Genomic DNA, 57671 nt, shown 5'->3' with positions numbered 1-57671 from the left:
GCGGGCGCAATCCCGATGCCATCAAGGTGCTGCCGGGGCTTTATTTCTTCCTTGCTCAAACGCGGGAGGAGGCCTGGGCCATGCACCGGCGCGCCCATGCGCATCTGACGCATGAACACAGGATCGAGTCGGTGCGGATGATCCTCGGCGCTGATCTCTCCGGCCATCATCTGCAGACCGTGATCACGCCGGATCTGCTGCCCGAGCCCGATCAGCCCGTGCGCAGCCGCACCCATGCGGATCTGCTGCGCCGTTACATCGAGCGCGAGCACCCCACGCTGGGCCAGCTGCTGGACCGGCCCGAAGTGGTGGGCTCGGCCCACTGGGTTTCCGTTGGCACGGTGGAGGATGTGATGGCCGACATCATCAGCTGGCACGAGGCCGGGGCCATCGACGGCGTCATCGCGCTTCCTGGCGGCTCACTGGACTCCTGCCGCCTGTTCCTTGAGGAGCTGGTCCCGGCCCTCGCGGCGAAGGGGCTGTTCCGCACGGATTATACCGGCAAGACCCTGCGGGAGCATCTGGCCGCCTGAGAGGCGCTGGCTTGTAATCTGGTCATTCCGGCACGGCGTTTCAGCTCCCTGTCCGCCAGGGGGTTACTGGTTGCACACATCGTGCAGGAAGACGCCACAGACGTTGCTTTGAGACTGGAAAAGGTAAGCAGTTTCAGAATTTTGCTTCACTGGCTGAGGCCTTTCATTTCCCCTCCCTTCAAGGGGAGGGGACTGAAATGCCATGCCGTGGAAACTACGGCTGCCACCTTGTGCCAAAGCCCTGAAACGCCGTCACCGGCAGCAAACACCGCCCGCCACTCACATCTGGCCCGAGTCCCGCGTGGCGTCCTGGGCTGCTGTAAACAGCGCATCGCGGTGATGCTCGATGTCTGCACGCTCGACGAAGGAGACGGTGGTGGCAACGCAGGCGATTTCGCCATGCACGTTGAACACGGGTGCGGCCTTACCCGTGAGGGCGGAAAACATGTGTTCCTCGAGATCGGCGCCGCCTTCCCTGCGGATCTGCTCCAGAATGCCGGCGCGGGGTGGCTTGCCCCGGAAGGAAGCGGGCTGCACCTTGCGCACGGCCTCAATCCGCTCCGCGTCCATATAGGCCTGAAACACCAGCCCGCAGGCGGAGTTGTCCAGTGGCAGCACATCGCCCAGCGACACGGTGCTGATGGAAAAGGCGGCACTGCGGTACCACTGGACGATGGTGGGGCCCCGGTCAGTCCAGATGGCGACGCCGCAGCTGGCGGCGATGCGCGCTGACAGTGCCCGCATGTGGCGTGCTGTGACATCCACCGGGCTGATCCGCCGCAGGGCGCTGACGCCGATGTTCAGCGCCGCTGGTCCCAGATCATAACAGCCCGTTTCCGCATCCTGCGAAACCAGCCCTTCCAGCACGAGGCTCTGCATGTAGCGGTGCGCCGTCGAGCGGCCCGTGTTGGCGCGGCGGGCCAGTTCGCCAAGGGGCAGGGCTCCATCGGAATGCGCCAGAATTTGCAGGAAGCGGGAGGCGATGGATACGGACTGGATCGTGCCCGAACGCTTCGCGCCCGTGCTGCCGCCATCCTCATCCAGCAGTTCCATCTCGTCTGTCATGCGGCCGGCCTCCCTCATCAAGTCCTCGCGGCTGTGCCCCTGGAGGGGTGCAACCTAGAGCATTTTCCGCGGCGGACGGAGTCTTCAATGCGTCCACATATGGCTGTTGCAGAAGTGTGACTCTGTTTCAAGAGACTTTGAGATGCCGAAATGTGGAACACATTCCCTATTGCGGAACATATTCGACCTGCGCTAATTCAACATGAGTATGAAACTCATAAATTGGGCGGGGCCATCTAATGTCTGGAAGCCGTGTTTATCTCAATGGCGTGAGCCTGCTTGCGCTGTCTCTTTTAGTGGCCGCACCGGCAGCCGCGCAGGATGCCGCACAAGCCGCAGGGCCTGTGACGGAGCTGAAGAAAATCATCATCACCGGTGAAAAGGTCGAGCGTGACCTGAAGAACACCGCCAGCTCCGTCTCGGTCGAGGACAGTGAGGAGATCAACAAGGAGAAGGCAGGCGACGCGACCGTGCCGGAAGTGATCGCCGATGTTCCGAACGTCGTCTTCCCCGACAGCGTCAGTGCGCCGGTCATTCGCGGTCAGGACACGCAGGGGCCCAATACGGGTGCGACGGCCTTTTTCGCCGGCACGGTTCCCCGGGCGACGATCAATGTGGATGGCCACTATCTGACCTACAACGAATTCTACTTCGGCAGCTCATCGGTCTGGGATGTGAACACGATCGAGGTGTTCCGCGGACCTCAGACCACCTCGCAGGGGGCGAATGCGATTGCCGGTGCGATTGTCGTCAACACCAAGGACCCGACTTTCACCCCGGAGGCCGCCTATCTGGCCGAAATCGGCAGCTACAACACCCGCCGTGCTGCTGCGGTTCTGTCCGGGCCGCTGATCGCAAACCAGCTCGCCGCGCGCCTTTCGGCGGATTATTCGGGGCGCGACACCTTCATCGACTATGTGAATTCGCGCTTTCAGGGCAACGGCACCAACCAGAACTTCGAGGCCTTCAACACGCGCCTGAAGCTGCTTTGGGAGCCGGAGGAGCTGCCGGGGCTGACGGCCAAGTTCACCTATGCCTACACCTTCAGCAACCGGCCGAGCCAGGAAGCTGCGTCCGCGCCATATGAGGACCTGAACCACGTCACCACGACAATGCCGACATGGGACCAGTACACCCACTATGGTGTTCTGGACCTTGGCTATGACTTCGGCAACGGCTGGCAGGTGTTCAATAAAGCCCATGTCTCCGACACCTATGCCAACCGTACGACCGGCGTCGTGAACAACGGTGATGCGGGCGTCTGGCAGACCAACGTGTCCGACGAAATGCGCGTGACATATGGGGATCAGGAAGACGTGATCAGCGGCATGGCCGGCGTCTACTATTCCCACAGCGATCAGGACGAGATCCTCTATCTGAGCGGCATTTCGACCTTCGATGACACCAAGCAGAACCTCGGTGTTTTCGGTGAAACCAGCTACCGCCTGACGGACCGGCTGACGCTGACGGGCGGCCTGCGCTTCCAGAGCGACCGGATCCAGCGTGAAGGGCTTTCCGTCTATGCCCCCACCCGTGTCAATTTCGACGAGACGTTCAACGCCGTTCTGCCCAAGGCCAGCCTTGCCTATGCGCTGACGCCGGACTGGACCGTTGGCGGCATGGTCAGCCGTGGCTACAATCCGGGCGGTGTCTCACTCAACATCAGCGCCCGCAAGTGGATGACCTTCGAGGAGGAAACCTCCTGGAACTACGAGGTGTTCACCCGCATGAGCCTGCTGGATGACCGGCTGATGCTGAACGGCAACGTGTTCTACACGGATCTCAAGAACGCCCAGTACAACATTCCGGTGGTGATTTCGTCCGGCGTTGCCCAGTCCTACACGATCAACGCCGAAAAGGCTCATTCCTATGGCCTGGAGCTGAGCGGGGATTACAAGCTGCTCGACAACCTGATGCTGCGGGCAAGTGCGGGCCTGCTGAAGACGCAGATCGACGAGATCTCCAGCAACGTTGCCTATGAGGGCAACGAGTTTGCCAAGTCGCCCGGCTACATGCTGACCTTCGGCCTGAGCTGGGACGTGACGGACAAGCTGAACCTGTCTGGTCAGGTCCGCCATCTCGATGGCTATTTCTCCGACACGGCCAACACGGCAGCCTATGCCATCGACCCCTATACGGTGGCTGATGTGCGGGCCTCCTATCAGCTGCGTGAGGCTTTCCAGCTTTATGGCTACGTCAAGAACGTCTTCGACGAGCGCGCGCCCACCTACAAGCAGCAGAACCGCGGCATCGGCGGCACGGAAGCCAGCATGACCGAGCCGCGCATGTTCGGCATCGGCATCAAGGGCACCTTCTGACGGCAAGGTCCGGCGGGCTTGATTGAACACCCGGCGGGTCTGGCCCGCCGGGTGTTTGCGCTAGCGGCAGGGAAAGACCCCAGACACTGCCCGGATGCAGGTCTTGTCAGCGCAGGGAAGGGCCAGCCCAGCGGGAGGTCAGCGGCAGTCCCGGGCGATCAGGCCGAGGCGAACCCCGTCCAGAGTGATCAGCTGCATATGATAGGTGGTGCCGTTGAATTCGATTGCCCTGGTGCCCGGCGCTTTGGGGGAGCCTGTGTCCACGCTGTAATAGACTTCAGGGCCCAGGTTCAGCGGCGACAGGGACAGGGCTTCGCCGGACCCCGCTTCGACATAGCGAATCTTGTCTTCTGCTGTGTTGATGAAATTGAAGCGCACAGGATGGGGGCATGTGTTGGAGAGCGTTATCGGCTCCGCCGTACTCGCTCTGGTGCTATCGAGAGGAAAACGGGTGGCGCCTGCTGCAAGCTTTCCGTCTCCTGCGGCAGTCATGTGGGCGAAATCGTCGTCGCTGAAGAAGCTGCCAGACACCGTGATCCGGTACATCTTCTCTTCACCGGCCGTCTTTGGAGGGATCACGGCTTCGCGGTAGCCGATGAATCCGGCAAGGCGCATCTTGCCGTCCTTGTTCGGCACCCTCAGCAAGCCGCCCTGATCGGAGAGATCGCTTAGCGCCAGCTGGTACATGCCCTCAAAAGTCAGAGGCAGGGCCAGCAGCTTGTCATCCTTGAAGGTTGGGCCGTCACTGCTCCAGTAGCGCAAGCCCTTCACCTCATTCGGAAAGGCCAGATCATGCGAGGGGATCGTCTGCTCGGCAAAGGCAGGGGGATTGCTGGTGCTGATCGTCAGGTATCCGGACAAGCCGGTTTGTTTGCCGGGCTTTCCGCCTCCCGCCGCAGGTTCAAGTTCTGCCAGCGCCACCGCATTGTCCGCAGAGCCGAAGCCCCAGTAGTACATCGCCTTGATGGGGAAGCTGTATTCCGTGATCAGTCCGCCGCTGGCATCACGAAACAGGAAATCGGCCCGTGCCCGGCTGCCAGACGGCGTTTCCGCCACCATTTCCCGGCTGAAGCACGCTGCGTCAAAGGCTGCGAAGGTATCCGCAATCATCGCCGCCCCGCAGTTGCGGTCCCGGTTGGCATTGCTGAACACCGGCACCGTCCGGTCCTTCAGCACGATCATGCCTTGCCCCGGAAACACAGCCCCCAGTCCTCGCGCGGGGCGAGATCAGCCGGATTGACCTTGACGGCCGCCATCGCGTTCTTGCTCAGCGGGCCGGAATAGGGGCTCGTGAAATGATCGTAGGCGACCCAGCCAACGAGGGCGAAGCTGGCGAGCAGTGCCAGATCGCCAAACCCGAGGCGCGGCTTCCGTGACACTTTGGCGGCTTTTGCGGCCGGGTCCGGCGCGGCCTCTTTCTTCCCCGGTTCCGGCTTTTGCGGCGCTGCGGCGGGGGCTGGTCTGCTGCCGGCTTGCTGGCCTCTTCCCGCAAGGGAGCTGCTTCGCCCGGTGTATGCACAGGCGCGGCCGCTTCCTGGCGCAGCACCAGCAGGGCCTTGCGCTCCTTCAGCCTGTCGCCCCGTGCCACTTCCGCAGTGTCAATGATGCCGGGAAAGGGCGCTGAAATATTGATCCAGCCTGAGGCTGCATTCAGAACCGCGATGACCTCCTCTTTCCTGACGTAGTGGTCCTTGCGGTCTTCCACCCAGATCACCGTGAGCGGATATTCTGCGTCAGTGGGAGGAAAAATCTGAAACTTTGCCACGCATGCCCCCACGCATGATTCACTGTGGCAGCAGTATTGCCTTTGAATACAGGCCTGACAACGCCGGAACGCTGCCGCCCGGTCAAACCGGGCAGGTTACAGAGACTTGCGGTAAGACTGCTCTGCCGTAGCCAGATCCCACGAACAGACAACGCAGTTGCGCCCGCGCTCCTTGGCTGCATAGAGGGCGGCATCGGCGCGCCTGAGAGCATGCTTGATGCTGAACTCGCCGTCTTTCACCACGGTCACGCCAAAGCTGGCGGTGATGTTGACCGTCTCCGGCAGGTATTTCGACAGCCGGTCGCGGGGCAGTGTGGCAATGCACTGCCGCAGGCGCTGCGCCACCTTTTCGGCCACACCCGGGGTGTGCCGGGCAGCAGGACGGAAAATTCCTCGCCGCCGATGCGCGAAAAACGTCATCCTCGCGCAGGGAGGACTGACAGATCCGGCTCACCTCTTTCAGCACCTTGTCACCGGCGGCATGGCCATAGGTGTCGTTCAGCTTCTTGAAGAAATCGAGATCGAAGACGATCAGCGCGTTTTGTTGGCCGTCTCCGTTTTCGCCTGACAGCAGGGCACGGCTGCGCCGCTCGAAGGCGCCACGCCCGGCAGCTCCCGTCAGCCAGTCCTTGTCGGCCACACGGCGCAGCTCGAGATTGTGCATGACGATGGCCGCCAGCTGCTGCAGGATTGCCTCGTCGCGGGGCCCAAAATTGCGGGGCTTGCGGTCAAAGATGCTGACTGTGCCGATCCGCACGCCGCCGGGGGCAATCAGCGGCGCACCAGCATAGGCGCGCAAGTGGTCCGGGCCGGTGACATAGGGATTGTCCCGCGTCCGCTCGTCCGCCATGGCGTCAGGGATCAGCAGAGCTTCATCCGAAAGGACCGTGAAGCGGCAGATGGCATGCTCTATTGGCGTCTGGCGCGGCTCAAAGCCTGGATGGGACTTGAACCACTGCCGGTCCTTGTCGAGGAAGCAGATGACGGCAGCTGGTGCCTCGAAAATCGTGCGCGCGAGCTCGGTGATCCTGTCGAACCCGGCTTCATAGCCGCTGTCGAGGATCTGATATCCATCCAGGATTTTCTGCCTGTCCACGTCCTGCATTTCCACCCGCCTCTCCAGGCTCTCCGGAGGAGCATAGATAGGTACTGCTTAAAAACTGTTCCATCTCCGGCATGCAAACTGTCTGGATCTGACGCTTGCGGCAGGGAAGACGCGCACACTGCATGAGCTGCGCCGGACCTTGCGCGAAGCTTGCCAATCTTGTGGCTGCAACCGCAAAACAATCGAGGGGTTGCTTTACAGAGCGGCTTGGCAAAAGTACGAGGGCGTCGAATTCGTGGTTGCAAGAGACTGACGCCCGGACACTCATGACGTGCAGCGGAAGCCAGGGCAGGTGTCTTCCGCTGAGTGGAAATTACAGGGAATAGACGCCTTGTTTCAGATGTACCTGCCCGCTGCGCGCGTGCTCACACGTGCGCGGCGAATGGCCTCCTTTTGCCTTGCCAATGCCTCTCGTGGCCTCTCCCGCCTGCTGGCTGGAGCGGGTCTTGCGGTGATGCTGGCGGCTGCTGCGGGCGTCGGCACGGCTTTGGCTCAGAGTGTGCCCGAGGAAGCCTTGCGGCAGAGCGAGGATCTGCAGCGGCGGCAGCAGGATTTTCTGGACCAGCAGGAGCGCCTGTTCCGGCAGGTGGCCCCGCCACAGCGTGAGTCCGCCGCGCCGCGTGAGGATGCAGGCGCCCTGCCCGAGGGCGGAACCTGCATTCCGGTGAAGCGTGTGATTTTCAGCAAGGCCAGCGTTTTTGAGCTGGGGCGGCTGCAGAAACTCGTGCCGGACCGTGATTGCCTCGGCATCGCGCAGATTTCCACCATCGTCCGCGACGCGACCAACCTTTATGTCGATGCCGGCTTTGTGACCTCGCGTGCGTATCTGCCGGAGCAGGACCTTTCCACCGGCGAGCTGCGCATCGAGGTGCTGGAGGGGCGGGTCGAGACGGTCGAGATCCGCCAGAACGGCGAGGTGCGCCAGCGCGGCCATGGCGCTCTGCCCGGCGTCACGGGCCAGATCCTCAACATCCGCACCATCGAGCAGGGGCTGGACCAGATCAACGGCCTGTCCTCGAAGGACGCAAAGATCAGCCTCAAGCCCGGCGCAGAAGCCGGTTTCAGCATCGTCGTGGTGGAGATCACCGCCAAGCGCCCCTGGCGGGCAAGCGTTGCAGTGGATAATTCCGGCTCGGAAAGCACGGGCGACCTGCAGCTTGAAGGTTCCTTCACCGTCGAGGACCTGTTCGGCCAGTTCGAAACCCTGTCGCTGGTGCACAAGCGCAGCGATCCTTCGCTGGGTGAGCCGAAGGCCAGCGAGAGCACCTCCCTGCAGATTGCCGTGCCGCGCGGCTTCTGGACGTGGCGCTGGTCGTCCTCCTTCTTCCAGTATTCCTCGGAAGTGGAAGGCCAGCTGCAGAGCTTCCGCACCTCCGGCACCAACTGGACGCACAAGGGTGAGATCGAGCGGCTGCTCTGGCGCGATCAGGTGAGCAAGACTTATGCCCGTGTCAGTGTCTCGGTGAAGGATGCGCGCAACTATCTGGAGGAGACGAAGCTCGACACCTCCAGCCGCATTATCAGCGTGCTGCGCGGCGAAGTTTCGCACACCCGGCAGATGCTGGGCGGCAGCCTGACGCTGCAGGCGGGGCTTGATCAGGGCACCACCTGGTTCGGCGCGGCAAAGGACAGGCTGGCGGAGGCGGGCGCTCCAAGGGCGCAGTTCCTCAAGAGCGACGGTGAGATCAGTTTCTTGCGCGGCTGGCAGATTGGCGGTGTGCAGGTGGTGGCCAGCACCCGCCTTGCCGCACAACACAGCCCGGATCTGTTGTGGAGTTCCGAACAGCTGAGCCTTGGCGGCAGCTCCACCGTGCGTGGTTTTGACGGGCAATCCCTCTCGGCGGTCAACGGGCTTTACAGCCGCAACGAACTGTCGGTGACACCGCCGCTCATCCCCGAAAACCTGGCGAAATACGCCGGTCAGCTCAGCCTCTTTGCCGGGCTCGACAGCGGCTGGCAGTTGCCCGGACCCGGCGCCTTTGAGGGGCAGGAGCATGTGCTGGGCGCAGCTCTCGGTGCCCGGCTGCAGGGCGGCATCGTCTTCGGCGAAATCTCCTACGAGCGGGCGCTTCAGGCGCCGCGCTCCTTCTCCAGAGAGCCTGTGCTGCGCCTGCGCGCCGGGCTCACGCTCAGCAATTTCTAAGAAGGGTCAAAGCATGTCCTCTTCCCTGTCCAGCCTGTCGAGCCGCCGCCTGCGCAAGGCCGCTTCCGCCTCCGTCTCCCTTCTGACGGCCGCGAGCCTGCTGCTCCAGACGTCCTATGCAGTCTATGCCCAGGCGGTCGTGGCCGACCCTTCCGCGCCTGCTGCCAACCTGCCGCAGGTGACCTCAGCCGGCAACGGCGTGCCGCTGGTCAATATTGTGACGCCGAACGGCGCCGGCCTGTCGCACAACAAGTTCAGCGATTTCAACGTCGGCACGCAGGGGCTGATTCTCAACAACGCGCGCACCATCGGCCAGTCGCAGCTCGGCGGTATGGTGGTGGCAAACCCCAATCTTGCCGCCAGCCCCGAGGCACGGCTCATCCTCAACGAGGTCACCAGCACCAACCCGTCGCTGCTGCAGGGCGCGACGGAAGTGCATGGCGTGCGCGCAGATTTCATCCTGGCCAATCCCAACGGTATCACCTGCAACGGCTGCGGCTTCATCGGCACGCCGCGCGCGACGCTGACCACGGGCGCACCGGTTCTTGATCCGGCCTCCGGTGCCCTGACGGGCTTCTCCGTGGACCGGGGCACGGTGACCATCGGCGCAATGGGGCTGGATGCGCGGCAGACGGATTATTTTGACATCATCAGCCGGGGCCTCGCCATCAACGGCGTGCTGCACGGGCAGGACGTCAGCGTCATCACCGGCCGCAACGATGTGGACTATGCCACCCGCGCCGTGAAGGCCGTGAAGGCGGATGATGGCAGCGAAAAGCCGGAGTTCAGCATCGATTCTTCGGCGCTTGGCGGGATGTATGCCGGGCGCATTGCGCTGGAGGGCACGGAAGCGGGTGTTGGCGTGCGCACGCCGCAGAACATGTCCGCCGGTGGCGGCGGCATGGTGCTGACCGCAGACGGCAAGCTGGTGCTGCAGAAGACGGTCTCCCAAGGGGCCATCAAGGCCCGTTCCCGCTCGGCAGATGTGACCGTGAAGGGCAATCTCCACGCGGGCACTTCGCTGGACCTGCAGGGTGCAACCGCGATCCGCGTGCTGGAGCATGTGGTGGCAGGCGCACAGCGCGACGTGACGCTGAAGTCCGGCGGAGATGTCAGCCTGAAGGGCGATGTTCTGGCCGCTGGACTTGCGGGTGACGGCAGCGTCAGCCAGAGCACGGGCAAGCTTGGCATCGAGGCAGGCGGCAATGTGGACGTTGCCGCCTCGCAGACGCTTTCGGCTGGGGAAACCATCACGCTGACCGGCGGTGGCAGCCTTGCCTCCAGCGGCAAGATTACCAGCGGCAGCCTCTCGATCGCCCTTGGCGGTGGCCAGCCCGGCGCGAGCCGCAATGCTCTGACGACCAGCACGGGCAGCCTGCTTCTGGCGCGCAGCGGCCCGTTGACCATCTCTGCCGGAGACTGGACCCACGCAGGCACGGCGGGCGCGGCGGGCAATGCCTCCGCCGTGCTGTCCGGTGCGCTGGTCTCTTCGGCTGGAAGCCTCATCCTTGCGGAGGGCGGGGCGCTCGGCCTCAGCGCCGCTGCCATGGACCACGCGGGCAAGCTGGAGGCAGGCAGCAGCCTGACGCTGATCCTTGCCGGAAACCTTGCTGCCCGTGGCGGCAGCCTGATGGCCGCCCACTCGGGCAGCATGGTGGTCAATGCCGCAAACTGGACCCATGGCGGCGAAGCCACGGCTAGCGGTGCTCTCACGGCGGGCCTGTCCGGCGCGCTGAACACGCAGGCAGACAGCCTCATCCTCGCGCAGGGCGGCAATCTGACGCTGAATGCCGGAAGCTGGTCTCACGCGGGACAGGCAGCGGCCACCGGGACCATCAGCGCCGTGCTTTCGGGTGCTCTTGAGACCCATGCGGCAAGCCTTGTACAGGCGCAGACCGGCGCACTCGATCTGAGGGCGGCGAGTTGGCGGCACGCAGGCGAGGCGAGCGCACATACCGTGCTGACGGCCGCCATGGATGGCGCGGTTCAGACCACTGCGGGAAGTCTCATCCTTGCCGGTGCCGGCGGTCTGGCGCTTGCGGCAGGCAGTCTTGCCCATACCGGTCAGGCCGGGGCCGAAGGCTCTGTGACCGTGACGCTGTCCGGTGACGGCACCGTTCTGTCTGGTGGTCGGCTGGTCGCAAATTCCGGTTCTCTCGCGGTTGATGCAGGCCATCTGGCACATGCGGGTGAACTGGCCGCAGGGGCTGCGCTGGCCTTGCGGCTGCGCGGGGCGCTGGACAGTGCTGCGGGCAGCATCGTTCTGGCCGAGGGCGGCAACCTGCAACTTGAGGCGGCGCGCTGGACCCATGGCGGACAGGCGACCGCCGGTGGCCGTGTTGCCGCAGTTATCGGCGGTGCGGTTGAGACGCTTGCGGAAAGTCTGATCCTGGCCGAGGGCGGCGATCTGGATCTGACCGCCGCCACGCTGATCCATGGGGGCAGGCCGGAGCGGCAGGCGCCATCGCCGTGACGCTCACCGGGGACGGCGCCGTGCTGTCCAGTGGCCGTCTGATCGCAAGCGGAGGCCCGCTGACAGTCGATGCCGTCAATCTCGCTCATGCCGGTGAGCTGGTTGGACAGACAGACCTGAGCCTTCGTCTGCGCGGAGCACTGAACAGCGCCGCCGGAAGCGTGCTTCTTGCCAAGCAGGGCGCGTTGAGGCTTGGGGCAACGGGCTGGACCCATGCCGGGCAGGCGGGCGCCGGAGGCCGTGTTGCCGCAGTCATCGGCGGTGCGGTTGAAACCGCCGAGGCAAGCCTGATCCTTGCCGAGGGCGGCGATCTGGAACTGACCGCCGGCACGCTGACCCTTGGCGGGCAGGCCGGAGCGGCAGGCGCCATCGCCGTGACGCTCACCGGGGACGGCACCGTGCTGTCCAGCGGCCGTCTGATTGCAAGCGGCGGTTCGCTGACGGTTGAGGCAGCTCATCTTGGCCATGCGGGTGAACTGGTTGGACAGACAGACCTGAACCTGCGCCTGAGTGGGGCGCTGAACAGCGCCGCCGGGAGCGTGCTTCTTGCGGAAAAGGGGGCGCTGGCGCTTGAGGCAGCCCGATGGACCCATGCCGGGCAAGCGGGTGCCGGTGGCCATATCACCGCAGTCGTCGGCGGCGCCGTTGAGACTGCTGGTACAAGCCTGATCCTTGCCGAGGGCGGCGGACTGACGCTGACGGCTGGCAGCCTGACCCATGGCGGACAGGCGGGAGCTGCAGGCAATGTGGCCGTTACGCTGTCTGGAGACGGAGCGGTGCTGTCCGGCGCGCGCCTGATCGCCAGCTCGGGCTCGCTGACACTTGAATCTACCAACCTTGCGCATGCAGGGGAACTGGCCGGGCCGCAGGGCGTGAGCCTGCGGCTGCGCGGGGCACTGGACAGCGCTGCAGGCAGCATCATTCTGGCGGAGGGCGGCAACCTGCTGCTCGGCGCCTCGCGCTGGACCCACGCAGGCCAGGCCGGTGCCGGTGGCCGTGTGACGGCGGATATTGGCGGCGCAATCGGGACCGCAACGGGGAGCCTGATCCTCGCCGAAGGGGAGACCTGACCTTGCAGGGCTCCAGCCTGACCCATAGCGGGCAGGCGGGAGCGGCAGGCAACGTGGCCGTGACGCTGTCCGGGGCGATGCGGACGCTGACCGGCAGCCTGCTGGCCGCAGAGGCCGGAGACCTGGCACTTACGGCAGGCTCGTGGATCCACAATGGGCAGGCCACTGCCAGCGGCTCGCTGAATGCTCATCTGTCGGGCGCCCTTGCCACACAGCAGGGCAGCGTGATCCTTGCCTCCGGCGGCCGCCTTGATCTGGCGGCGGAAAGCTGGGGCCATGCCGGGCAGGCAGGCGCGGCTACCGGCTTGAAAGCTGTTCTCTCGGCAGATGTGGACACGGGCGCAGGCAGTCTGATTCAGGTTAGCGGCGGCGTTTTCGATCTTTCCGCCGCAAACTGGCGTCATTCCGCTGAGGTGAACGCACGCGGGGGCATCTCTGCGGTTCTCTCAGGAAGCCTCACCACAGCCTCCGGCAGCGTGCTGTCTGCCGCATCCGGCAATATTGATCTGAGCGCTGTGGGCTGGACCCATCGCGGTGCAGCCGGTTCTGGCGGAAACATTGTTGCGGTTCTGACCGCAGGTCTTGTCACGCTGGCCGGAAGCCTTGTCTCGGCGCAGGCGGGCGATCTGTCCGTAACGGCTGCCAGCTGGACGCATGCCGCAGAAGCCGGTGCCTCCGGCAGCATCACTGCCAGCCTGTCCGGCGCGATGGATACGTCGGCGGGCAGCCTGATTTCCGCCCAGTCTGGTGCGCTGAACCTTTCCGCAAGCAGCCTGACCCATGCGGGCCGGGCAGCGGGCGGCACGGATCTGCGGCTTGTGCTGGCTGGTGGCCTGGAGGCGGCAAGAGGCAGCCTTTTACTTGCCCGCAACGGAACGCTGGATGTTTCTGCCGGCAGCTGGGTGAACTACGGCCAGGCCGGAGCGGGCGGCAGTCTCGCCGCGCGGCTGACGGGTGATCTTTACACGGATGCCACGAGCCTGCTGGTGGCACAGGGCGGTGGTCTGACGCTGACAGCCCGCAACTGGACCCACGCAGGCGAGGCTGCCGCGTTCGGCAACTTCAGTGCGACCCTGTCCGGCACGCTCGCCACCCTTTCGGGTGGCACCGTGACGGCCCATGCCGGGGACCTGCTGCTGTCCGGAAACGTCTTGTCCCATGGGGGCGTTCTCAGCGCCGGGCGCAACGCCACCCTTTCGGCCGGCGGCCAGCTTGCAACGCAGGCAGGCAGCTCTGTCGCTGTCCGGTCCGGCCTCCTGACGCTGAACGCCGGCACGTGGCTCCATACGGGCGAGCTGAAGCTGTCGGCAGGCCTTGATGCAACGGTTGCCGGTGCCTTCACCACCACAGCCGGAAGCCTGATGGCGTCGCAATCCGGCACCCTCGGGGTGAAGGCGGCCGTCATCCACCATGACGGGCGCATCAGCTCGGGCGAAAATATCAGTCTGCAGTCGGAGCGCGAACTGCGGACAACACAGGCCAGCATGCTAACCACCAGCGCAGGCGACATCAGTCTGGCAGCCGGGGGAACCCTTGTCCATCTGGGCGGATTGGGCGCCGGGCGCGACGCCCTGCTGCGTTCCGTGGGGGACGCCTATAACGGGGGCATTCTTGCCGCGCAGCGGGACATGCATTTTGCCCTGGGCAGCGGCCTGACCAACGCCAGCACGATTCTGTCCGCAGAAAACCTGACCATCGGCGGCCTTGCCGCAGGTCAGGCGGCCGGTGCCATCGTCAATGATCTCGGCCACATCGAGGCGATTTCCGGCGGGATCTCGATCCGGGCTGCGGCATTCACCAATGCGGGAACTGCCCCCGTGGTGTCCGAGAGTTCGGAAACGACGGTCACGAAAACCTACAGTCACTCCAAGGAACTTCCTGGCTCAATTACACAGCCGAATGACCCAGAGCGGGACACCTGGGATTTCTACGACATCGCCACCACTACGGTGACGACGCAAAAACTTGAGAGCGTGGGGCGTTCTGCAAATCTATTTGCAGGTGGTTCACTGCTTATCGATGCGACGGAGATAAAGAATCTTTATTCAAGTATTTCTGCAAATGGCAACATTGTTCTCAATGGAACCACGCTTCTTAATCTTGGGCAGGAAATCGTACAAACGACACATGCCACGCATGTCCTGAGTGAATACAAATACGGCCAGCATGTCGGAGATACCCACCAAGGTGTCTCGTTCAGCTCCACTACCATAGGCTCCGTTCCTGCCACCATCGCCGCAGGAGGAAGCTTCAGCGGCAGCTTCACCGGGCAGGTGGACAATGTGGCCATCCGCCAGAATGCCGGGCAGGTGGGTCAGTCTTCCGGTGCCGGTGTGCCCTCGGGCTCTTCCACTGACTTCCTGATGCCAGGCCAGCTGCCGGGCTCCAGCCTTGGCAGCGCGGGTACAGTTTCCGGAGTGGCAAATGCGTCTGGTGAGGTGAGTGCATCCGGCTTCACCGCCGGGGCGGTCACGGGGGCGGGCAGCGTTTCCGGCTCCGTTTCTGCCAGCGGCCTATCGGGTGCCGTCTCCGCCTCCGGCCAGCTGCCTGCGGGGGCCTCCGGCTCTGCCTCTGCCCCTGTCTCCGGTTCCAGCGTCCGCCCGGCAACCTCCGCCAGCACCGGCCTGCCGCTGCCGGTTCTGGTTCTGCCGGTGTCGGCACTGACGATCGTCAGCGAGAACCCGCAGGCGAAGTTCCTCTTTGAAACGCGGCCGGAATTCGTCGATCTCAGCCGCTTCTACGCCTCAGATAGCTTCCTTACCAGCCTTCCGGCCTTCAATCCGGACATCACCCAGAAGCGCCTGGGCGATGCCTATGTGGAAACCAATTTCATCCGCGAGCAGCTGCTGCGCCAGACGGGCAAGCGCACGCTGGCAGGCACCTACACCGACTATGACACGGTGAAGCAGCTCTATGACAACGCGCTGACCATGCAGGGTGCGCTGCAGCTGACGCCGGGCGTCGCCCTGACGCCGGAACAGATCGCGGCCCTGACCGTGGATGTGGTGTGGCTGGAGGAAGCCGTCGTCAACGGCCAGAAGGTGCTGGTGCCCCGGCTTTACCTTGCCCCTGGCAACCGCCCGGATGTGCAGCTGGCCGGTGCGCGCATCACCGGCAGCGGGGTGTCGCTGGAGGCCGGATCGCTGACCAACAGCGGCAGTATGATCGCCTCCAACGGCATGACCCTGCGCACGGGCGGAGACCTCGTCAACTTCGGCGGCACCCTGTCCGCCGCCACCATGGACCTGACCGCAGGCGGCACGCTGGCCAATCTCTCCGGTCAGATCACCGGCGGCAGCATCCGCCTGACGGGGCAGGACATCCGCAACGAGACGCTGGCGCGCACCGTGGGCGTTCACAGCGGCACCATGCAGACCAACCAGCAGCGCGCCACCATCACCGCCTCCGGCCCGCTGAGCCTGAACGCCGTGCGGGACCTGACCAGCATGGGCGGCACCCTGTCTTCCGGTGGAGACATGGGCCTGTCCGCCGGGCGCGACGTGAAGCTGGAAACGCTGAAGACGGAAACCAGCTTCCGGATCAGCGGGGCCGCAGCAGCAACCTTGTGGACATCACCAGCCACCAGGGCTCGTTGCTGGATGCCGGCGGCAATCTGACCGTGACGGCCGGACGCGATCTCTCGGTCCTTGGCTCCAGCCTGGCCGCGACAGGGGACACGCGCCTTGCCGCAGGCGGGGATGTGACCATCGCCTCCGCCGAAAACCGTCACCGTACGGAGCAGACGGCCAAACGCCACCACTCCGTGAAGGACCACGGCCAGACCGTTGGTTCCATGGTGGATACGGGCGGCAGCCTGAAGATCACTTCTGGCGGGGACACCGCCATCACCGCCAGCAGCCTTCTGGCCGGGGAAGATCTTGCCGTTGCCGCCGCCGGAAACCTCACTGTCGAAGGGGCGAACTCGACCCAGCGCGAGTCCTATGCCTCAAAATCCAGCGGCTTCCTGCGCAAGAAGGAAAGCCGGGGCAATTCCAGCGAGGACGTCTACACCGGCTCCATGCTGCTTGCGGGCGGGGATGTCAACCTCAGGTCCGGGCAGGACCTGACTGTCTCCGGCTCCACCATCATCGGTGGCGGCGATGTGGCGCTGGCCGGTGACAATGTCACGCTCACCACCGGTCAGGCCGCCTTCGACAGCTACACCTTCGAGAAGAAGTCCGGCCTCTTTGCCGGGCGCAGCCCAAGCGGATCGGGCTTCTCCGTCGGCTACCGCCGCACGAAGGAGGAAAGCTCCACCTCCGGCGTCACCAACATCATGTCCGCCATCAGCGCCGGGCAGAACCTGACGGTCACCGCCACCAAGGACATCAACGCCACGGGCACGGCCCTGCTGGCAGGTGAGGATCTGACACTCGCCGCAGGCGGCGACGTCAACCTCCTGGCCGCCACCGACAGCTTCGCCGCCAGCCACCACAGAAGCGATCTCTTCATCGGCGCCACCGTCTCCGCCGCCTCCCCCTCATCGACGCAGGCGACAAGATTGTCTCGGGCGTGCAGAGCATTGGCAGTGGCAAGGGCAATCTTGGCTACAAGGCCCTCTCCGCCGCTTCCGGTGGCCTGAAAATCCTGGATGCGGTCAACGCCCTTGACGGGATGTTCGGCAAGGAAACCGTCTCCAAAAAGACGGCAATGGCGACAACCGCGGTGACAACGGGGAGGAGCCCAAGAAGGACTGGAAAGGCGGCACGATCGCCAGCCTGACGCTTGGCGTTGGTATGTCCAGCTCGAAGAGCGGCAGCAGCCAGTCGGGGGAGGCGGCCCGCGTCACGACCCTTTCGGCGGGGAATGACCTGATCATCAGCGCCGGGCGGGACATTGTCTCGCAAGGGGCGCAGATCGAGGCTGGCAATGATGCGGTGATCGCCGCTGGCCGGGACATCGAGTTGACGTCTGCGGTCAACAGCACCAGCATGGATACGTCCAACTCGTCGCGCTCGGCTGGTGTCAGCGTGACGGTGGGCGTTGGCATGAAGGGGGCGAACATTGGCGTTGGCGCCAGCGTTTCGGCGCAGAATGGCACCTCCTCCAGCGCACAGACGGCCCACACCAATACGAACATCACGGTTGGCGGCCATGCGGATGTTACAGCCGGACGCGACATTGCGCTGAAGGGGGCGCTTGTCGATGCCAGGTCGGCGGAAGTTGATGCGGGCCGCAACCTGACGGTGGAAAGCCAGCTGGATACGGGCGCAGGGTCCAGCGCGTCAAAGGGCATGAACGCCGGTGTCAGCTACAACTTCACCACCGGCCAGTTTGGCGCCAATGCGGGTGTCAATGCGGCGCAAGGCTCGCAAAGCCGGGCCTGGGTGGAGACGCCGTCCGGCATTGTCACAGACAGGGAGCTGACGGTCACGGTTGGCGGCCACACGCAGGTTACGGGCGGTGTCATTGGCTCGCGTTCGGGCGAGCTGACGCTGGAGACCGAGACGCTCGGGACGCAGGATCTCATCCTGCACGAGACGAACCAGCATGTCTCCGGCGGGGTGAATGTCTCGGTGGGCGTCTCGGAAAAGGGTGATGTCACGCCCGGCGGCTCGCTCGAAGGGGCCTATGCCAACGCAGAGAGGAAGGCATTGCCAAGGCCACGATCGGCCATGGCACCATCGTGGTGCGGGACGGGGATGGCAACGGCGTAACGGCCGCCAAGCTGCGGGCTGAAGCCGACGCAGCAGAAGCCTCCGGCGACCCCGCCACCGCCGCCGCCCTGCGCGAGCAGGCGGATGCGGAAGAAGCCAGCGACAAAGCCGCCACGGACACCCAGCTCGCCAGCATCAACCGCGACCTCGACACGGTCATCGAAGTCACCCGCGAGACCGAAGAGGGCTTTGACCTCTATGTCTCGGACACGAGTGTGAAGGCCGCGCTGGAAGCTGGCAAGACCGTCAAGGAAATCATCGGAGATGTCCTGGACCAGCTGGTTGCCGATGACCGGCTCTCGATCGAAGACGCAAGAGCGGCGAAGCTGATTGCGTCCCATGCCGATGATCCTGAAGTTCTTGCCCAGCTTGCCGTTTGCGGCCAGCGGCGGAGTGATGCCCGGCCCAGCCTGTTCGACTGGCTGATCCCGCCTGCCTATGCGGCGATGAGCTGTGAGATCTCCATCGGCGGGGAAATGGTGATCATCCCGCCGGATGTGGCGCTGACCTGTCTTCAGATCGTGCAGCAAGTCAAGGGTGCCGTAACTCTGGCCAGAGCACTTGCGGTTGGTCTTTCTGTTATTCCCTTGATTGCATCGACGACGAAAACCGGCGGTGCGATTGATGAAACGCAGACGCTGGCGGACGGCACGGTGGTCCGGCTGACGGGCTATGGCTCAGACCGGATCCGCAAGATTACGGCAACCTCCCCGGATGGCGTGGTATCCGTGCTTGAGGTTGAAGCCACCGGCTACGGCTATACGTTGATCGGCGGCGCGGTTGATGGCAAGCCAATGACGCCCGGCCAGCTGCGCTCCGCCGCCCTGCAGGCGAGCGGCGGTGAGGTGCAGGTTGTCTACAATGATGCGCCGGGCAAGGGGCACAACGGTGGTCCGGAATATAACGAAGATGATACGCCCGGTGGAAATGGCGGTAATAATGGAAATGGCAACGGGCCGAACCTTCCGCCTGTGGTGCCAGGGAAGAGTGGTGATAGTAGTACATCAGGTGGAACAGGCGCTCCAAATACGGTATTGCCGAGCTATTCTACACGTCAATTGCAGCATGAGTTTAAGCATGCAGCTGACTTCGGTGTGCGAGGAAGCTGGAACAGGGTCAACGGCGAGGCTTTCCAGAGGGCAATTGATCAGCACATTTCTGATCCTGCGACTACTGTGATTCAGGGAACGTATAGAGGTCAGGCAGTCACGCATCATTTCAATCCCAACACTGGAAATAACGTTTTTGTCAGACCGGATGGCAGTTTTTGGGGTGGGTGGAAGCTAAGCCCTGACCAAATCACCAACATTACTTCGCATGGAGGATTGCGATGACCTCTGCGGCTTTAGATGGGAATAAGATTAACGTGTCGCTATCTCGGCAGGAGGCGCTGATTTTGTTTGAATGGCTCTCCCGGAACTGGGAGAAGACAAGTTGGCAAAATGAAGATCTTTTTGCGGATCCTGCTGAAAAGCAACTGTTGATTTGGCTTGAGAATGATCTGGCTCCCCTGTTGGGCGACATCTTTGAACGGGACTATCGCGCTACAGTGAGTTCGGCGTATCGGGCCTTGGTTCCTGACAGGGATGGCTGGGAGTAACGGGGCCCCACTTTGCATCCGACTGGCGGACGAGCCGACTGCCAGCGTTCTTGCGAAAGCTGGCGCATGCCCGGTTGCATTACAGCGGGCGGCCGTCGTTGTGGATGAGCCCACTTGCGTCGTTGACGTTTGCAGTATCGGGGTTCTACCCGGTGAAGTAGACCGCGCCGACCCCTGCGAGAAGGGGCGGGAGGCGATGCCCGGCCCAGCCTGTTCGACTGGCTGATCCCGCCTGCCTACGCGGCGATGAGCTGCGAGATCTCCATTGGCGGGGAAATGGTGATCATCCCGCCGGATGTGGCGCTGACCTGTCTTCAGATCGTGCAGCGCGTCAGGGATGCGGCCACCGTTGCTGTTGCCGCAACGGCGCTGCTTGCCGGTGGCTTCTGGCTTGCATCGACGAGGGAAACCGGCGGTGCGATTGATGAAACGCAGACGCTGGATGACGGCACGGTGGTCCGGCTGACGGGCCATGGCTCGGACCGGATCCGCACGATTACGGCAACCTCCCCGGATGGTGTGGTATCCGTGCTTGAGGTTGAAGCCACCGGCTACGGCTATACGTTGATCGGCGGCGCGGTTGATGGCAAGCCGATGACGCCCGGCCAGCTGCGCTCCGCCGCCCGGCAGGCGAGCGGCGGTGAGGTGCAGGTTGTCTACAACGGCACGCCGGGCAAGGGGCACAACGGTGGTCCGGAATATAACGAAGATGATGCACCAGGTGGAAATGGCGGCAATAATGGAAATGGCAACGGGCCGAACCTTCCGCCTGTGGTGCCGGGGAAGAGTGGTGACAGCGGCACATCGGGTGGAACAGATGCCCCAAATGGATTTGGCTTCGACACATCGAACGTTGAGAGTAAGCTGAAGGGATACTTGCTCGACCCAGCGCACCCGCAGAATCAGTCCAAGGCCATGTGGTTTAACCAAGCTCTTGGCTTTAATCAGAGCAACTGGCAGAGGCTCGCTTCACAGTTGCGCTTTGATCCCTCAACTGCCGTGGCGACAAAGACTACGCAATACGGGCAAACCTATGAGCAGGTGATTGCTATCAACGGCGCTAACGGAAAAACAATCAATACGACTTTCGTGTTCATGAAGGACAACTCGGGAGCCGTTCGACTCGTGACAGGAATTCCGGCAAAAAAATGAAAATACTGAAAGAGAACGACGTATTTTCGTTGTTGAAGCCCGTCGAAGCGGCAGTGATTGGCAACAGCGACATAGTGTTGTTGCCAACGGGACAGGTCGTCTCAGTTGTACTCGTGTTTGGTGATCCTTATGCGCCCGTAGCCTATGAAGTGGAGGCGTTTTTGAAGGACAGTAACAGATACGCACTCGCGACAGTGGAGGCTAGCGACATCAAATAATTTACTGCCCTAAATACGGGAAGGGTGTACAGAGACGGTATTCGCCTGACACCCTGCCACTCTGAGCCCCGGCACCATTGGCGGCGGCGTCATCGGGGCGTCAGGGTCTGCGAGCCAGGGCCGCGTCACCGGTGATTTTGCCAGTGTGGGCGAGCAGAGCGGCATTGTTGCCGGGCACGCTGCGGCTATGACGTCACCGCCGGCGGCAAGGTGGGGCTGACCGGCGGGGTGAGGTCTTCTGCCAAGGCTTTCGATGCTGACGCATCACGTCTTGCTATTGCTCAGGCGCCGCACGGGGTTGGCCGGGCCTTTATGAGGCGGGCTCATTGTGGTCTGGTCTTGCACCCGGGCGCCGCTCGCCTTCCGGCCTATTGCCTCAGTCTGAGGAAACGGGCTGGACCGTTCAGCACCAGGAGCTCGATTTCCAGCGCATCCGCTTCAGGGCCGTTTCCGAAGAAAGTTATGGCCGAGCGGGAGCCTGCGGGGGCATTTTCGTTGGCGATATCGAACACCATCGTCGACCCGTCCCAGTCCTGCAGCGGGAACTTCAAAGGGGCTGGACCGGCGAGCAGAACCAGTTTGCCTGCCTCTTCGCGCAGGTCAACAGTGCCGAAATAAGGATGAGCGTACCGCCCCGTGCAATAGCTGGGCGAAGGAGCGGGGGCGGCGGCGGCCGGGGCCTGCTCTCCTGCGGTAAAGCCGAAAGGCTCGCCGAAATGGGCGAAAAGGCTCTCGTATCCTGCGTACCAGTCGCGGGTGATCCGCCCGTACTGGACCATGTCGTTAAAGGACACGCCGATCGCTTCAACGGCGCCGACGGGAGAGCCGTTGGACAGAACGGCAATGCCGATGCCGAGCGAGGGGATGAGAGAGAAATAGGTCGCCGCCCCGAGCTCGAAGGCGCCCGAGTGGCTGAGGGTCACACGGCCTGAGGGATCAGTGCCAACATTGAAGCCATAGCCATAGAAGCCGGCGCGCTCGTCGGGGCTGTTCGGGCGGCTGGAAAAGCTCTGCGGGCTGATTGCTGGCTGCAGGGCCTCGGGCGAGATCAGGCCGCCACCATCGGCCAGGACCATCTTCATCCACAAGGCAAGGTCATTGATGGATGAACTGACCCCGCCAGCGGGAGACTGGGCATCCGGTTGCCGCTGATAGGTGTGCTCGAAACGGTCTCCCCGCTTGGCGTGAGGCACTGCGCGATTGTCCCGCGCCATGAAGTCACTGAAACGTGCGCTCGTTCTGGTCATGCCGAGGGGCTTGAACAGCGCTTCATCAGACAGGTCTGCCCAGTCGGCGCCGGAGGCCTGGGCCACCGCCTCTGCTGCGGCTGTCAGGCCGAAGTTCGTATAGGCATAGCTTGTGCGGAAGGCAGTCAGCGGCTGCAACCGCAGACGTTCCAGGATCGTCTGCCGCCCGAAGCCGATATCCTCCAGGTCGTCTCCCGCGTGAGCTGGCAGGCCGGAGCGGTGGCTGTAGAGGTCGCCGACCGTCAGCTGCTCTGTTACGGCGGGATCGGCCAGATTGAACCAGGGCAGCAGGTCGCGCATGCGGCTGTCCCAGGACACCACACCCCGGTCAACCTGCCGTGCAACCACCGTTGCCCCGATTGATTTTGAAACGGATGCCAACTGGAACACGGTATCGGCGTTGATGGTTTGATCCCCCTCTCCGCCCCGCTTGCCGAAGCCTTTGGCGTAGACGGTTTCGCCCTGATGAACGACGACGACCGCAAGGCCGGGCACATTGCTGCGTGTCTTGATATCTTCCACGATCCCGTCAAGCGCTCGCAGCGCCTTTTCGATCTGGCCGGGAGGAACCTCCGTGCCCGGCGTCCGGGACGGGGGCAGATCCTGGGCAAGGGCCGGGATTGCCAGAACCGGCAGGGAGACGGCTGCCAGAAAGCGGCGCCGTGTGAGCTGGAAGAAGGACATGCGAAACCTCTCAATCTTCTTTGCGCTTCAGGTCTGCAACACGCTGCCGGCCGGGACTGCCGGCACCTGCAGGGCAGGGTCTGAAGGCTTCGTCAAAGGGCAAGGCCCAGTCTGAAGAAAACCCGTGTGCCCGGATCGTCAGCGTTGTCCGGCCGGTGCCAGGGCGTGGCCGCAAGCAGCTGAAAGTTGACGCGCTCCGCAACCATTCCGCTCACACCAATGCCGGCCGAACCCAGGGAGTCGCGGGAATAGTCTGCTGCCGCATCCGCCCTCCATACAATGCCATAGTCGGCGAATGCTGTAAGGGTTATGTCCGGCAGCGTGGGCCAGCCGGTTTCAAGATCGTGACTGACTTCAAAAGCGGATGCCACACCGCTGTCGCCGGAGAGGCTGCCGCTGTTGAAGGCCCAGCCATAGGGATCGCCGCCGAGCGAGAACCGGACAGAGCCGGGAAGTGACATGGGCGCATACTGGCCTGTTGCGCGCCAATGCAACCGGGCGATCGAACCGAGACTGTGCGAGATATCGACATCGGCCCTGCCGAAACGATAGCCGTCCGGCACGCTTCCGTCCTCGACCTGATGGCTCAGGCTCTGCCCGAGCTCGGTGCCTGCGGAAAGAGACGTTTCGCCGAAGCTCAGATCGTACCGGAGCCCCATGGTTGCCCAGCGGGTTCTTTCACGGGCGGCACGCATGCCCATCACGTCGATCCGGTCGTTGCGCAGGTTGACCTCCACCTTGCCGTAAAGGCTTTGATCAATCGTGCGCAGGAGCGGATACTGAAGACTGGCGGAGCCGATCACGGTCTCGATATCAATGTTGTCGTTCTTGAGATTGCCGCCGGGCTTCTGCGTGACATAGGTCAGATCATAGGCCGCACTGAGGCCGCTGAAACCAATCGGGATGGACTGGGCCGCCTGCAGAAGGATCATTTCCTGCGGCGTATCCGGTATGGTCACGCCAACCAGAGTTGTGGTCTCGAAGAGGCCGAAGATGTCGTTGACCGAAATGTTGCCGGAAAGCTCGACCGGACCGACTTCGTCCGTGCCCAGATTGTCGAGGCCGATGCCGGCGTTGTAGCGGTTGAATTCCACGGCAAGCTTGAGTGTGCCTCCGCCTGATGGCGTTTGCGGACGGATCAGTGTGCCTTCGATCTGCAAGCCGCCCAGATCGCTCATCAGAAGCAGGATCCGCTCTGCCTCCTTGATGCGGATCGGCCGCATGGATGTCAGCCGCGCGATATAAGGCGCCAGACGCTCCCGGATGTTGGGGATCGAACTGGTGATCTCAACCGTCTCCAGATAGCCTTCGTAGACACGAAGCGTGACCTCGCCGGATTTGAAATTCTGGACCGGAACCACGGTCATCGAAAAGTATCCGGCCCTCAGATAGGCCGCATCCACCGCCTCGGCGATCCGGTAGAGCTCCACAAGACTGATCTGCTCCCCGATCCTGTCCTGCCAGATGGCTTGCAGAGTTCCGTTCGCAACGGCCTGCGCGCCTTCGACCGAAACCGAGCGCAGTCTGAAGCGCATGGCTTCCGCCTTGCTGTCAGGCACAAGCCTGCGCTGGTCCTCGACGGTGATATCGACCGTGCCCGGCCGCGCTGGCGGGGTGAACCGGTCAATGATGGTCGTCTGCCCGGCAACGGCGTTGTCAATGCTCTGGGCTGCCGCAGGGGATGCGGCCGCGGCGGCCAGCATTGCGGTCAACATTGCGGCAATGCGCCGGGGAAAGGCGGGATGGGGCGTGGTCACATGTCTTGTCACGGACAGGTCCATTTTTAGTGTTCGGTTTTACGGGGGGCCGTCTCGCTCAGAAGCGGAGCGATCGCGTTGAAGATCCGCAGGGCGGGCAGCGAGCAGGAGACAGACGTGCCGTCCGCCGTCTCCCCGCCTTCCTCCGCATCAGCACAGTGACCGGAGGGCATGTCGCTGTTCGCCTGGATCGCCACGCTCGTGCCGGTCAGGACGTTGTGGTAGATGACGGTGGTATAGCCGGGCACTTCGCCGGTATGGCCGACCCACGCCCCGGTACAGCGCAGCGCAAGCCCATAACCTTCCGGTGCAAGGAACGAGCGCAGCCTCTCACCCTGCATTTGCGGTCCCAGAAGGTCCTGTCCCGTGGCGAGTGCGCGGGAATAGACAAGCAGGTCATCAATGCTGGAGATCAGCTCACCCGCTGTCCAAAGTGACGCCGGGTTCCAGTGGGTGGCGGTCCGTGGCGGATCCGACGCAAGTTCGTTTCCCTGCAAGGTGATGCCCTGCGCATAGGGTTCCGGCAGATCTGTCTGGTTTCCCGGCCAGACAGTGTTCGTCAGCCCCAGCGGCTCGAGGATTCCGGACCGCAAAGCTGTTTCGAACGGCTGACCTGTGACCTTCTCGGCGACCATTCCTAGAAGGATCGTGTTCGTGTTGGAGTAGTCGTATTGGGTGCCCGGCTCGAAGAGCGGCGAAAGCTCCATGGCGAAGGGCAGCAGCTCTTCCGGCGTGAAAGCCCGGCCGGGTTCACTGAGATACATCTCGACGAACGGACCGGACGCCGTGTAGCTCGCCACTCCGCTTGTCATGTTTGCAAGCTGGCGCAGGGTGATCCTGTCTCCGTTCGGAACGCCCTCGACATACATGCCGATTGTGTCGTCCAGAGAAAGACGGCCTGCCTCTGCCAGTTGCAGGATAATCGTGCCCGTGAATGTCTTTGTCACAGACCCGATACGGGTGTGCATGCCCGGCTCCATCGGGGAGCCCGTTGCGGGATCGGAGACGCCATAGCCCTTCTTCCAGATTCCGTCAGGCGTCTGGACGCCGACAATGAAACCGGGTGCCGCTGCGAGAGGAAGCGCAGACTTCACGGCTTCGTCCAGCCTGGTGGCAAGCGTGCCGGATATGGGCTTGTCCTGAGGCGCCTCGCGCGCCGTCCCGGTCACGATTTTGTCGAGGCCTTCAACACATGTCACGGCGGACAAGGCACCGGACGTGCCGCTGGCTGACACCAGAAGAGCTGTGAGCAATCGCTGGGTCCTGGCGGTCAGAGGGCCTTTTTTGACGGTCGTCTTCAAGCCGGATACTCCTCCTCCTGGCAGCAACCGGGGCAGGCTTGTGATCGCAGAGCACCGCAGTTGCATGTTTCATGAGGACGGGTTTAGGAAAAGCTTCGGAGCAGGCACAGTCTGCAACGGTGCAAAATTGGTATATGCTGTTTTTGAATCAGTGAAATTCGCCTTCAAGGCGCATATATTCTGCCTTACCTGAACATCGGAATCTGCGTTTCTGTGCCGAAGATTGAACTAGATATTGCCCGAGGCGAGCTGTTGCTTGACGGGGAGGCCGTTCGGTTGCGGCCCAAGACTCTGGCACTGCTGATGGAGCTTCATGCGCGGCAGGGAGAGGTCGTCAGCCAGAACGAACTGAGGAACGCGGTCTGGGGACAGCAGCATGGGCGCGAGACCGGGCCGAAGCAGTGTGTCCGCGAGCTCAGACGTCTTCTTGCAGACACGGCCGGAACATCCGAATTCATCGAGACGGTTGGCCGGCAGGGCTATCGCCTTGCTGGCAAACTCACGCTTCTGAACAACGGCACGGACACCCTGGACACCGAGCAACTGTGCGTGGGCCGGGAAAGGGAGCTTCAGAGGCTTGCCGATTGCGCGGCCGCTGCGCGGCGCGGCAAACGGACGGCAGTCCTTGTGGCCGGGGAAGCCGGGGCCGGCAAAACACGGCTCGTGGAAGCGTTTTGTGCAAGATTGCCCCGCACGGCGGTCTTCTGGACGGGGCGCGGCCAGTGCATTCCTCATCCCGGCGCCAGGGAACCCTATGGCCCCCTGATCGAGATCGTCACCCAGCTTGCGGACGGGCCCTCACGAGGGCAGCTCCTGCGGCTGCTTGAAGCTGTTGCCCCGTCCTGGCGGGACATGATCCCGGTCTTGCGTGCTGCGGGCCGTCCGGCTGCCCCGTCCGCGAACCTGATCGATGCCCGGCCCGACTCCCTGCTGCGGGAGTTCACAGCGTTTCTGGAGCGCTTTTCTCAGCGGCAGCCATGTGTCCTCATTCTGGAGGATCTGCACTGGGCCGACCAGAGCACGCTTGCCTGGCTTCTCTCCTGGGCGCAACGTCCCGGCCCTGCGAAGGTGCTTGTGCTGGGCACGTACCGGTTCGATGAGCTGGATAAATCCGGCGACCTTCAAACAACCCTGCACTACCTCCAGCGCCTGCCCGGTCTGGAGCTGATGACGCTCGAAGGGCTGGATCAGCCCGCCGTCGCCGATTTCCTGAGCCGGCGCTTTCCTGACAAGAGGCTGCCTGCCGCCCTTTGCGAAGAGCTGACGCGAAGAACGGAAGGCCATGCCATTCTCGTCGATGCGGTTATCGATCAATGGCGCCGGAACGAGGCGGTGAAATTCGGGACCGGCCCATTGTCCGGCACGGAGACTGTTGAAACCCTTGTCGCGGCGATCTCGTCCGGCACGCGCAGCTTCATCTCTGGCGAGATCCTCAGGCTGGATGACCACGAGCGGAAAATCCTCGAAGTTGCCAGCGTCGCGGGAAGCCACTTCTCCGCGGCCATGTTGAGCGAGGACCGCCGGGACGTCGAAGAGATCGAAACGGCTCTCGACCGTCTGGCGGGTGTCAGGCGGTTCATCGAACGGGCGGGCGACATGACCTTGCCGGACGGAACCGAGGCAACGCGATACGTCTTCAGGCATGCGCTTTACCATGAAGCGCTTTACGAGAGCATTCCTGCGGCAAACCGGCAGGGATTGCACGAGCGGATCGGCAGCCGCCTTGAAGCTGCGTTCGGGGCACGAAGTGAGGAGATCAGCTCGACCCTTGCCGATCATTTCGAGCGTGCGGCGGACTGGAAGCGGGCTGCCATTTATCGTGGACTGTCAGGCCTGACGGCTTTGAAACGCGGAGCGGTTGCGGATGCGGCGGAACAGTTGCGCAAGGCGCTGGTGTCCTTTGGAGTCTGTGACAAGGATGCCGGACTGCGCACGCTGGAGTGCCGCACGCTGCTGGGTCTCGGGGCCGCGCTGATCTTGAGTGATCACTTCACGACGGCGGAACTGCGCGATGTTTACGAGCGGGCTGCGGCGCTTTCGGGCAAGACGAATGATCCGGCGGCGATTGTTCCAGCGCTCGCAGGCCTGTGGAACCACCATTTGACCAGGGCCGATCTTGCGGCAGCCACGGACCTGGCGCAGGGCCTTGATGATCTGATCGGCGGGGCTCCCGCGCTCCATGCCATGGTGGCGCACAACGCGGTTGGGCAAACGCGGTTCTTTCGAGGCGATCTTGCTGCGTGCCTGCCGCACATCGAGGCCGTGTGCAGCGCCTATGATCCAGATCTGGGCGCCGAAGCAATGGTTCTCTTCGGTGAAGATCCCGGTGTCGTGTGCCATCAATATGCTGCCTGCGTCCATCAATTGCTCGGTCAGGACAGCCTTGCGGAGCGGCATTTTGCCGAGGGCATGGACCTCACCACGGCTTTGGAACAACCATTTGGACAGGCGCAGATGCTCTGGGCAGGCGCGCTGATCGCCCGTGAGCGTGGTGAACCGGACTGCGTTCTGGAGCGGGCAAATGCCCTTGTCGGCATCTGCAACGCCGCAGACATTCCGTTCTGGCGGCCGTCTGGCGACATGCTCGCCGGTTGGGCTCAGGTGGCTCTTGGTGATCCGGGAGGGTTGCAGCAGCTCACAGCAGGTTTGAGGGCGTATGAGGCCATGCATGTGAACCTGACCCGCCCCTATGGACTGGCGCTATATGCGGAAGCGGCGGGCCTGTGCGGAGAGCCGTCCAAGGGGTTGCAGGCACTCGTATCGGCTCTGAAACTCATCCGGCAGACCGGCGAGCGATGGCAGGAACCCGGGATCTACCGTCTGTGGGCGGCGCTTGCGCGCCGGATGGACCGTCCCAGGAGTGCGTCCCAGGCATTGCGCCGCGCGGTCTCGCTGTCGGAAAACCGGCATGTGGCAACCCGCAAGAGGCACGCCCGGGAATGCCTGGCCGAATAGAGACAGGCAGCGTGACCGGCCGCCTAGCTGCCGGTGCTGATCCGCACGGTGGTGGGGACCTTGTGCTCGTGAACTTCCAGCACGCAATCGAAGGGCGCATTCTGGCGCAGGGCGGTGCCGAGTGCGGGCAGGTTGAGGCCTTTTTCCGTCAAGGCGCGCCGCGCAGAGGCGGGCATCAGGCGCGTGGCCAGCAGGGCAAGGCGGCCGGGAATGCGGATGTGCCGGTCCGGACCAGCTTGCGTGTGCTTGGTGATGTGGACGGGGTTCATGGTCTTTATCCTTCTGCTGAAGGTTGGGGGAGCGGGGTGTTTCCGGTGCTCGTCCGTAGTGGGTCAGGACCAGCCGGATGATGCCGTGCATGGCCTCAAGATCCGGCAGGCTGTCGAGGGCTGCTTCCGACACGAGGCCCTGATAGAAGGCGAGGACGAAACCGGCGAGTGTTCCGGTCTCCTGCGGTGACAGATCCGGCCTTGTGCGCGCCAGCTGATCGCGCAGGGCATCACGGATCCGGCTGCGCCCTTGCTGAAACACCTTCAGCAAGTCCGGCCGCACCGCCACCTCGGCATGGATCATCGGTGTTGCACGGGCGCGGCCGTCGCTGGCTGCGGCCTTCAGATCGGCCAGGAACTGGCCGATGACCTCATCAAAGCTCAACACCGCAGCGGCCGCCGTGATCGCATCCGCGCTTTCATCCGTGCTGGCGGTGATGCCGTCGGCAATCAGCTCGTCCTTGGTCTTGTAGTAATTGTAGACGGCACCGGCGCTGAGGCCCGCTTCGGCGAAAATCTCGCGCATGGTGGTGGCCTGAATGCCCTTGCGGGCAAAACAGCGCGCCGCCGCCGCACGGATCTGCTGGCGGCGGTCTTCAAGCTTGTCCTGACTGATGCGGGGCATGGCTTTCTCATATAAAACGGACAACCGTTCTATATTAAACTTCCGATGCCTGCGCAAGCGTGCAGGAGCGCCTCACCCCTGCGCCGTCTGCCGCCGCAGGAGCCAGAGAAAGCACGGGCCGCCTAGGAGGGCGGCGAGGAGGCCGGGGAGAGGGGCCACGGCCAGGCGAGGGTCTGGCTGGCCGTGCCACGGAAGCCAAGGCGCGTGACGAGATGCGGCACGAGAATGCCGATGAAGCTGACGGGACCGGTGACGAGCGTTCCGGCGGCGGTGGCACCCGGTACGCTGGAGCTTTCGGACCAGAGGCAGGACCTTATGCCAAGGCTTTTGATGCTCACGCATCACGCCTTGAAAATGCTCAGGCGCCGCACGGGCTTGACCAGCTCCCGATGAGCCGGTGTTCATGCAAGGCATCGCGCATGACGCGGGCGATCATGAACAGTATGGCGCCTCCATCAGAAGCAATGTGACTGTGGCAGTGGTGATCGCGTTCACAACGAGAAGCCCCATGCCGGTTATTGGCAGTTCCGTTTGATGAGCTTGCCGTCTTCCATGAACACACCTGCCTTGCGAGCGGAGTCGCTGCACTGGAACAGAAAGCCTTGGGCAGTAAATTCCTTGTAGCCCTGCAAGATGTAGTCGAACCGCCGCCATGCGCCCTTGGCTGATACGAACAGGGTTAGTGGGCAATGGGACGCGCCGCACATGGTCAGTATGGCATCGGGGCAGAATTGCGCGTGATCGAGCAGGAAGTCATAGGTGCCGTCGCCGTCGATATCCTCGGCCAATAGCGCCTGCGGGCTCCGCCCTACGGTCTTGAAGGCATTCCCGCACATCGCGGCAATCTGATTGATTTCTTGACGTACGGGTGTGGGCAACTGATCTGCCGTCACCGCCAATTCTGTTGCCTTGGGATTGACCGCCAAGGCATCGGTCTGTCCCCCTACCGGACACATGGCGACAACCCGCTCAATCTCGCGGGCGGAACCGCGCAAGGAAAGCTGTGCGCCCGTTGCCCCGCCGACCAGAATATAGAGGCCGGAACCCGCCTTGAGCTGATCGACCGCTGAACGGTCACGGGTTGCATCGTAGGATGCGTTAAACGACCATTCGCCTTGTGGGGTTTCTCCCTGCTGCATGAACAAGGTCATGTGGTTCTTGCCGTCCACGATGAGGTTGACGCGAACCTCACCCTCAACGGAATCCCCGCCGACCTGATGGGTGAACCATTCGGGTGTGTTCCCGGCCGTGCAGCGCAAGCCAAAGCAGAACACGTCGCCCTGATCGCCAAGATGGGTGCAGGCCGCGCTTCCGTTACCCATCGCCGGATAACGGATTGCGGACCACGGCGGCGGAGTCTGTGCTGCCGCCGTGTTTGAGAGAGCAAGCAGGACGGCCAAAGCCGCGCCAATTAATGGTGTTGCCTGTGTCATCCTGCTTGCATCCCCGTTACTGGATTGTCCGCGATGCGGAATTAAAGCGTGCCCAAGGTGTGACGCTCGACTTGCCGCCCGCTTCGACGGTGAGCTGATAATCCGAATTGAGGCGTCCGCCCGTCGTGTTGCATGGCGGCAGGAAGGCATAGTTCACGACCGTCGTGCCTGAGCCATCCGACGTGACGCGTGTGCTGTGGTGATTGAACGTGCTGCCGTCGCTCAACTTGTCCTGCAAGTGCAAACGGATTGGAACGCCTGCTGCGGCGGTGTGCTTGATGGTCACGGTCGGGGCCTGCCCCTGTCCACCGAGCTGACGGCACAGATTGGCCTTGGTCATGGGGCTGATGCTGACACTCGCAACGTCAAACGGCTGTTTAGGGGTGGGTGCCGTACCCGCACCGTCGCCCGTGGTCGAGCAAGCGGCCAGTGCGGCGGCGGCGACAGCGGTGATAGCCAGTGTCCCGAATTTTTTGATTGGCATAGTTAGTCCTTTCCGGTCTTCTTTGTTGAACTGGCGATAGGGAGGGAGCATTCGGCGTGGCGGCTAAAGCTGCTCGCGCACCTTGTTGAACAAGGCGATTGCATCGTCCTCGCGGAGATATTTGGCGAGCGGGATAACCTTGCGTCCGTGGCGAATGCAGACCTCGTTGCCGCGCTTGGCAAGAGATTGTGCCACGGACTGCCCGATGGCATTTCCGACCCCCGCCGAGACGTTGCTCATGGCGGATGCGCCCATCATGGCCACACCTGTCACGCCGGTTCCAACCACGGCCGTCGTAGATTGAGGCGGGGCGCTATGCGCTGTTGAGCCTTGGTTTCGGATCAGAATTTCGGAAATGTCAGCCTTGGCATAGTGCCGGCCGTCAGGCGCGTGAACGCCGCCTTCCGTGATCTTGAACACAAATTTCTGTTTCCTCGCACGGTCCCACAGGAAAGCGGCACCAAGGGCAATGCCCATCATCAGCAGAAAACTGCGCAATGAAGCAGCGTCGTTCAATTTGTAGCTTAAGGCGAGTATCATCGTGAGCAATGTTCCGAAGAACAGTCCCCCGAGAACAAAGCCTACCCAAGCGCCGATGCCGATGCCCGATCCGCCGATAGAATACTCAATCGACTTACCATCGGTGCCTGGCGTGATGGTAAAGCCTTCATCGACTGCGGCAGGGTCGAGTGTAAGATTTGCGGGCCGTCGCCTTTTGCGCCACCGGACAACGGCGATCACAGCAAAGCCAAGAAGCACCACATATGAAAGCAGATTCAGAATCGGCATCGGCAAAAAGCCTCCCGATGCTTGGGCCAATGCGGGCGAAGAAAGCGCAACAAGCAAAGCCGGTGCGCAAATGAGGCGTGCTGCTGATCGAAGGCTAATCGAGGTCATGCAATCCCGTCCAAGCTCGTGATGGGCAGGGCCTAGTCGTAAGGCCGGTGCTCCCGCCCCACATCCTGCCCTGCCGGATCGGAATACGATTCCCATAGTCTGCTTCGCGGGAATGGTCAGCGGGTATTCGTGGAAGAAACCGAAGTCACGGAAAAAATGGCAGAATTGTCTTACAAGATCAAAGGCATGACGCTATGTTGCTTGCTGGCTGGTTTGGGGGGCAAGATGGGGATGACGCGGGACTGGGCAACCTACGGGCACTGGCACGAGCTGCTGGATGGGCTGTGTACGGAACAGGGCTATCCGGACAACATGGCACTGGCTGATGCGTTGTGCGCGGCAAGCGGCAACCGGACACAAGCGGCTTTCGATACGGCGGTGAAAAATCTGCGGAACTGGCGGCACGGGGTACACATCCCGCAACGGAAGAACTTCATCCTGCTCGGCAAAATCCTCAAGGTCGATCGGGACGAAGCTCTGCGACAAGTATGGAGCCGCCTCTATAGTCAGGCTAAGGTGAAGCCCGGCGACACTGACATTGCCGGTGCGGACGCGACAAACGAACCCGTCAGGAAAGCACGAAAATCACGGTGGCCGTTTATGGTGGGCGGCGTGATCGTGGCTGGTGCGTTGGCAGCAACTGCGCTTGTGCTTCCCTCCAACCCGTCAGACGAAGTAGCCGATCCGGTCGCCAGCTATGAAGGGATTGTGGCGGAGTATGTTCGGCACGTTTCCATCAAGGTCGGGGATCTCGGCCATCATCCACGGCGCGCGAGGCAACGAATGTGATGAGGCTCCGACATGGGAAAGCGCCAAGCTCCTATTGCCGGAGCTGGTCACGGGAACGCTGACAGATGGCGGCGTAGGCACGCGGCATAGTCGTCAATGCGGTGGACGGGTTGCCGCAAGGGCCATTCTGTTCACTGCCACAAGGCCGGGGACAGAACAAATCAGCCTCTATGGCGACGATATTGTGATCCGCGTAAGCGAATAGGCACTTGGTTTGACGGCGGTACAGTCAGTGGGAAACTGGGCGCCTACGGGGTTTCGTAGGCGCCGCACCGCCGCCACTCTGATGAAGAGGATGGGTACCGAGGCGATTTACCGTCGCCCGAACACGTCGAAACCAGCGCCGGGGCACAAGGTCTATCCCTACCTCCTGCGCAAGCCGGCGCCCTCATTCATCCTTTGACCGGCAGATACCGGATCACGCCTGCTTCAACGCGCTGACGCCGATGATGGTGGTGGTATAATCGAGGCGGAAATCCAACTAACCAAACGCTCGAAACTGTTCAGACAAACCGAGCCACCTGTTTTCTGCCGGTGCGCAGTTGATGCCGGGGTGGTGCGCGTAAAGCCTAGCGCCGCAGGAGCCAGAGAAAGTACGGGCCGCCTAGGAGGGCGGCGAGGAGGCCGGGGAGAGGGGCCAGGGCCAGACAAGCGTCTGGCTGGCCCATTCGGCCAGCGTCATCAGCAGTGCGCCGGTGAGGCCGCAGGCGATGCTGGCGCTGGCTGTGCCCCGGAAGCCAAGGCGTGTGACGAGATGCGGCACCAGAATGCCGATGAAGCTGACGGGGCCGGTGACGAGCGTTCCGGCGGCGGTGGCAAGGGCTGCGAGCGTCAGGCCGATGATGCGGGTGCGGCGCACGGACACGCCGAGGCTGATGGCGGCAGGCTCTCCCAGTGCCACCAGATCGACCCTGCGGCTGAGCAGCAGGCTGCCTGCAAGGCAGGCACAGCCGGTGAGAGCGGCAGCCACGGCCACCGGCAGGCTGGTGGACGAGGTGATGCCGGAGAACCAGCCGAGCAGCGCCGCCCCCGCTGGCCGCCGCCCGCCATCACCAGCACAAGCAGGGCATTGGCGGTGCTGGCGATGCCTGCACCAATCAGCAGCATGCGTGCCGGATCAAAGCGGCTGCGCAGGGCAAGGAGTGTCACCGCCAGCATGGCGAGCCCCGCGCCGGTCAGCGTTACGGCAAGCTTCGCCGGGGCGCTGGCGGCGGGCAGGATGACGAGCGCCAGCGCCAGCGCAAGGCCTGCGCCATGGCCGATGCCGAGCAGGTCCGGGCTTGCCAGCGGATTGCGCAGCAGCCGTTGCAGCAGCAGGCCCGCGAGGGCAAGGCAGAGGCCCGCACTGGCCGAGCCGAGCAGCGGCGGCAGGCGCCATTGCCAGATGCGGGCGAGCTCCCCGCCGTCCAGCGCAAGGGACCAGCCGCCGGGCACGCGGCCCATCACAAGGGCGGCGGCAAAGGCCAGGGTCAGGGCAAGGCCCAGCAGCAGCAGGAGGCGCGCGCCCGCCTTGCGCTGCGGTGCCTGCAGCTGAAAGTTCAACGGCACGCTGCCGGAGACACGGCGGGCGAGGAACACGAGCAGGGGGCCTGCAAAGAGCCCTGCCGCCGCGCCCACGGGCAGATCTCCGGCAAAGGGTGCCAGCAGCCGCATGCACTGGTCGGCTGTGAGCAGCAGCAGCGCGCCGGTGAGAGCGGAGGTGGCAATGCCGGGGTTCGCCCGCTGGCGGATGGCCCGCGCAAGGGCCGGGGCGGCCAGGCCGATGAGACCGATCTGGCCGAATTCCGCCGTCACGCAGGCGGCGAGGCAGGAAACGAGGCCCAGCATCAGCAGCTTGACCATGCGCACCGGCAAGCCAAGGCTTGTGGCCCCGGCATCGCCCAGAGCCAGCAGCCGCAAGGGCCGTTCCAGCAGCCACAGGGGGATGATGGCGAGAAGCGCCAGAACCGTGAGCCGCAGCGGCGCGGCCCAGCCGTTCTGTTGCAGCGATCCGGCCTGCCAGGTCAGAAGGTTGCTGAGAAAGTCGTGGTTGAACAGCACCAGCAGCGAATAGGCCGCATTGCACAGAAGGTTCACCATCACCCCGGCGAGCACCAGCTTCTGCGAATTGAGATGAGGCCCCCAGGCAATGGCGAGCACGGCGGCAAGGGCCAGTCCCGCCCCGGCCAGCGCCACAATCTGATAGCCCTGCGACCACAGGACGGGCGCCAGCACCAGCGTTGCGGCCATGCACAGGGCTGCCCCGCCGGTGATGCCCAGCAGCGACGGCTCGGCGAGGGGATTGTTGAAGACGCGCTGGAACACGGCCCCGCCCAGCCCCAGCAGCGCCCCGGCCACCAGCGCCGCCACAATGCGCGGCAGAAGGCTGTAGGTGAGGATCAGCGGATCGGAGGTGCCGGTGATGGCCAGTCCCGCTAGCACCAGTGCAGGCGCGGCCAGCAGACCGGTGAGGAGAGCTGCACGAAGGACTGCACGATGGACAGTACGGGGCGGCATATCAGCGGAAAGGCCGGCGGCGGGCATCAGGATTTTCTCTCCCGCGTCAGGTCCAGAACGGCCTTTGCAACGGAGCGGGCGAGATGCAGCTCCGACAGGCAGCCGCCAAAGGGATAAAACTGGCTGATGCGTGCCAGCCGCCCCTGCCGCACGGCGGGAAGCTGCTGCCAGATCTGGCTGTTGCCGAGTGCCCGTTCGGTCTGGGCGTCCAGCGAGGGGATGGTGATCTGGATCAGGATCGTATCTTCCTGCGGCATCAGCCGGTCCATCCCGGCCTGCGTGAAGCCGCTGGCATTGACCGGTCCCGTCCAGCCGTTGCGGAGCCCGAGGCGCGTCAGCACCGTGTCCGGCATGCTGCCCTTGCCGTAGATCGTGGCGCGCCCGCCGCTCTGGTCGGGCAGGAGGACGCAGACCGGCGGGGCATCGGGAAGGGTTTCCGCAAGATTGGCGGCAAGGGCGCGGGTTTCTTTGGCAATCCGGGCCAGCAGCGCGCTTGCGGCGGTGTCCGGCAGGCCTGCGGCTGCGGCGCATTGGAACAGGATGGCGGCAGAGCGCCCGCCGCTGTCACCCTCGGCCACCACTTCCACCGGTGCAATGTCCTTGAGAAGCGGCGTCATGAACAGGCTCGGCGCACCCAGGAAGATGAGGTCGGGCCGCAGCCGGTCGAGAAGTTCCAGATTGACGGCCCAGAAGGGGCCGATGTCCTGCGTTTCCGGCGGCAGGGCCTGCGGCATGCGCTGGTTGAAATATCCAGTGTCGGCCACGGCCAGCGGCGGCAGGCCAAGGGCCATGAGGGATTCGGCGGCTGCCCAGTCGATAGCCGCAATCCGCCGCCTGCCATCTGCGCGGAGGGGCGGTCCGGCAAAGGGCAGCAGGGCGGCGGCAAGGGCGCTTTTGAGCAGCGTGCGTCTGTCCGGCATGCAATGAGCCCCCGCCGGAGTGTCATCCGGCAGGGGCGCCTTTCTCAGAAATCGACGGTCAGACGGCCCATCACCGTGCGCCGGTCGCCCTGATAGCAGGAATAGCTGGCGTCGCAGGTGGTGTAGTACTTCTTGTCGAACAGGTTGGTGGCGTTGATCTGCAGCTTGGCGTGCTCGTTGACGCGGTAGCTCGCCCCGGCATCAAACAGGGTGCGGCTCGGCACGCTGAAGGTGTTGGCGTTGTTGCCGAACACATCTCCCACGTGGCGGATGCCCGCGCCCAGCGATGCGCCTTCCAGCACGCCGGAGGTGAAGGTGTAGTTCAGCCAGCCGGAGGCCTGATGCTCGGGCACCAGCATGGGCCGCTTGCCGACGTTGCCGGAGGCCGCATCCTTGGTGATTTCCGCCTTCGTGTAGGTGTAGGAGGCGGTGAAATCCCAGTTGCGGGTGACGTTGAACCGGGCTTCCAGCTCGACACCGCGTGACTGGATTTCGCCGGTGGCCACCGCAGTGCCGTTGGAGAGGTAGTTCAGCACGTTGTTCTTGGTGATGTCGAAATAGGCGGCGGTGAAGAGGCCGTCAAAGCCCTGCGGCTGATACTTGATGCCTGCTTCCCACTGGTTGCCCTGCGAGGGATCAAAGGTATTGCCGCTCGCATCCACGCCGCCATTCGGCACGAAGGACTGGGAGAAGCTGACATAGGGCACCAGGCCGAAGGCGGTGACATAGCTGAGGCCTGCACGGCCGGAGAACTGGCCGACATCCAGCTTTGTCGTCGTGCTGTTCAGCCGGTTGTGGGTGTCCATGCTCAGCCAGTCATAGCGCCCGCCAAGCGTGGCGATGAAGCCATTGCCGAACTTGATCTGGTCCTGCACGTAGAGGCCAGTCTGGTGGTAACGTTCGGAATAGTTGATGAAGGCAGCGGTGGGCACCGGCACGTTCACGCCATAGACAGGCCTGAACGGATTGAGGCTCGGGGCAAGCCCCTGGAAACGCTTCACATCCGCATCGGACCAGCTGTAGTCGATGCCCATCAGCGCCTGATGGGAGGCAGGGCCGGTGTCGAACTTCGCGAGCACCTGATTGTCGGCGGTGAAGGCATCGAAGCTTTCGTCAAAGCGGCGGGCGATGCGGGTGACGCCGGAGGAATTCATGCCCGAGAGGAACAGGTTGTCGAGCAGGAAGTCCGTGTGGCCGTAGCGCACATTCTGCTTCACCGACCATGTGTCGTTGAAGCGATGCGCGAATTCGTAGCCGATGGTCTGCTGCTGCTGTTCGCTCTGGTTGAAGTTCGGGTCACCCAGCAGGATGTTCGTCGGCGTGAACAGCATGATGGTGCCGCCGCTCTCGTCGCGCAGCACTTGCCCGCTCAGGGTCAGGCTGGTGTCCGTGCTGGGCTTCCAGGTGATCGCCGGGGCGATCATCAGCCGGTCATCGCCGATCTTCGAGCCGTCGGAATACTTGAACTGGGTGTTGGCATCACGCGCCGTGCCGATGACGCGGTAAAGCACCGTCTTGTCTTCATTCAGCGGGCCGCTCAGGTCAAACTGAGCCTGCTTGCGGTCATGGCTGCCATAGTCGAACGCGATCTGGCGGATGACTTCTTCCGTCGGCTTCTTGCTGGTCTTGTTGACCACGCCGCCCGCATCGCTCTGGCCGAAGAGCGCGGAGGAGGGCCGCGCAGCACTTCAACGGAGTCCAGCTGGTAAGGGTCGGTGCGGAAGAAGCTGTAGCTGCTGGAAACCTGACGCAGCCCGTCCATGTAGGAGCTGGTGGCCTGCGCATTGAAGCCGCGCATCATGATCCAGTCATAGCCCTTGGGGTCCGGGCCATAGGTTTCGATGGCGACGCCCGGCACATAGCGCAGAACTTCGGTCACGCTCTGGGCGTTCTGTGTTTCCATCTGCTTGCGGCCGACGACGGACACGGACTGCGGCACCTCGATGAGCGGCGCGTCCATCTTGGTGGCGCCGGTCACGTTGGTGGCGACGAAGGTCGTGGCGCCGTTGGTGTCGCCCTGCAGCTGGATCTTGTCCAGTGTGGTGCCGCTGGTGGCGGTGGCGCTGGTGCCTGCGTCTGCTGCGGCAGGGTCATAGACCTGCACCGTGCCGGGGTTGCTGAAGCGGTAGGAAAGGCCGGTGCCCTGCAACAGGCGCGACAGGGCTTCGGCAGCCGTCATGGAGCCGCGCACCGGGTTGCCCGAGCGGGTGATGGCCTGGTTCTCGCGCACGACCACGGCAAGCCCGGTAATGCGGCCAATGTCATTGACGGCCTGCGGCACCGGCTTGGCGGCAATGTTGAAGCTGAACTGCTGGCTCGTGGCCTGCGCCCGCACCTCTGCGGTTCCCGCCGTCATGATGGCCACCGGGGTCAGAAGTGTTGCCGCCAGAAGAAGTCCCGTCCGCCGCAGTCCGCCCGACTTGCCCAACCCGTTCAACGCCATGTTACCTGTCCTTAATTTTCAAGGCTTTTGCACGGCGGAAGCCCCCTTCCTGCCGTGTCTCTATCCTCTTCACGGATGAGCGGCGCGGTTCATGAACCGGCGGGATGCGTTTTTTGATTTTTTGAGGCGGCGTTGGGACGGATCAGCGGCAGATGAGAGGGCGCTGCCCCGCCACACACACTGCGTCGTCCCGGACGGAGCGAAGCGGAGATCCGGGAACCACTCATTTCCAGAGCGGTGAAATGTGTTTGCGGCGGAGAGGCGTGCTCTGGCCGGGAGCCAGCCGTTTCGTCAATTCCACCCGCCTCCATACTCAGGCCGCCATGAAGGCTGGCTCAATCTACCGCGAGATCACCGTCAGCCGGCCCGCGACTGAGGTGATGCGGAAGCCGACGGAGGATTGCAGGGCGGCGAGGGCTGCGTCCGTATCGTCCAGCGAGAAGCTGCCGCTGACCAGTTCCCCGGCCAGTGCATCGGAGGTGACGAGAATCCGTCCCTGCCGGTAGCGGCCGATTTCCTGCAACACCGAACCGAGGCTGGCGCGGTAGAAGACGAAACGCCCGTTCCGCCAGGCCAGTGTCTCGTCAAGATCCACAGGGCGGGGCGCAGAGACGCCCTTTTCCCCGAAGTCCACCTGCTCGCCCGGTTTTAGCACGGCCTCAGCGCCTTCGGCGGTGACGGAAACGCTGCCGTGATCCAGCGTGACGGTGCCCCCGCCATCCTGCAGGCGCACGTCGAAACGGGTGCCCAGAACCGTGATGCCGGCGCCTGCGGCGTCCACCGTGAAGGGGCGGGCCTCATTCCGCACCACATCGAAAAAGGCCGTGCCGCGCAACAGGCGCACGCGCCTTTCGCCGGGCGTGAAATCCTCGGCCAGCGCGCTGCCGGCATCCAGCAGTACGGAAGAGCCATCGGAAAGGGTGATGGTGGTGCGGCTGCCGCGCGGGCTGACGTAATCGGCGCGCATGTCCTCGAAAAGCTCCGGCCGCTCCAGCCAGATGGCCCCGCCCAGAACCGCCAGCAGGGCCAGAGCCAGCCCCGTGAGGCGCTGTGTTGTCCGGCGCCGCGCCTTGCGGGCATCCATCGCCTGCAGATAGCGTTCCAGCGCCTCGCCTTCGGCTTCCGCCAGCCGCCGTCCCGGCGCTTCGGCAGCTTCCCAGGCCTGCGCGATGGTGCGGAAGGCCTCGGCATGGGCGCTGTCGGCCTGCCGCCAGGCTTCAAATTCGGCGCGTTTGCGGGCGGTCGGCGTTTGTAGCAGATCCACGAACCAGGCGCGGGCCTCGGCTTCAATGTCCCGTGCCGTGCGATGGGCCGGGCCTTCGCCGGGCGGAGTGGGAGGGGCAGGGCTCATCGGCGTTCTTTCGCGTCCGCTCAATCCGCAGCAAGGCAGCTCTGGCAGGCGGCCATGGCGCGGGCCATGTGCTTTGCCACCATGCGCTCGGAAATTTCCATCACTGCGGCGATCTCGGCAAAGGTTCTGCCATGAATGCGGTTGAGCAGGAAGACGTGGCGCGTGCGCTCCGGCAGGGCGGCCAGCGCCGCATCAACGCCCGTCAGCCCCTGACGCGCCTGCAAAATGTCCTGAGGTGTGGCGGGGGCGGGGGCATACTGGTCCGGAAGCAGGCCGTCCACGAAGGTGCGGCGGGTCTTTTCGGCGCGCAGATGGTCCACAGCGGCATTGCGGGCGCAGCGGGTGAGATAGGCCGGATCTCCGCAGCAGCGCAGGGGCATGCGCTCCCACAAGCGCATGAAAATGTCCTGCACCAGATCGCAGGCCGTCGCCGTGCAGCCAACCCTGCGGTTGATCTGCCGTTGCAGCCGGTCCCGTTCGGACAGGTACAGCGCGGCAATTTGATCCTGATCTGACGGCATGCGCTTCAAGAACCCCATGCCGCAGACGCGGCGGGAAAATCGGAACCGGCATCTGCAATGATCCGGCAGCCCCTCGTGCACGGGTATAATACTTGTATTTAATAGTCAAGTTTATGAGGAACTGAAGGGCGGTGCCGGGATGGCTAAATTGTCACCTTGCCCGACAGCCGCAGTTGGCTTCAGATAGATATATGAATCCCGCAGGATCACGGCGTGAGGGATGTCTGATGACGGACGCGATCAAGTCAGGCGGGCACAAAGATGCCGGGCGCGGCAAGCCAGAGGCGAAAGCTCAGGCTCGGGAGCGTGCGGAAATCTGGCTCCGGGAGAATGCTGCGGCCCTTGCAAGCTCCAATGCCTGGGTGGAAGAGAACGGTCTGCTGCTGGACCAGTACCGGCAATTCTGATGCCAAGGCCTGGCGTTTGTCCGGATGCACACACCGTGCCTGAAACCGAAGACGTTTTAGGGAAAGCCTGCAGTGTGGGCGACTGGGCACAGCGTTTCAGCCCCCTTCCTCCTTGAGGGGCAGTATTTGTAACGGACTGCCAGTCAGGCTCCAGTTCCTCTCCCCCTTGAGGGGCAGAGGGGGTAATTGCCTGTCCGCTTGTAAGAGAGGTTCGGCCGTGTTGAAGCGCTGCCACCCCCTCTGTCAGCTTGCGCTGACATCTCCCCCTCAAGGGGGAGAGGGGCGCTGCGGCAAAAGGAAGGCCAGATCCTCCTCCGTGCGTGCAATGCAAACACTGCCCTCAAGGGAAGGGAAACGAAAGCCCGTCCCATCCCGCAAATCCCCCCGCCCTCAAAACTTCGCAGGTGCGAAGATGCGAAGTCCGGTAGAGAGGTGGGTGAGGGCGTCGCGGGCGAGGGCCAGCATGGCCGGTTGCGGCTGGTTGGTGCCAAGGCCGCGCACCTGGCGCACGTGGTTGATCGCAGCATCGAAATCCGGGAAGCGTTCCGGCAGAGCGAGGTGCAGATACAGCGCAATGACGGTGGCCGAGCGGCTGCGTCCGCCCCGGCAGTGCACCAGCACATGGCCGCGCCGGTGGGGCGGGTAATGCGGCTTGCCGGGGCTGTCCTGCGTCAGCATGCCATGCAGCGCCATGACGCCCGCCAGAAGATGCTGCGGCGCGTTGCCCGGCCCGTCGATGAGGCCGATGTGGGTGCGGCGGATGGTGGTGCCATCGGAAAGGGCGAGGGGAGCCATCTCCACATTGACCGCAAGGTTCATGGTGGAGGTGACGCCTTCGGCCAGCAGCAGGGCGGGATCATCCGCCGCCACCTTGTTGCCGATGAAGAGGCTGGCGCCGTGGGGGCCGAGGCCGCTCGCCACTTCACACAGCACCGGCAGGCGGTCCTCTTCTTCTTCGGGCAGAAGGGCGCTGGCGGGGGCATGCGGGTCATATCCATCTCCTGACCGGCTGCACCGGTCCTAATTGCAGGTCAAGTTCGGGCCCGAAGACAAGGCTGCGGCCAGTGTGCAGCCTTTTGCCAAGGGCGGCAGAGAGTTTCGGCATCGCTTCGGGCGCGGCAAAGGCTGGCACCACATGGCAGGCGCGGGTGTGGTCCGCAAGCCAGAGCGTGTCGCGCAGGCGGGGATGCACATTCCAGCCAAGCCATTCGGCCTTGTCTTGCGCCAGAAGATCAGCGGCGGGTGTGCCGGGGGCACGTGGCTGGAAAAGACGAAACGGAAGCCCTCGTCCGCCCGTGCCAGCAGGCTGGCGGCAAGGCCGGATTCCGCATTCGCCTCGGTGCTGACGATCACATCCGTGGGCTGATAGGCCCCGCTGCGCCCGGCACTTTCGAGAAGGGATGCCAGCTCTTCCCGTGTGCCGGGGTGGCAGATGCCGGTTGCTCTCCGCGCCAGAGCCATCATTTCCGTCAGCACCACCGGGCAGGCGCGGGGCTTTAATCCCTGACGGGCCAGCGCCAGCACCACCTCCGGCCCGCGCCCGGCGGCGGGAACGGGCAGCACCGCGCCGCCGCGCACAGCATCGGCCATCAGGCTGATCTGGTCTGCAAGGCTGGTGTCCCGGTCGCCATAGGAAGCGTCGGTGACGAGACAGGCGGCGCGGGGCGGCGGGTCGAAGGCGAGAAGGCCGGACTCCGGCGTCCAGTCGCCCATGTAGAGAAAGCCGCAGTCCGCCGCTACATGCAGCCAGATGCCGCCCGGCGCATGGCCGCTGCGGCCCGTGGTGATGGTGAGACCCGCCACTTCCGCTGTTCCGGCCAGCGGCAGCAGATGGCGCGAGGCCTGCGGCAGAACCGCTTGCGGGATCTGCGCGAAGGTTTCCGCTGTGGCAAAGACCGGCGGGCTGCCCAGCCTTGCCCGCAGTTGCAAGGCGCCGGCATGGTCCTGATGGGCATGGGAGAGGCACAGGGCATCCACAGGGCCTGCACGGCTCACATCCGGCAGAACGCCGGGTTCGGGCCCCTCGCCAAGGTCAAACAGAATGCGGCGGCCGCAGGTTTCCAGCAAAAAGGCTGCAGGCAGCTTGCCGCCCGTGCCGCTGATGATTTTCAGTTCTGCCAAGGCAGGGCTCCCTTCGGCAGGCGGGAGGAGAACAGCGAGGCGGTGCCCATCAGCAGCAGAATGACAACGATCATCAGGCAGCCAACTGCCGCCGCCAGCGTCGAGGAGCCGCCTTCCTCAAGGAAGACGATCATCGGCCCGATGGTGCGTGCGCCGGAGGAGACGAGCAGGATGGAGACCTGGATCTCGTTCAGCGCCGTCATGAAGACGATGATGCCGCCGGCAATGGCCGAAGGGGCCAGCATGGGCAGGATGATGTCCTTCATCCGGGCGAGGAACCCGGCACCTGCCACACGCCCCGCCTCTTCCAGCGAGCGCTCGATCTGGGCAAAGCCGCCCATCACCGGACGCAGCGCGAGGGCGACGAAGTTGGAGAGGTAAGCAGCCAGAATGATCCAGACCGTGCCATAGATGCTGACGTTGATGAAGGGCAGGGGCCTCAGGAAGAAGAGGATCATGGCCACGCCCAGCACGATGCCCGGCAGCGCATAGGCCAGCTCCGCCGCCAGCTGCACCAGCCGCACGAGCGGGCCTTTGTGCCAGCTGAGGAAATAGGCGAGGAACACCGCCATCCCCACCAGCAGCACAGTGGCTGTCAGCGTCAGGCCGAAGCTCGTCAGGAAGGCTTCCCGGATCGAGGCATGGTGCACCAGCGCATTGGCGTAGTTTTCCAGCGTCAGGCTGGCGAGCGTCAGCTCCTGCCCGAAGCCGCTGACCAGTGACGTGGTGACGAGGGCCGAGAGCGGCAGCAGCAGGGTGAGCGCAAGGAAGACCCACGCCCCGGCTTCCGCAACAATGCGGCCCCTGCCGAGGGAGAAGGTGACCGGCTGGCCGAGGCCATCGACCCGCAGATCCCCGCGCCGGGACAGCCACCCGGCAAGGCCGAGGCCTGCCACGGTGAGGGCGGAGAGCAGCAGGGCGAGCGCAGCCATATCGGACAGAGCCGAGGGGCCGTAGCTGTTGAGCTGCTGGTAGATGAGGGTGATCAGCGTCGGGAAGCGGGCCGGGATGCCCAGCATCGCCTGAATGCCGAAATTGCCGATGGCCGAGACGAAGGCGAGCGCGGCACCGGCCATGATGCCGGAGCGGGCAAGCGGCAGGAGGATGGTGAAGAGCATGCGCCGGTTTCCAGCTCCCGCAGCGCGGGCAGCCTCCGCCAGGTTCTGCGGAATGCGGCGCAAGGTGGCGCGCACGGTCAGGAACACCAGCGGCGCATTGTAAAGCCCCAGCAGCAGGATGATGCCGGTGGCGGAAAACAGTGGGTGTCTTGCCCCCGCAGGCAGGGCAAGGCCGAGCGCACCCAGAAGCGGGCTCGATGGCGAGAAGGCCTGCACCCAGGCAAGGGCGGTGACCTGCGGCGGGATCATTAGCGGCAGCACGAAGCAGAAGATCCAGGCCGTCTTGCCGCGCATGTTGGTGTGCACGGTGAGAATGGCCGCGAGCGTGCCGAGGGCAACCGCGATCACCGAGGACAGAACCGCGACCTGCAACGAATTGAGCGCCGCCGTCAGCACCCGGCCCTTGAGATAGAGCGAAGACAGGCGGTCAATATCCACCACCCCGTCCGGCGCAAGACCGGTCACGGCGAGGCGGGCGAGGGGGCGAAGGAGAGCAGCCCCACGAGAATGGCCAGCCCGCCAAGGACCAGCCAGTCCGAGCGCAAGGGAGCGCCAGACGGCGCCCCCCGAAGCGGAAAGAGTGATGTCGGACATGCCTCAGCCGCCGAAGATCTCGGTGAACTTGGCGCGGGCGGCAGCGTCGGTTTCGACGGCCTTGTCCGCATCCATCGGCAGCAGCTTGATGGTCTCAAGCTTGGGGAAACCGGCCGGCGGGGTGAGGCCAGCGTCGATCGGCAGGTTGCCCTGTGACACCACCAGCTCCTGGCCTTCCTTCGACAGCAGGAAATCGACGAAAGCCTTGGCGGCATCCACGTTCTTGGCCGTGGACATGATGGCCACCGGCTCGGTGATGAAGGAGACGCCATCCTTCGGGAAGATGAAGTCCACCGGCGAGCCCTTGGCCTTGGCGCGGATCACGTCCGCATCGACGACGATTGCATATTTGGCCATGCCGCCTGCGACCGCCTTCAGGGCCGGACCGTTGCCGCCTTCCGGGGCGATATCGAGCTTGGCGAGGCCCTCGTAGAACTCCCAGCCGATGCCCGGCACGTTGACGACGCTGTGCATGTGGTTGAGCGCGGCGCCCGAATAAAGCGGGCTCGGCACGGCGATCTGGCCTTTGTTGTCCTTGCTCAGCAGCTCGCCCCAGGTCTCGACGGGCTTGGCGTTCTGGGTGTTATAGGCAATGCCGGTGGACATGATCTTCGTGCCGAAGAACATCTTGTCCTTGTCATAGGTGCTGGCGTCATAGCCTTCCACCTTGGCTTCCGGATAGGCCATCAGGCGGCCTTCGGCCTTGAGCTGGCCCAGGTTGATGGTGTCGGCCACCAGCAGCACGTCCGGCTTCACGTCGCCAGCGGTGATTTCGGCGCGCAGCACGTTCATCAGCTGGCTGGTGCCGTTACGGGTCCATTCCACGTCGATGCCGGGGTTCTTCGCCTTGAAGGCGTCAACCGTCTGCTGGGCAATTTCCGGCGACTGGGAGGTGTAGAGTACCAGCGTTTCGGCGTGAGCCGTGCCGGCCATCAGCATGAGAGCAAGTGCAGAAAGAAGGCGCATGGTCAGGTCCTGTCGTCTTTGGGGGTAAAAGCCGGGCGGGGCATGTCAGCCCGCATCCGGAATGATCCAGCCGTCTTCGGCCCGGACATGGATGATGCTGCCGGAAGGCAGCGCGAAGTCGCCGGGGGCCTGCAGCGTCAGCGGCAGGTCCGGCATGGCGTGCGGGTGGAAATCCACCTGTGTGTGAGAGCCGCGGAAGATCACCTGGGTGATGGTGGCGGCAAAACCGTCTTCCGGTGTGGGCGCAAGCGCCAGCTCGCCCGGATGCACGCAGATGCTGACCGCTGCCTGCTGCTGCTGGCCGGAGCGGGCGCGCACCTCGTGCCGGTGGCCGAAAATATCCACCATGGCATGGCCTGCGCGGCCCGAAGGCGTGGCATCCGTGCCCGGCAGGATCAGGCCGCCGCCGATGAAACGGGCGACCATTTCGTTCTGCGGCTCGCGGTAAAGCTCACGCGGCTTGCCGAATTGCATCACCCGGCCCGCCTCCATCACCGCAATGCGGCTGGCGAGGGCCATGGCCTCGGACTGGTCGTGGGTGATGTAGATCATGCTGGCGCCGGTGCGGCGGTGAAAGTCGAGGAACTCGCGCTCCATGGAAGCGCGCAGATGCACGTCGAGATTGGCCAGCGGCTCGTCCAGCAGCATCACGGACGGATTGGCCGCAAGGCAGCGGGCAAGGGCGACGCGCTGGCGCTGGCCGCCGGAAAGATCCGACGGGGCGCGGGTGCCAAGCGCTTCCATGCCCACGGTTGCCAGCGCCTCGCGGCAGCGGCGTGCCCGCTCCGCAGAGCTGACACCGGCGACCTTCAGCGCATAGCCGACATTCTCTTCCACGCTCATGTGCGGCCACAGGGCGTAGTTCTGGAAGACGATGCCGATGTTGCGCTTTTCCGGCGGCAGGCTGGCGGCAGGGGAGGCAACCTCGCGCCCGCCCAGGCGGATGGAGCCCGCTTCCAGCGTCTCGAAGCCCGCGATCAGCCGCAGCATCGTGGTCTTGCCGCAGCCGGAGGGACCGAGAATGGCGACGAATTCCCCGTCGTTGACCGTCAGGGACACCCCGTCCACCACGCGCTTGCCGCCATAGCTCCTGGCAATATCCGTCAGTTCGATTCCAGCCACGTGCCGATCCTGAAAGTTGAGTAATTCCAGTTGGTTGATGCGCTTGATCACAGATAAAACTTGATCTGCACACGTGTGCACATTACAGCTGTTATGCTTCGGTTTTATGACGGGGCCAGAGGTTGCAATCCGGCAGGGCTGCCAGTTGGCAAGCAGGTGGGGAGAGGTGAATGCGCAAGGCCGGTTTCGTGACCGCAGCCGAGGTGGCCAAGCTGGCCGGAGTGTCGCGCTCCGCCGTTTCACGCACTTTCACGCCGGATGCCTATGTTTCGCCAGCAGTGCGCGAAAAGGTGCTGCGGGCGGCGGACGAGCTGGGCTACCGGGTGAACCGGCTGGCCAAGGACCTGCAAACCTCCCGCTCCAGCATGGTGGCGATTGTCGGCGCGCGCTTCTACGAGCCTTATGTGGCCGGGCTGCTGGATGACCTGAGCGCCGCGCTGATTGGCCAGGGCCTGCATGCGCTGCTGCTCAATGCCTCGTCGCAGGACATGACGGCGCTGCTCAATCTGGTGCTGGAATACAGGGTGCGGGCGGTGATCGTGCTCTCCGGCGCGCCGCCGCGTGAGCTGATCGACCAGTGCCTGCGCGCCCGCCAGCGCATGATCCTCATTAACCGCCACATGGAAGACGTAGAGGCAGGCGCCATCGAGACCGACGACCGCATGGGCGGACGGCTGGCGGCAGAGCGCCTGCTGGCGGCGGGGCGGCAGAGGCTCTGCGTGGTGCGCTCCGGGGCGGACACACCCAGCCAGCGGCGGCGGGCGGCGGGCTTTCTGGAGCGGCTGGACGAAGAGGGGATCGCCTGCGAACGCTGGGTGGCCGGACGCGGCAACTATGAAGCGGGATGTGAAGCGGCCCGCAGCCTGTTGAGGGGTTCAGGTCCAGCTATTGACGGCGTCTTCGCCGCCACCGACCGCACGGCCCTCGGCTTTCTCAACACGTCGCGGTTTGAAATGGGCGTATCCGTGCCGCAGGACGTGTCCGTGATCGGCTTCGACGACATTCCGGAAGCTGCCTGGTCCTCCCACAACCTCACCACTATCCGCCAATCCGCCCCGGATGTGGTGGCCGCCGTTCTGACGCTGCTGGCCGAAGAAGACGGCGGCACCGAATCCCGGCGCGTGTCGATCCCGGTCACTCTGGTTGAGCGGGGGACGGTGTGAGACCAGCGCGCGACGGGTATGACTCAACGGAATCTGGCCGAGGCCGTACAGGTCAGGTCAACCGTTGATCTATCAATATCAATGGGTGTTGATTATGCAGATGTGTTGTTAAAATACAACTTGGGATGCCCTGCGAGTGAAGGTCCTGGATTTGCCGGATCATCTTCTTGATTTTCTTCCAGATCTGCGCGAACAGTGCTCAAGATTGGATCTTTCGGATTTTTAGTCCTGGGGGAAAGCGTGGCAGATCGTACGTCAAAGAGACTTCTTCTTTCCTCTGCTTCGTATTTCTATATTAACAAATGCAATTTCAGTGCATTGACGGCTTGCGTCACGGCTGCGTCGCTTGTTGTTTCCGGTGTTTCGCCTGTCTTTGCGGAAAATATTCTGCCCACGAATGGCTCGGTTGCAGCCGGTTCTGTTTCAATCGGCTCCAGCGGGCCGGTGATGACGGTGACGCAGGGTAGCAATCAGGCGATCGTAAACTGGGGCAGCTTCTCGATCGGGCAGGGCAATACGGTCAATTTCGTTCAGCCGGGTGCCTCTGCGGCGATCCTGAACCGTGTCACGGGCGCCACCGCTTCCACCATTGCCGGTGCCCTCAACGCCAATGGTCAAGTCTATCTGATCAACCCCAATGGCATCACCATCACGCCGACCGGCCGGGTTACGGCGGGCGGCGGCTTTGTGGCTTCCACGCTGGACATGTCGGACGAGGATTTCCTCAAGGGGCAGTACCGGTTCTCCGGCAACGGATCGTCGGCAAAGGTCAGCAACGAGGGCGTGATCACCATCGGGCGCGGCGGCTATGCGGCGCTGATCGGCGGCACTGTCCGCAATGACGGGCTGATTGCCGTGCCGATGGGCAAGGTGGCGCTTGGCTCGGGCGAGCAGGCAACGCTGGACCTGTCCGGCGACGGCTTCCTTCAGGTGGCGGTGCCCACGGCAGAGGGCGCGGAAGGCGACGGCGCGCTGGTTGAGAACAGCGGGCAGATTTCCGCCGAAGGCGGCACGGTTGTTATGAAGGCGGCCACCGCCCGCAATGCGGCACGCCATGCGGTGAACCTGTCCGGCTCCGTCGAGGCAAACAGCATCTCGGGCCGCGACGGTGAGATCGTGATCGGCGGGGGCAGTGGCGGCAAGGTCACGGTTTCCGGCAAGGCGGCGGCCAGGTCCGCCAGCGGCAAGGGCGGCAAGATCACGGTCACCGGCCAGAAGGTGGCGCTGAAGGGCGCGCAAGTTGATGCCTCGGGCGCCAAGGGTGGCGGCACGGTGAAGATCGGCGGCGGCTGGCAGGGCAAGGGCACCACGCAGCGGGCCGAGACCACCAGCATTGATGCCGCCAGCATCATCCGCGCCGACGCCACGCAGAGCGGCAACGGTGGCACGGTGGTGGTCTGGTCCGATGACCTCACCACCTTCGCGGGGCTGATCAGTGCGCAAGGCGCAGGTGCAGGCATTGGCGGCGAGGCGGAAGTCTCCGGCAAGGCGGTTCTTTCCTACACAGGCCGCACGGACCTTCGCGGCCCCGGCGGCTTCGGCAACCTGCTGCTCGACCCCTACAACGTCACGATCTCCAGTGGCACGGCCTCCAACTCCACCGGCACCACGGCGACGGGGGATGACAGCGTCATCAACGTCAACACCCTGGTGACAGCGCTGAATTCGGCCAATGTCACCATCACCACCGGTGGGGCTGGCTCTGCGGGCACGCAGGCGGGCATCATCACCGTTGCAGATGCGGTGACGTGGACGAGTGGCTCGAAGCTGACGCTCTCGGCCTATGGCGATATCGCCGTAAACGCCAATCTCGCTGGCGGCTCCGGCTCTTCCATCGTGCTGCGGGCGGACAATTCCGGCACGGGCACGGGCACGGTCACCTTCGGGCAGGGTGTCACGGCCACCGCACCGGGTGGTGTGTCGCTCTATTACAATCCGTCGGGCAACGACAGCAGCACGGTCAACGGCAGCAGTTACACGGCGCCGGTGGATTACAGCGCCAACGCAGGCGCCAGCACCACGATCACGGCCTACATGCTGGTCAACACGGTGCATGACCTGCAGAACATGCAGAACAATCTCTCCGGCACCTATGCGCTTGGCCGGGACATTGACGCCAGCAGTACGGCAGCCTGGAACAATGGTGACGGGTTTGCGCCGGTGGGGAACAGCGGCGCTGTCAGGTTCACCGGGACATTTGATGGCGGCGGGTACACGATTTCCGGTCTGACAATCAATCGCAGTACGGCAGATTTCGTTGGTCTGTTTGGCCACGCGGGTGATGGCAGCATTATCCGGAACGTCGGCCTGACCGGCGTGAATATCAGCGGTAAGAGTTATGTTGGTGGCCTGGCTGGGGCGCACGGCAGTGTCATCAGCAATGCCTATGTGACAGGTGTGGTGATAGGCTCAGGCAGCCATACCGGAGGGCTGGTGGGGTATAATTCCGCCAACGGTTCTCTCAGCTCAGTGTATGCAGCCGCAGATGTGATCGGCGTGGACAACACTGGCGGCCTTGCGGGCTACAACGCCGGTGCAATCAGCAATGCCTATGCGACGAGTGTCGTGATTGGCAGTGGCTCGGCCATTGGCGGGCTGATTGGCAATATGGACAGTGGATCTGTTACCAATGCCTATGCATCCGGCACCGTGACCACAAACGGCGCGGGCAGCGGCACGGGAGGACTTGTCGGCACCCTGAATACTGGCGTGTTTACGAATACGTTCTTTGACACTGAGACCACAAACCAGACCCAGGGTGTAGGCAACAATCACGCTGTTTCCGGTGTCACCGGCCGCACAACGGCGCAGGCGCGCGTGGCCTCCAACTACACCGGCTGGAACTTCTCGACTGTCTGGTACCAGTCCGCTGAGATGCGGCCCATCCTGCGCTCGGAAGCGGCGGCGGTGAATGCGGACGGGGTGATCACCATCTCGAACATGAACCAGCTTGCGCTGATGGCCACCAACCTCTCGGGCTCCTACCTGTTGACCCGGGATCTGGATGCCAGCGGCACCAACGCGCAGGGCCAGACCTACAATGCCTCCGGCATCTGGGGCGTGGGCGGCTGGAGGCCGGTGGGGGTCAGCACTTCCAGCCGGTTCGCTGGCGTTTTTGACGGCGGCGGTCACACGATCAGCGGGTTGACGCTTAACCGGCCCACGACTGCCGGCGTAGGTCTTTTCGGCTATGTGGGCACTGGCGCCGCTCTCCGGAATGTTCGCCTGACGCAGGCGTCCATAACGGGACAGAACCAGTCCGGCATTCTGGCCGGGCGTGCTGATAACAGCACGATCTCTGATGTTTCCGTGGAAGGGGACGTTAGCGGCGCGGTGAATGTGGGTGGGCTTCTTGGTTATAATTCCGGGTCAACGGTCACCCGGTCGTCATCCGCGGGGTCTGTCTCCGGAACGGGTATCCGTACCGGAGGACTTGTTGGCTATAGTCCGTCCGGCACGATTTCCAATTCCTACGCAACCGTCAACGTTTCAGGAAGCTCCCTCGGCGTGGGGGGCTTGTTGGCAGTGGCGGGGGACGATTTCCAATTCCTACGCGACGGGAACGGTAACCAATAGCAGCGGCAGCACGGGCGGCCTGATTGGTCTCAGTTTAGCTACGATCTCGAATTCCTATGCAACGGGGGCTGTGACCGGCGGAACCAACACAGGTGGCCTTGTCGGGGAAATGACGAGTGGAACCATTTCCGCCTCCTTCTTCAACACGGAAACAACCGGACAGACCCAAGGCGTTGGCAGCAACGCCTCCGCATCCGGCGTCACCGGCCTGACCACGGCTCAGATGACCAGCTTCGCAACCTTTGATGATGCAGGCTGGGACATTGCGAATACGGGCGGCTCGGTCTCGGTCTGGCGCATCTACGAAGGGCAAACCGGCCCCTGCTGCGCAGCTTCCTGACCGCTATCACCATCGGTAGCACGGCAACCGGCAGCAAAACCTATGACGGCACGGCCGGCAGCGGCAGCGCGGGCTCGCTCACCTACAGCCTTGCTGATTACGACGCGTCGAGAATTCTTGGCACGGCGGTTTACACCACCTCCAGCGCCAATGCCGGCACCTACACCAATCTGCTGCTGTCGGGGCTTTACTCAGGCCAGAATGGCTATGACATCAGCTATGGCGCGGGCTCCGGATCGTTTACGATCAACAAGGCCGCACTCACGGTGACGGCGGAAAATGCCACGAAAACCTATGACGGTCTGGCCTACAGCGGTGGCAACGGCGTGAGCTACAGTGGCTTCGTCAACAACGAGACGGCCTCGGTTCTGGGCGGCACGCTCGCCTATGGCGGCACGTCGCAGGGCGCGGTGAATGCGGGCAGCTATGCGCTGACAGCCTCCGGCCTGACTTCGGGCAACTACGAGATCAGCTACACAGGCGGCATGCTGACTGTGGGCAAGGTGAGCCTCACGGTGACGGCGGATAACGCCACGAAGACCTATGACGGTCTGGCCTACAGCGGTGGCAACGGCGTGAGCTACAGTGGCTTCGTCAACAACGAGACGGCCTCCGTTCTAGGTGGCACGCTCTCCTATGGCGGCACGTCTCAGGGCGCGGTGAATGTGGGCAGCTATACGCTGACGGCCTCCGGCCTGACTTCGGGCAACTATGACTTCACCTATGTTGCGGGCGCGCTGACTGTGGGCAGGGCGAGCCTCACGGTGACGGCGAATGATGCCACGAAGACCTATGACGGTCTGGCCTACAGCGGCGGCAACGGCCTGAGCTATAGTGGTTTCGTCAACAACGAGACGGCCTCGGTTCTGGGCGGCTCGCTCTCCTTTGGCGGAACCTCGCAGGGGGCGGTGAATGTTGGCAGCTATACGCTGACAGCCTCCGGCCTGACTTCGGGCAACTATGACCTCACCTATGTGGGCGGCACGCTGACCGTGCTGGCGGCTCCTGCGCCTGTGCCAGTCCCAGTCCCAGTCCCGGTTCCAGTTCCTCCTTCCGGCAACCCGGTGGCGCCTGTGATGAGCCCCCCGGTTGTCACGATTGTTTCCAATCCGATATTCAGCCTGCAGGCCACGCAGAGCAATCCGCTGGCGCCTTCCATGCAGGCGGGCGGATACTCTCCGCAGCTGATCATCTACTCCGCCGGACCATCCGGAACGGGGCAGGGTTCCCAGCCCGGCGGCGAAGCTGGCGGCAGTGAGATGACAACCGAAGACTTGCGTATCAGTGCTTCGTTCTGCGCCCTCGGGCCGAATGTGGCCGTCAACTGCTCCACTCAGTAATCCCGGCGGGCGATGAAGACGATGACAAAGATGATGAAGCCGTTTGCCGTTGCTGTGGTGGGGTCTGTGGTTCTTGCCGGTGCAGCGCAGGGCCAGACGGCAAGCCAGCTGACGCAGCCGAGCTATGCGCCGCCGGTTGTCCGCCCGGCGGAAGGCGGGGTTTCGCTGGCCGGGTCCACTGGAGTTGATGCGCCCGCAGGGGCGGAGAAGCTGAGCGTCACGCCCTCGGGGCTGATCGTGGAGGGCGGCTGGCCGGAGTTTGCCGCCGAGACCGCCGCCATCGAAGCCTCGCTCAAGGGGCAGAAGGTGACGGGTGCCGATCTCTTCGCCGCGGCCCGCCGTCTTGAGGAGGCCTACACCCGCGCCGGTTACGTGCTGGTGCGTGTCAGCCTGCCGCCGCAGACGATCCGTAACGGCAGGCCGCTGCGTCTTGTGGTGACCGACGGCCAGATCGAGGCGGTGGATGTTTCGGCGCTGCCCGCCCGCGTGCAGGGCCACGTGCGGGCGGTGATCGCGCCGCTTTCCGGCAAGGCGCGGGTGACGCAGGCCGAGCTGGAGCGCCGCCTGCTGCTGGCCGGTGACACGCCGGGCCTGATCCTGCGTTCGACGCTGAAGGCCGGCTCGCAGCCCGGCACCACGGTGATCGTCGTCGATGGCCGCCATGACGCCATCAGCACCACGGTGACGATGGACAACAGCACGGGCAAGGATCTGGGCGGCTATACGGCAGGTCTTGGCGTTGACTTCAACAGCCTGCTGGGCTTCGGCGAGACGGCCTATCTGAGAGCCAACGGCTATCCGGGGCTGGATGGCGGGGCCTTCAGCAATGATCCGCGCAACCGGCAGCTGATTGCCGGCGTGACGGTGCCGCTGGGCGGCACCGGGGCCTGGGTCAATGTGGAGGCGGTGGACAGCCGCACGCATCCCAAGTCCGAGCTGCCCTTCACCATGCTGGACCGCTACGACCGCTTCTCGGCGCGTCTGGGCTACAACTGGATCCGCTCGCGCAATCTCAACACCAGCTCGATCCTCGCCCTTGATGTGGCGCAGGAAACGCTGAAGCTGGACCTGGGCACATCGCGGACGGACTTCTCGCAAGACCGGCTGCGGGTGCTGCGGCTGACGCAGACGGGCGATGCCTTCCTGCCGTGGAACGGGCGGCTGAACGGCAGCGTCACCGCCTCCTTCGGCCTCGATGGCCTTGGCGCGCGTCAGGGCACAGCGGCCCTTCCGTTGACGCGCTCGGGGGCAAAGCCAGACTTCCGCAAGCTGGAAGTGACAGCAAACTACACCCAGCCGCTGCTGGACAGCCGGGTGTATGTGTCGCTGGCCGCCAAGGCGCAGACGTCCTTCGGGGCGGCGCTGGTCAGCTCGGAACAGTTCGGCCTTGGCGGGGCGGACTGGGTGTCGGCCTATCGCGGCGGCCAGTTCCAGGGGGACAGCGGCGCAGCCCTTCGCTCGGAGGTGAGCCTTCCGGTCACGCTGCCGTCCTTCGCCATGCTGCCGGATCTGGGCTCGGCTGTGATGCCGTATCTGTTCGCGGCCGGAGGCTTCGTGAAGCTGGAAAAGCCGTCGGCAGTGGAAAAGGAATATCTCAGCGCAGGCGCCTTTGGTGCGGGTTTGCGCGTGGCCCTGTCGCAAAAAGGCACGGCACATTCCGGCTCCCTCAGCCTCGAATATGCCCGCGGCGGCGCCCGCCAGCAAAAGCCTGAAGACCGCATCAACTTCCGCCTTGCGCTGAAGTATTGAGGGCGGGCAGGGGGCTGGGCTGCCGGTCATGCCCCCTCCGCTTGCGGTTTGGGGAAAGCCTGAAATCCGCTCACCCCAGCACGGCATATCAGCCCCCTCCCCGAAGAGCAGATGCATCATGGCGGGCGGTGTCCGAACTGGACGGAAGCCAGTGCCTGACATATATTAGCTAAATTAGTCATGTTTTAAAACTGGCCAAGGAGGCAGGGAAATGCAGGTGACCGTTCATGCCGCCAAAACCAACCTGTCGAAGCTGATCGAGGCGGCGCAGGCAGGCGAAGAGGTTATCATTGCCAAGGGCAAGCGCCCTGTTGCGCGCCTTGTGCCGATCCCCCAGACCACGTTCAGGACGGGTCTGCTGAAGGGCAAGCTGACGGGAGCTGGCCCAGATTTCTTCGAGCCGTTGGCAGAGGACGAGCTTGCGCTCTGGGAGGGGCGTGAGTGAAGCATCTGCTGCTTGATACCCACGCCTGGGCATGGTCGCTGACGGCGGACCCACGCCTGCCGCAAACGGTCGTTGCCGCACTTGAGGCTGCGGAAACCGTATCGATCAGCGCCATTAGCCTGTTTGAAATCGGTCAGAAGGTCCGGCTTGGAAAATGGCCCGAAATGGCGCCGTTCCTGCACCAGTTGCTGGCCCTCGCCGAGGAACAGGGCGCACGGCTGCTAGATGTTTGCGCCGGAACCTGCCTTCTGGCGGCAACGCTCGAATGGTCGCACCGCGACCCCTTCGACCGCTTCATCGGAGCAGCTGCGATCACACGCGGCATGGTCCTTGTGTCGGCAGATACGGCGTTTGATGGACTGGCCGCAGAGCCGGGTTGGCTTGGGCGTGTGTGGTAACGGGGCTTTGAGTGTGGACGGGGCTGGCGAAGAGATTGCGCAGGTTCTCAAGCAGATGCGGCTGAATGCGGCGGCATTTATCGTCACGGTTTACGGCGACATTGCCGTGCCGCGCGGCGGTGTGCTGTGGACGGGCACGCTGATCGAGCTTTGTGGCAGCGCAGGGATCAATGAATCGCTGGTGCGCACCGCCGTCTCCCGTCTCGTCGCTGCGGAACGTCTGGCGGGGGAGCGCATCGGGCGGCGCAGTTATTACCGGCTGGCGGAGGCGGCAAGGGCGGAGTTCCAGCAGGCTGCGGATCTTCTCTACGGGCCGGACCAGCCGGGGCGGGGCTGGCAGGTGATCCATGCGCCGGACCTGAGCCCGGACGACGCCCGCCGCCTGCGGCTGGGGCATATGGGCGGGCCGGTGTTCATCCGCCCGGACCGGGGGCAATCGCCGCCGCCGGGCGCGCTTGTGCTGCATGCGGGCGAGGTTGCGGACCCGGCAAGGCTCGCCGGTTTCTGGGATCTTTCCGCTCTGCAGGACGGCTATGCGGAGTTTATCGGCAGCTTTTCGCCGCTGCTGGCGGTGGCGGATGAGGGCGGCTGCCGCCTTGCCGATGAGGACGCGCTGACCGCGCGGCTGCTGCTGGTGCATGCCTACCGCCATGTGCTGCTGCGCGACCCGCGTCTGCCGCCGGCGGCCCTTCCGGCAAACTGGAACGGCGGCGAGGCACGCCGCCTGTTCCGCCGGCTTTATCTGGCGCTGACACCGGGCACGGAGCGGCACGTGGCCGCCCATCTGGAAGGCACGGACGGCCCCTTGCCTGCGCGCACGCCCGAGAGCATCAGCCGGATCCCGGTGATGGCCTGAACGGCGAGAGGGGGCTGGTTGGTTTAAAAATAAATAACCAATTGAAATATAAAAAGAAAAATCTTCACATCCAAAAGCATCACAAAAATCATGAAAAAGTGACTTTTCTTGTGACGGTTTTGGGCGTATAAATCGACCGATCGGTCAGCGATATGAGGAGTGAGCTGGCCGTTACGTTTCTGCAAGGCGCTGGATCAGGCGCGGA

At 63.8% G+C, this 57671-nt stretch carries 46 protein-coding genes and 2 pseudogenes (1 of these 48 only partly in view); 24 read left to right on the top strand and 24 right to left on the bottom strand.

Annotated elements, in window-relative coordinates:
- Positions 1 to 533, top strand: partial view of an LLM class flavin-dependent oxidoreductase gene (locus ACQB61_RS22075; protein ID WP_430514574.1) — the 3' portion only. 163 nt of this gene lie to the left of the window's left edge; 533 of the gene's 696 nt are visible here — the last part of the coding sequence; the start codon falls outside the window, past its left edge; it ends in the stop codon at positions 531 to 533.
- A 279-nt stretch (positions 534 to 812) separates the two neighbouring features.
- Here the strand turns inward: ACQB61_RS22075 and ACQB61_RS22070 are convergent, their stop codons facing one another.
- Positions 813 to 1598, bottom strand: coding sequence for an IclR family transcriptional regulator (locus tag ACQB61_RS22070; RefSeq protein WP_430514573.1), 786 nt, complete (start codon positions 1596 to 1598; stop codon positions 813 to 815).
- A 239-nt stretch (positions 1599 to 1837) separates the two neighbouring features.
- On the opposite strand from ACQB61_RS22070, the gene ACQB61_RS22065 reads away from it, so the two are divergent.
- Positions 1838 to 3916 carry a TonB-dependent receptor gene (locus tag ACQB61_RS22065; RefSeq protein ID WP_430514572.1) on the top strand — a complete coding sequence of 693 codons (2079 nt, stop codon included), beginning with the start codon at positions 1838 to 1840 and terminating at the stop codon, positions 3914 to 3916.
- 138 nt (positions 3917 to 4054) lie between these two features.
- On the opposite strand, the gene ACQB61_RS22060 is transcribed toward ACQB61_RS22065, so the two are convergent.
- The 3 genes from ACQB61_RS22060 to ACQB61_RS22050 form a co-directional block, all read right to left on the bottom strand.
- Entirely contained in the window at positions 4055 to 5098 is a 1044-nt protein-coding gene (locus tag ACQB61_RS22060) for a hypothetical protein (RefSeq protein WP_430514571.1), read from the bottom strand.
- Positions 5095 to 5295, bottom strand: coding sequence for a hypothetical protein (locus ACQB61_RS22055; RefSeq protein ID WP_430514570.1), 201 nt, complete (start codon positions 5293 to 5295; stop codon positions 5095 to 5097). The genes ACQB61_RS22060 and ACQB61_RS22055 overlap by 4 nt, the downstream gene beginning before the upstream one ends.
- A gap of 468 nt (positions 5296 to 5763) precedes the next feature.
- Positions 5764 to 6786 (bottom strand): sensor domain-containing diguanylate cyclase, encoded by a 1023-nt coding sequence (locus ACQB61_RS22050; protein WP_430514627.1) that lies wholly within the window; start codon positions 6784 to 6786, stop codon positions 5764 to 5766.
- 382 nt (positions 6787 to 7168) lie between these two features.
- Between ACQB61_RS22050 and ACQB61_RS22045 the strand changes: the two genes are divergently transcribed.
- The 9 genes from ACQB61_RS22045 (at position 7169) to ACQB61_RS22005 (ending at position 20881) form a co-directional block, all read left to right on the top strand.
- On the top strand, positions 7169 to 8929 hold the full coding sequence (locus ACQB61_RS22045) for a ShlB/FhaC/HecB family hemolysin secretion/activation protein (RefSeq protein ID WP_430514569.1): 1761 nt from the start codon (positions 7169 to 7171) through the stop codon (positions 8927 to 8929).
- Positions 8930 to 8942: 13 nt separating this feature from the next.
- On the top strand, positions 8943 to 11402 hold the full coding sequence (locus ACQB61_RS22040; protein WP_430514568.1) for a filamentous hemagglutinin N-terminal domain-containing protein: 2460 nt from the start codon (positions 8943 to 8945) through the stop codon (positions 11400 to 11402).
- A complete protein-coding gene (locus ACQB61_RS22035) occupies positions 11399 to 12472 on the top strand; it encodes a hypothetical protein (protein WP_430514567.1) in 1074 nt (357 codons plus the stop codon). Before ACQB61_RS22040 ends, ACQB61_RS22035 begins: the two co-directional genes overlap by 4 nt.
- 2 nt (positions 12473 to 12474) lie before the next feature.
- Positions 12475 to 16089 (top strand): beta strand repeat-containing protein, encoded by a 3615-nt coding sequence (locus tag ACQB61_RS22030; RefSeq protein ID WP_430514566.1) that lies wholly within the window; start codon positions 12475 to 12477, stop codon positions 16087 to 16089.
- Positions 16038 to 17054 carry a hemagglutinin repeat-containing protein gene (locus ACQB61_RS22025; protein ID WP_430514565.1) on the top strand — a complete coding sequence of 339 codons (1017 nt, stop codon included), beginning with the start codon at positions 16038 to 16040 and terminating at the stop codon, positions 17052 to 17054. Before ACQB61_RS22030 ends, ACQB61_RS22025 begins: the two co-directional genes overlap by 52 nt.
- Before the next feature lie 154 nt (positions 17055 to 17208).
- Positions 17209 to 18129 (top strand): hemagglutinin repeat-containing protein, encoded by a 921-nt coding sequence (locus ACQB61_RS22020; protein WP_430514564.1) that lies wholly within the window; start codon positions 17209 to 17211, stop codon positions 18127 to 18129.
- Complete coding sequence (locus ACQB61_RS22015; RefSeq protein WP_430514563.1) at positions 18099 to 19463, top strand: colicin D domain-containing protein; 1365 nt, start codon at positions 18099 to 18101, stop codon at positions 19461 to 19463. The genes ACQB61_RS22020 and ACQB61_RS22015 overlap by 31 nt, the downstream gene beginning before the upstream one ends.
- Positions 19460 to 19729 carry a hypothetical protein gene (locus tag ACQB61_RS22010; RefSeq protein ID WP_430514562.1) on the top strand — a complete coding sequence of 90 codons (270 nt, stop codon included), beginning with the start codon at positions 19460 to 19462 and terminating at the stop codon, positions 19727 to 19729. Before ACQB61_RS22015 ends, ACQB61_RS22010 begins: the two co-directional genes overlap by 4 nt.
- 276 nt (positions 19730 to 20005) lie before the next feature.
- Positions 20006 to 20881 carry a DUF6883 domain-containing protein gene (locus ACQB61_RS22005; RefSeq protein WP_430514561.1) on the top strand — a complete coding sequence of 292 codons (876 nt, stop codon included), beginning with the start codon at positions 20006 to 20008 and terminating at the stop codon, positions 20879 to 20881.
- 586 nt (positions 20882 to 21467) lie between these two features.
- Here the strand turns inward: ACQB61_RS22005 and ACQB61_RS22000 are convergent.
- The 3 genes from ACQB61_RS22000 to ACQB61_RS21990 all read right to left on the bottom strand — a co-directional run bounded on the left by ACQB61_RS22000 (position 21468) and on the right by ACQB61_RS21990 (position 26040).
- Complete coding sequence (locus tag ACQB61_RS22000) at positions 21468 to 23030, bottom strand: serine hydrolase domain-containing protein (RefSeq protein WP_430514560.1); 1563 nt, start codon at positions 23028 to 23030, stop codon at positions 21468 to 21470.
- A 92-nt stretch (positions 23031 to 23122) separates the two neighbouring features.
- The gene (locus tag ACQB61_RS21995) at positions 23123 to 24799 is read right to left on the bottom strand and encodes a ShlB/FhaC/HecB family hemolysin secretion/activation protein (protein WP_430514559.1); all 1677 of its coding nucleotides are present in this window, start codon (positions 24797 to 24799) and stop codon (positions 23123 to 23125) included.
- Between the two features lie 14 nt (positions 24800 to 24813).
- Complete coding sequence (locus ACQB61_RS21990; protein WP_430514558.1) at positions 24814 to 26040, bottom strand: serine hydrolase domain-containing protein; 1227 nt, start codon at positions 26038 to 26040, stop codon at positions 24814 to 24816.
- Positions 26041 to 26301: 261 nt separating this feature from the next.
- Between ACQB61_RS21990 and ACQB61_RS21985 the strand changes: the two genes are divergently transcribed.
- Positions 26302 to 29043, top strand: a complete 2742-nt coding sequence (locus ACQB61_RS21985; protein ID WP_430514557.1) for an AAA family ATPase — start codon at positions 26302 to 26304, stop codon at positions 29041 to 29043.
- Positions 29044 to 29066: 23 nt separating this feature from the next.
- On the opposite strand, the gene ACQB61_RS21980 is transcribed toward ACQB61_RS21985, so the two are convergent.
- Positions 29067 to 29312: a hypothetical protein gene (locus ACQB61_RS21980; protein WP_430514634.1), complete on the bottom strand. Its 246-nt coding sequence runs from the start codon at positions 29310 to 29312 to the stop codon at positions 29067 to 29069.
- Between ACQB61_RS21980 and ACQB61_RS21975 the strand changes: the two genes are divergently transcribed.
- Positions 29311 to 29502, top strand: coding sequence for a hypothetical protein (locus ACQB61_RS21975; RefSeq protein ID WP_430514633.1), 192 nt, complete (start codon positions 29311 to 29313; stop codon positions 29500 to 29502). The two genes, ACQB61_RS21980 and ACQB61_RS21975, sit on opposite strands and share 2 nt — an antisense overlap.
- Before the next feature lie 557 nt (positions 29503 to 30059).
- Here the strand turns inward: ACQB61_RS21975 and ACQB61_RS21970 are convergent.
- The 4 genes from ACQB61_RS21970 to ACQB61_RS21955 all read right to left on the bottom strand — a co-directional run bounded on the left by ACQB61_RS21970 (position 30060) and on the right by ACQB61_RS21955 (position 32751).
- On the bottom strand, positions 30060 to 30275 hold the full coding sequence (locus ACQB61_RS21970) for a hypothetical protein (RefSeq protein WP_430514556.1): 216 nt from the start codon (positions 30273 to 30275) through the stop codon (positions 30060 to 30062).
- A gap of 177 nt (positions 30276 to 30452) precedes the next feature.
- A complete protein-coding gene (locus ACQB61_RS21965; RefSeq protein WP_430514555.1) occupies positions 30453 to 31370 on the bottom strand; it encodes a hypothetical protein in 918 nt (305 codons plus the stop codon).
- Between the two features lie 16 nt (positions 31371 to 31386).
- Positions 31387 to 31854: a hypothetical protein gene (locus ACQB61_RS21960; protein ID WP_430514554.1), complete on the bottom strand. Its 468-nt coding sequence runs from the start codon at positions 31852 to 31854 to the stop codon at positions 31387 to 31389.
- Between the two features lie 63 nt (positions 31855 to 31917).
- Positions 31918 to 32751 carry a hypothetical protein gene (locus tag ACQB61_RS21955; protein WP_430514553.1) on the bottom strand — a complete coding sequence of 278 codons (834 nt, stop codon included), beginning with the start codon at positions 32749 to 32751 and terminating at the stop codon, positions 31918 to 31920.
- A 129-nt stretch (positions 32752 to 32880) separates the two neighbouring features.
- On the opposite strand from ACQB61_RS21955, the gene ACQB61_RS21950 reads away from it, so the two are divergent.
- Positions 32881 to 33540: a hypothetical protein gene (locus tag ACQB61_RS21950; protein ID WP_430514552.1), complete on the top strand. Its 660-nt coding sequence runs from the start codon at positions 32881 to 32883 to the stop codon at positions 33538 to 33540.
- A gap of 604 nt (positions 33541 to 34144) precedes the next feature.
- Here the strand turns inward: ACQB61_RS21950 and ACQB61_RS21945 are convergent.
- The 7 genes and pseudogenes from ACQB61_RS21945 to ACQB61_RS21915 form a co-directional block, all read right to left on the bottom strand.
- Positions 34145 to 34510: an iron chelate uptake ABC transporter family permease subunit gene (locus ACQB61_RS21945; protein ID WP_430514551.1), complete on the bottom strand. Its 366-nt coding sequence runs from the start codon at positions 34508 to 34510 to the stop codon at positions 34145 to 34147.
- Between the two features lie 134 nt (positions 34511 to 34644).
- Positions 34645 to 36036: pseudogene (locus tag ACQB61_RS21940) on the bottom strand (iron chelate uptake ABC transporter family permease subunit); the annotation flags it as partial.
- 26 nt (positions 36037 to 36062) lie between these two features.
- Complete coding sequence (locus ACQB61_RS21935; RefSeq protein WP_430514550.1) at positions 36063 to 36956, bottom strand: ABC transporter substrate-binding protein; 894 nt, start codon at positions 36954 to 36956, stop codon at positions 36063 to 36065.
- A gap of 44 nt (positions 36957 to 37000) precedes the next feature.
- Complete coding sequence (locus tag ACQB61_RS21930; RefSeq protein ID WP_430514549.1) at positions 37001 to 38593, bottom strand: TonB-dependent siderophore receptor; 1593 nt, start codon at positions 38591 to 38593, stop codon at positions 37001 to 37003.
- Complete coding sequence (locus ACQB61_RS21925; protein WP_430514548.1) at positions 38494 to 39399, bottom strand: TonB-dependent receptor plug domain-containing protein; 906 nt, start codon at positions 39397 to 39399, stop codon at positions 38494 to 38496. The genes ACQB61_RS21930 and ACQB61_RS21925 overlap by 100 nt, the downstream gene beginning before the upstream one ends.
- 340 nt (positions 39400 to 39739) lie before the next feature.
- On the bottom strand, positions 39740 to 40750 hold the full coding sequence (locus ACQB61_RS21920; protein ID WP_430514547.1) for a FecR family protein: 1011 nt from the start codon (positions 40748 to 40750) through the stop codon (positions 39740 to 39742).
- Between the two features lie 20 nt (positions 40751 to 40770).
- Positions 40771 to 41271 carry an RNA polymerase sigma factor gene (locus ACQB61_RS21915; RefSeq protein ID WP_430514546.1) on the bottom strand — a complete coding sequence of 167 codons (501 nt, stop codon included), beginning with the start codon at positions 41269 to 41271 and terminating at the stop codon, positions 40771 to 40773.
- A gap of 227 nt (positions 41272 to 41498) precedes the next feature.
- Between ACQB61_RS21915 and ACQB61_RS21910 the strand changes: the two genes are divergently transcribed.
- Positions 41499 to 41678 carry a type II toxin-antitoxin system CcdA family antitoxin gene (locus tag ACQB61_RS21910; RefSeq protein ID WP_430514545.1) on the top strand — a complete coding sequence of 60 codons (180 nt, stop codon included), beginning with the start codon at positions 41499 to 41501 and terminating at the stop codon, positions 41676 to 41678.
- Between the two features lie 390 nt (positions 41679 to 42068).
- Here ACQB61_RS21910 and ACQB61_RS21905 read toward each other — a convergent pair whose 3' ends face one another.
- From ACQB61_RS21905 to ACQB61_RS21885, 5 genes are all read right to left on the bottom strand, one after another.
- The gene (locus ACQB61_RS21905) at positions 42069 to 42599 is read right to left on the bottom strand and encodes a dual specificity protein phosphatase family protein (protein ID WP_430514544.1); all 531 of its coding nucleotides are present in this window, start codon (positions 42597 to 42599) and stop codon (positions 42069 to 42071) included.
- 99 nt (positions 42600 to 42698) lie between these two features.
- Positions 42699 to 43799: an MBL fold metallo-hydrolase gene (locus ACQB61_RS21900; protein ID WP_430514543.1), complete on the bottom strand. Its 1101-nt coding sequence runs from the start codon at positions 43797 to 43799 to the stop codon at positions 42699 to 42701.
- Positions 43787 to 45511: an ABC transporter permease gene (locus ACQB61_RS21895; protein WP_430514542.1), complete on the bottom strand. Its 1725-nt coding sequence runs from the start codon at positions 45509 to 45511 to the stop codon at positions 43787 to 43789. The genes ACQB61_RS21900 and ACQB61_RS21895 overlap by 13 nt, the downstream gene beginning before the upstream one ends.
- A gap of 3 nt (positions 45512 to 45514) precedes the next feature.
- Positions 45515 to 46477 (bottom strand): ABC transporter substrate-binding protein, encoded by a 963-nt coding sequence (locus ACQB61_RS21890; RefSeq protein WP_430514541.1) that lies wholly within the window; start codon positions 46475 to 46477, stop codon positions 45515 to 45517.
- A gap of 45 nt (positions 46478 to 46522) precedes the next feature.
- On the bottom strand, positions 46523 to 47599 hold the full coding sequence (locus tag ACQB61_RS21885) for an ABC transporter ATP-binding protein (protein WP_430514540.1): 1077 nt from the start codon (positions 47597 to 47599) through the stop codon (positions 46523 to 46525).
- Between the two features lie 170 nt (positions 47600 to 47769).
- On the opposite strand from ACQB61_RS21885, the gene ACQB61_RS21880 reads away from it, so the two are divergent.
- The 9 genes and pseudogenes from ACQB61_RS21880 (at position 47770) to ACQB61_RS21840 (ending at position 57466) form a co-directional block, all read left to right on the top strand.
- Positions 47770 to 48762, top strand: a complete 993-nt coding sequence (locus ACQB61_RS21880; protein ID WP_430514539.1) for a LacI family DNA-binding transcriptional regulator — start codon at positions 47770 to 47772, stop codon at positions 48760 to 48762.
- Positions 48763 to 48957: 195 nt separating this feature from the next.
- Positions 48958 to 52338 (top strand): beta strand repeat-containing protein, encoded by a 3381-nt coding sequence (locus tag ACQB61_RS21875; RefSeq protein ID WP_430514538.1) that lies wholly within the window; start codon positions 48958 to 48960, stop codon positions 52336 to 52338.
- A pseudogene (locus tag ACQB61_RS21870) lies at positions 52301 to 52405 on the top strand (GLUG motif-containing protein); the annotation flags it as partial. The gene ACQB61_RS21875 and the pseudogene ACQB61_RS21870, both read left to right, overlap by 38 nt.
- A 3-nt stretch (positions 52406 to 52408) precedes the next feature.
- The gene (locus ACQB61_RS21865) at positions 52409 to 52678 is read left to right on the top strand and encodes a hypothetical protein (RefSeq protein ID WP_430514632.1); all 270 of its coding nucleotides are present in this window, start codon (positions 52409 to 52411) and stop codon (positions 52676 to 52678) included.
- Positions 52679 to 52944: 266 nt separating this feature from the next.
- Positions 52945 to 54018 carry an MBG domain-containing protein gene (locus ACQB61_RS21860; protein ID WP_430514537.1) on the top strand — a complete coding sequence of 358 codons (1074 nt, stop codon included), beginning with the start codon at positions 52945 to 52947 and terminating at the stop codon, positions 54016 to 54018.
- 21 nt (positions 54019 to 54039) lie between these two features.
- Positions 54040 to 55767, top strand: a complete 1728-nt coding sequence (locus ACQB61_RS21855; protein WP_430514536.1) for a ShlB/FhaC/HecB family hemolysin secretion/activation protein — start codon at positions 54040 to 54042, stop codon at positions 55765 to 55767.
- A 211-nt stretch (positions 55768 to 55978) separates the two neighbouring features.
- Positions 55979 to 56212, top strand: coding sequence for a type II toxin-antitoxin system Phd/YefM family antitoxin (locus ACQB61_RS21850; protein WP_019966649.1), 234 nt, complete (start codon positions 55979 to 55981; stop codon positions 56210 to 56212).
- The gene (locus ACQB61_RS21845) at positions 56209 to 56610 is read left to right on the top strand and encodes a type II toxin-antitoxin system VapC family toxin (RefSeq protein ID WP_430514535.1); all 402 of its coding nucleotides are present in this window, start codon (positions 56209 to 56211) and stop codon (positions 56608 to 56610) included. Before ACQB61_RS21850 ends, ACQB61_RS21845 begins: the two co-directional genes overlap by 4 nt.
- Before the next feature lie 13 nt (positions 56611 to 56623).
- A complete protein-coding gene (locus ACQB61_RS21840; RefSeq protein ID WP_430514626.1) occupies positions 56624 to 57466 on the top strand; it encodes a PaaX family transcriptional regulator C-terminal domain-containing protein in 843 nt (280 codons plus the stop codon).
- The last annotated feature ends 205 nt before the right edge of the window (positions 57467 to 57671 follow it).

The organism is Pannonibacter phragmitetus, from assembly GCF_050510895.1.
GTDB classification, from domain to species: Bacteria; Pseudomonadota; Alphaproteobacteria; order Rhizobiales; family Stappiaceae; genus Pannonibacter; species Pannonibacter phragmitetus_B.
The sequence above is the reverse complement of the archived record's forward strand: the minus strand, read 5'-3'. Positions and strand labels throughout refer to the sequence as shown.

What these genes read in the sequence shown, in the direction of transcription:
- ACQB61_RS22070 (WP_430514573.1), bottom strand. Translation starts at nt 1,598, where the DNA reads ATGACAGACGAGATGGAACTGCTGGATGAGGATGGCGGCAGCACGGGC.
- ACQB61_RS22065 (WP_430514572.1), top strand. Translation starts at nt 1,838, where the DNA reads ATGTCTGGAAGCCGTGTTTATCTCAATGGCGTGAGCCTGCTTGCGCTG.
- ACQB61_RS22060 (WP_430514571.1), bottom strand. Translation starts at nt 5,098, where the DNA reads ATGATCGTGCTGAAGGACCGGACGGTGCCGGTGTTCAGCAATGCCAAC.
- ACQB61_RS22050 (WP_430514627.1), bottom strand. Translation starts at nt 6,786, where the DNA reads ATGCAGGACGTGGACAGGCAGAAAATCCTGGATGGATATCAGATCCTC.
- ACQB61_RS22045 (WP_430514569.1), top strand. Translation starts at nt 7,169, where the DNA reads ATGGCCTCCTTTTGCCTTGCCAATGCCTCTCGTGGCCTCTCCCGCCTG.
- ACQB61_RS22040 (WP_430514568.1), top strand. Translation starts at nt 8,943, where the DNA reads ATGTCCTCTTCCCTGTCCAGCCTGTCGAGCCGCCGCCTGCGCAAGGCC.
- ACQB61_RS22020 (WP_430514564.1), top strand. Translation starts at nt 17,209, where the DNA reads ATGTCCAGCTCGAAGAGCGGCAGCAGCCAGTCGGGGGAGGCGGCCCGC.
- ACQB61_RS22010 (WP_430514562.1), top strand. Translation starts at nt 19,460, where the DNA reads ATGACCTCTGCGGCTTTAGATGGGAATAAGATTAACGTGTCGCTATCT.
- ACQB61_RS22005 (WP_430514561.1), top strand. Translation starts at nt 20,006, where the DNA reads ATGGTGATCATCCCGCCGGATGTGGCGCTGACCTGTCTTCAGATCGTG.
- ACQB61_RS22000 (WP_430514560.1), bottom strand. Translation starts at nt 23,030, where the DNA reads ATGTCCTTCTTCCAGCTCACACGGCGCCGCTTTCTGGCAGCCGTCTCC.
- ACQB61_RS21975 (WP_430514633.1), top strand. Translation starts at nt 29,311, where the DNA reads ATGGTCTTTATCCTTCTGCTGAAGGTTGGGGGAGCGGGGTGTTTCCGG.
- ACQB61_RS21980 (WP_430514634.1), bottom strand. Translation starts at nt 29,312, where the DNA reads ATGAACCCCGTCCACATCACCAAGCACACGCAAGCTGGTCCGGACCGG.
- ACQB61_RS21965 (WP_430514555.1), bottom strand. Translation starts at nt 31,370, where the DNA reads ATGACACAGGCAACACCATTAATTGGCGCGGCTTTGGCCGTCCTGCTT.
- ACQB61_RS21960 (WP_430514554.1), bottom strand. Translation starts at nt 31,854, where the DNA reads ATGCCAATCAAAAAATTCGGGACACTGGCTATCACCGCTGTCGCCGCC.
- ACQB61_RS21955 (WP_430514553.1), bottom strand. Translation starts at nt 32,751, where the DNA reads ATGACCTCGATTAGCCTTCGATCAGCAGCACGCCTCATTTGCGCACCG.
- ACQB61_RS21935 (WP_430514550.1), bottom strand. Translation starts at nt 36,956, where the DNA reads ATGCCGGACAGACGCACGCTGCTCAAAAGCGCCCTTGCCGCCGCCCTG.
- ACQB61_RS21925 (WP_430514548.1), bottom strand. Translation starts at nt 39,399, where the DNA reads ATGGCGTTGAACGGGTTGGGCAAGTCGGGCGGACTGCGGCGGACGGGA.
- ACQB61_RS21920 (WP_430514547.1), bottom strand. Translation starts at nt 40,750, where the DNA reads ATGAGCCCTGCCCCTCCCACTCCGCCCGGCGAAGGCCCGGCCCATCGC.
- ACQB61_RS21915 (WP_430514546.1), bottom strand. Translation starts at nt 41,271, where the DNA reads ATGCCGTCAGATCAGGATCAAATTGCCGCGCTGTACCTGTCCGAACGG.
- ACQB61_RS21910 (WP_430514545.1), top strand. Translation starts at nt 41,499, where the DNA reads ATGACGGACGCGATCAAGTCAGGCGGGCACAAAGATGCCGGGCGCGGC.
- ACQB61_RS21895 (WP_430514542.1), bottom strand. Translation starts at nt 45,511, where the DNA reads ATGTCCGACATCACTCTTTCCGCTTCGGGGGGCGCCGTCTGGCGCTCC.
- ACQB61_RS21890 (WP_430514541.1), bottom strand. Translation starts at nt 46,477, where the DNA reads ATGCGCCTTCTTTCTGCACTTGCTCTCATGCTGATGGCCGGCACGGCT.
- ACQB61_RS21880 (WP_430514539.1), top strand. Translation starts at nt 47,770, where the DNA reads ATGCGCAAGGCCGGTTTCGTGACCGCAGCCGAGGTGGCCAAGCTGGCC.
- ACQB61_RS21855 (WP_430514536.1), top strand. Translation starts at nt 54,040, where the DNA reads ATGACAAAGATGATGAAGCCGTTTGCCGTTGCTGTGGTGGGGTCTGTG.
- ACQB61_RS21850 (WP_019966649.1), top strand. Translation starts at nt 55,979, where the DNA reads ATGCAGGTGACCGTTCATGCCGCCAAAACCAACCTGTCGAAGCTGATC.